We start from the raw sequence: 56,537 nt of genomic DNA, 5'->3' as shown, positions 1-56,537 counted from the left end.
ATGAGTGAAGCTTGGGGTGTGCTGTCACATCTGAATGCAGTGATGAACAATTCAGAAACACGCGAACTGTACCAATCCCTGCTTCCGGCATTAAGCGAATACTACACCCAACTGGGTCAACATACGGTGCTGTATCAAACCTATCAGCATGTGCATGACTCATCCGTATTTAGCACGCTTCCAGCAGCCCATCAAAGTGCCATTAAATTGGCGCTTCGCGATTTCAAACTGTCAGGGGTTGCTTTAGAAGGTGAAGCGAAAAAACGCTATGCAGAAATTTCTGCCCGTTTGTCGCAGCTTTCATCTGACTTTTCTAACCATGTATTGGATGCCACACAAATCTACTTCAAGCCGCTGACTGAAGAACAACTCAAAGGCTTACCGCAAAGCAGTATCGATTTACTCGAACAATATGGCCAGCAACGCGAACTTGATCAGCCGGTGGCGACTTTAGACATTCCGGCTTATCTGGCCATCATGACCTATGCCGATGACCGTGGCTTGCGTGAAGAGCTGTATAAAGCCTATACCACCCGTGCTTCCGACCTGTCGGAGCATCCTGAATTTGACAATACCCAGGTGATGGAAGAAATTCTGAGCCTGCGCCATGAAATGGCTCAGCTGTTAGGTTTTAAAAACTATGCCGAGTTATCGCTGGCCAGCAAAATGGCACCGGATGTCGAAACTGTAGACAAGTTTCTGGTCGACCTGGCTGAACATGCACGCACACCGGCCAGCAAAGAAATTGCCGAATTAAAAACCATTGCCATTCAGGATGGCATTTTCGAGTTACAGCCATGGGATACGGGTTACTATTCGGAAAAACTGAAACAGCAACAGTTCAATTTATCGCAGGAATCACTCAAACCGTATTTCCCTGCACCGAAGATTTTGCAAGGCCTGTTCAGCATTGTGAACCGTCTCTATGGCATCAACATTGTGGAACGTGAAGCGCCGCTCTGGCATCCCGATGCACGCTATTATGAACTGGAAGATCAAGGCAATGTGGTCGGCGGCTTCTATCTCGATCTGTATGCACGCAGTGGCAAACGCGGTGGCGCCTGGATGAGCGGTTTCCGCTCGCGCATGCAAACCCGACAAGGCCTGCAAAAACCGATCTGCTACATGGTCTGCAACTTCACCCCTGCAGTCGCTGATCAACCAGCGTTACTTACCCATGATGAAGTGAATACCCTGTTCCACGAGTTTGGTCACGGTCTGCATCATCTATTGACCGAAGTCGACCATATTGCTGTGGCAGGAACTCATGGTGTCGATTGGGATGCGGTCGAGCTACCAAGCCAGTTTATGGAATTCTGGACCTGGGATACAGACAGCCTCGATCTGCTCAGTGAACACATCGAAACGAAGCTGCATTTGCCAGAAGATTTGCTTAAATCCTTACTGGATGCCCGTTTCTTCCAGTCCGGCATGCAAACTTTGCGTCAAATCGAATTTGCCCTGTTTGACCTGCATATTCACAAGCACAGTTCGGCTTTAAATGCCGAACAGGTACAAGCGACGCTGGATGAAATTCGCCAAAAATATGCAGTCGCGCCCACAGCCAGTTACAACCGTTTCCAACATAGCTTTAGCCATATTTTTGCCGGCGGCTATGCTGCGGGCTATTATTCTTACAAATGGGCCGAAGTTTTGGCCAGTGATGCCTTCGATCGTTTCGAAAAAGAAGGAATCTTTAATGTTCAGACCGGAAAAGAATTTCGTCAATTTATTCTAGCAGTTGGCGGAAAAGATACAGCACTTGACGCGTTTATCAATTTCCGCGGACGCGAGCCAAAAATAGATGCGTTATTACGTCATCAAGGTTGGACGAAACCCTCTAAAAACGCTTAAACTAACTGTCTAAGATTGTTCGGAAGGTTAGGATGATGACTATCAAACGTCGTTTCATTGCAGGTGCTAAATGTCCAAAATGTGAAGCGCTAGATCGGGTTGTCATGCTAACTTCTGGCGACGATGAATGGATTGAATGTATTGACTGTGGCTATAGCGAAAATCGGCCAACGCATGTCGATGAACCACAGATGCCGGAACAGCCGGATGAGATTGGTGTCATTCAGTTCAAACCGCGTCAGCCTAAATAAAAACAGGTTCAATATGACATTAGATCAAAGAAACAGCCCAAAACTTTTATTGGGCATTACTGGGGGACTGGTTGCAATCATTGCGCTTTTTTTGGCCTATCAATGGTTTTTTGCAACTTCAAACGAAACACTGCCTGAACATGAAGGAGCCAGTTTAACGGCGCCTGCAAAACCGGCGGTTAAAGCTGAAAAAGCGCCAGAACCGCTTGCTCAAACCGAGCAGGAAACCATTCAGCTGGTGGATGAAAAAATCCTGAAAGAAGCTGTTCCAGAAAATGAATCACTCGCCAAAGAAGAAGTGGCTAAACTGGAAGATATTCAAAGCCAGCTAAATGAACAGGAAGCCATGCTGAAAGCCCAACACGCCGATGCAGATGAGCTGATTGCCCTGAAAGAAGAACAGATTAAATTACTTGAAGCCCAATTGGCTCAAAAACAATAATTTTATAATTGAATGTTCAGCTAAAATAGCAGCACATATTTTAGCTGAATTGTTTCATGTCCCTACCGACCAGCAATCGGAACCTGCTTAAAGCACTCGCTTTACTGACCTGCTCTGCCTTTTTATTTTCTCTTATGGGTGTCTGTATTCGCTATGCCTCACACACGGTAGATAATCCCACCATTGTATTTTTTCGCAACTTTGTCGGCCTGTTTATTTTTCTGCCGCTTATTTGCTCTAAGGGAATTGGCTTTTTTAAAACTGAAAAAATCTGGATGCATAGCTGGCGTGCCGTCATCGGGCTGATTGCCATGTATGGCTTCTTTTACGCAATTGCCCATTTAAAGCTGTCCAACGCCATGGTCTTTACCTATTCTTCCCCGATTTTTATTCCACTGATTGCCTGGTTGTTTCTGAAAGAAAAAATCACCAAATCCATGCTGCTCGCCGCAGCGATTGGCCTGGTCGGGGTCATTTTGTGGCCAAGCCCGATGCTGGCATGTTTTAACCAGATGTCTGTGATTGGGCTAGGTGCCAGCTTGTTGGCAGCCATGGCATTTGTAACAGTCCGCGCGCTCACTAGTACCGAATCTCCAGAGAAAATCGTATTTTATTTCTGTTTTATCGGCACACTCATTTCCATGATTCCGATGTTCTGGTTATGGCGTCCTTATACCTGGACTGAACTGGGTTTCTTGATTGGCGCAGGTCTGCTTGCCAATATTAGCCAGATTTTCATGTCCAATGCCTATAAACTCGCCCCTGCCGGACAGATTGGCCCCGTGAATTATATTGCCATTATTTTTGCAGGAATCTCGGGCTTTATCTTCTGGCAAGAAATACCAGATCATTATAGTTTAATGGGTTTCGGCCTCATTCTGGCTGCCATTATCCTCTGTAGCCCTCTGGTTCAAAAACGTGCCACCCGATAATTCAGGCAGATTTCCCGCATATAATTCCCTATATAAAAAGTCATAAAAAAGCACCCGAAGGTGCTTTTTTTATGATGGATTAATGATACCAACCGAACAGCTTAAATACATAAGGAATATAAGCGATGATCAACATGGCAGGCAGCATCACAATCACCGGTAAAACCCAGCGTTCATAGCGGTAGTAGAAAGATAGATGACGCACTTCTGCATCCGCCTCAGCCACCTCGGCATCTCCAACAGACTGCCGGGCCAGAAGATGGTTCAGCGCTACAGGCGGGGTGACATAACCAAGCTCAAAACCAATCAGGGTAATCATCCAGAAATGTACCGGGTGGATACCGTATTGATAGGCTACCGGAGCCACTGTAGCGGAAATCAGAATAACGGCACCAAATGGGTCCATGATCATGCCCACAAAAATCATCAGTCCGACAATCAGGGTAATGACGAGAATGGTACTACTGATATCGGTCGGGAAGGCCTGCATCACTTCGATACGTTCCAGTAATCCCCCCACACTGACAGAAAGCGCCATCAGGATTACCAGGGCACCAATATGTCCAACCGTTTCACTGGTAGAAATATGTAACGATTTCCAGAATCCGACATTACGCAAACTTTCTCCATAAGCAGAACGTTTCACGCCATGATCAACTGCCAATTCTTTGCCCTGCTGTTTACCATGCTCTGCTTCACGGTATTCGGCATTTACCGCTGCACCGGCAGTTGCCAATTCAGGGATCGATCCCTGATTCAACTGGGCGGTCAGGGTTTCATCCCAATGTCCCACTGCGGGTAAAGGTGCAGGTTCATGGCGTAACTTGTCGAAAAGTACCACCAGCAACAGAATCACTGGCATCATGACTGGAGCGGTAAATTCATTCAGATCGGTCGACAAGGCATATTTATAGAATAACCAGATCAAGATGAAAATCACGACATAAGGAATCACCGCCACTACAGCACGAGCCGATTGAGGTGCTGCTACACCTGGGGCTGCAATACGGAATTTACTTTCGGCGAAGAACAGTGAAATGATCAAAAATAAAGTTGACGTCAGCAGGAACACATACACGCCGTAGTGATACAGCAAGTCCGTTGTCACTTCCTTATTCAGTGAGGCAACCACCACAATCAATAAGCATGGACGTAATACCACACCTAGAGAACCTGACATAGCTGTTGCTGCCAGAGCAAACTGACGGCGTCCACCCGCATTCCAGACTTCCTTATAAATAATCGCACCTGCTGCGATCACGAAAATCCCCGATGCTCCTGTATAGGCCGTTGGCAACGCAGCTGCCACCAAGATCAGCCAGGTCAGGGTTTCAGGTGCCAGATTCCATGGACGCAGGATATTCAGGAACATGTCCACGACACGGGTCTGTTTCAGCAACATACCCGCCCAGATGAACAGTGCCAGATTCAGGAAGATACTCGAAAACTCGACCAGCTGTCCCAGGTAAATACCCTGTCCCATTGGATAATCCATCAGGAAGGTAAAGCTAATCCCGGTAATGATCGCCATATAGCCATACAGCGGCACACTCAGAAAAGCCATTCCTAAGCTACCGCCCTCTTGGCTCTGCTTGGGCTGTCTGAATATCTGATACAGGCTGATCAAGGTCAGCGTACTGAACAGGATCATCCACAACCAGTAAATATATTTCATGTCTCCGATCGGAACACCCGAATTCAGCATGGACTGATATTGGCTATAAGACGAGTAAGCCAAAAAGGCGTTACCAGTCAGCATTGCCACCGAGTACACTTTAAAATCGATACGCGTTGTGGGACTACGTAAACCAATATGATGGGTTTTCAGCGTTGCACTGATCGCTGCAAACACCACCATGATAACCAGTAACAGGGCCCGGTTTTCAGTACCGAACTTGAATACGCCAAAGAAAGACGTTTCAAAGGTACGATATGCGCGAATACTCGGATGAGCCTGCATATGGGCAATCGCTTTATCATAGAACTGATAGGATTCTTCACAGACCTGTTGAGCCTGTACTATCGCCGCACGCACATCAGCCTCTGAACGCACACCGAAAAAATCAGCATACTCGTCGGCTGCATCGGCTTTCATCTGCTCTTGCACTTTACGATCGACATCGACATTACGTTCACAGGTTGGGGAACTCGGTTCGGCACGTAGAAACGAATATTGCATGCCAGTCGCCGGATCACCGTACAGACGCTCACCCATACGCAACAGCTGGCCGTGAATCATTTCACCGGTACCAATAATCAAAGTCAGCAAAAGTAAGACAAGAACGACAAAGGCCGAGATCCACTCTGTCCATATATAACGTAACAGACCTAATCCAGATCTGTTGTTTTCATCATATTGCATGTGTATTCCTATTTTTTATTTTGGTCATTACACGGTGGTTTGGTAAGGCCAATTTTGATTTATGAACGGAGAATATCCTTTCCCGATCCAATTTCTTTATTGTTATCTACAAATTTGCATTAACCCGACATTAATGAAAATGACAATATGTATTTTCTTTTCTGTTTTAAATGTCAATCTCGCCACTATTCAACGAAATATTCCCATAGAACATACGCCAAAGCGATGATTATTCCTCCAATCACCCCCAATAAATGAGCTTCAACCAATACCGGACTGCCAATAAGTTCTGCTGTGCTGACACTGCCGACGGTATTTTCCCAAAGCAATTTTCCCAGAATCAGGCACAACACCAAGGCAGCAAAATTGCGCTCTTTCCTATACAACAAATGCACGCAGGCAACGGTGACATAAGCCCCATGCAAGACTCCGGACAAGCCGGCATAGGCTTCTATATCTGGAAAGAAATAATAAAAACACAGGCTGATAAACGGCGGAAGCAATAACAGTAAAGCAACGAAATGCCAGATTCTGACGCGGGGAAAAATAAAAGGTAAGCAGGCAAAAGCCAGCATATTGAGCAGATAATGGATCCATCCCACATGTACCCAATGGGCGGTCCATAAACGCCAGAACTCTTTGAACAAGCCAGCTTGCCAATAGATAAATGAATCTGCAAAAACTTGAAGACATGCCGAAAAAGACATTACAAATGCAATAAAAATAATCTTTTGCATAAGAAACTGGTCTTTCATTGGCATGTCCCCAGCTTAGAAAAGATGGATTAAAGATCAAACATCATTCCAGCCCATCTTTTCTTGTATTTTCTTTTATTCCAATCAACTTAAGAGGAGGCTGCACTCTCATTTTCATCAAATAAATCATCCAATTCTGCAGAACTGTCCTGATCATCCCAGAAACGTTGCATGCCATCATCACCCGAACGGATTCCGGTATGTTCAGTCCAGTAACGATCTGAAATACCCTGCACCATATTTTGTGCCATACTGTCGACCAGTCTGAACTGCGGATTGACCGGCTTTTCTTCAGAGCGTGCTGTAGCAAATGTTTTCAGGGCATCGCGAATCTTGGCATCATCACCACTGGCTTGAGCTGCGACTGCATACAGGGCATGAGACAGGCGTACACCTTTTTGTTCACCCAGTTGTACCGACTGTTTTAAAGTCTGGTAAGGATCGGGCTTACCATCGCCTGCGCCCGGCAACAAGGTCCAAATGACGGCTCGTGCCGCTTCTGGCGCACCCCAGAATTTGGCATTATCCAGACACACCATCCCGCGTTCAACGATGGCTGCAATATCTTTGGGTACATGGACTGCACCGCCAGAATTAATGTCATTGGTCATGGCCTGCAAACCGCTGATCATCCCCATTAAATATACAGTTTGATCAAGGTCGCTTTTCATTTTCGGGCATCCCTCACCCAAGGCCTTATTATATTTTGTCGCCCAACGCTTTTCTAATAGCTGGTAGCCCGCGTACTGACGCTGTGCAGCAATGGCAGCCCAGCGTTTTTGCTGGATACGGGCATCCTGTGCTTCTGAAACCCGCCCCGCTTTAGACGCGCGTAAATAATCTAGTTCTGCTTCCAAAGCCTGATTTTCGGCACAGATCCCGGATGAAGCATATAAAAGTACGGCAATACGGGTTGGGTCTGCCCCCATATCTTTGGTTGACATAATGGCGGGCGTTAAGGCATTGCCTGAATTACACGCCATATCCGCATCATCCATGGCCAAGATTGGCGGCACAATATGTTTCTCACTAAAACCCAGGGCAATATTTGCACCTGATTTAACCACTTGAGAACAACCTGATAATAAAGAACTTGTAATGATGATGACTGCCATACCCTGGCATATTTTTTGGACTTGCGACATTTTCCTGTCCTCTATAATTGTGTTTATGTCCATAGCACCTAAACATATCAGATGCGAAATCTGAATAAAAGAGTATTCACTCTAATTAGGTTTGATACTTTGCCACGAAATGACGTACGGAAAATTGACTATATTCCATCAAGTTAAAAATTTTGGGCAAAAAAAAGTAGCATTGCGACGGTTCGGCACATGCTACTTATCAAGGGGTAAAAGCCTATTGGCTTTCATGTTGTGCAAATCGATCCTTCAGCACTGTTCCTAGTCGTCCAATAACAATTGCCAAAACAATTGCTACCACCAGAAACATCCAAGTTGGAATCATCATGATGATTTCCTCATTTGCTGTTGGTGTTTTTAATTTACATTTAGCTGAAATAATTTAGCGGAAAAATTGTCCGACAATTGCAATATTTGTTATTTTTTTCATTAAACTGTCTTACAAAATATCAAAAATTAAAATTATATCAATTATTATCAATATCTTAGTTAAAACAAATTTTATACAACTGTCTAACAATTAGGTTAATTTTGCCAGTTGTTTCAGTGCTTTCCATTGCTTAAAAGGCAATTGATCCACCCAGATCAAGAGTGGTTTTTCCTGAAAATGCTGGAAATACACCACAATATAAAGCTGATGATCAATCAAATGACTAATCGAAACACGTTTAACCTGTTGCGATTTTAAATGGGACAACGACCATTCACGTGCATGCAAATGTTCAAGACACATCGGCGGGGGTACTTTCAAACCATAGATATAGGTCAGCACACCCAGCACAATGCACAGCAACCATAACCATGCCGGCAACAGCTGCTGCAAAAGTATAATCAGCAAAGTAAAAATGCTCAGCTGAAAAACAAATGCCAGACGGCTGCGTTTCAGCTGAAAACAACGCTTAGCCATGGACGTAATGTTTTAACTTGACAATCAAGGCTTTCATTTCCGGGCGTGGAGGTTCAGAAACTTCCATAAACCAATCTAGCAAGTCCGGGTCCTCTTGTGCGACCAATTCAGCAAAAGCTTCTTTCTCTGCTGCATCTGCCTGCAGATAATGATTTTTTACATAGGGATCAAAATAAACATCAATCTCTTTTAAACCGCGACGGGCACGATAAATGACTTTGCGTTCTTCCAAGCTGATTTCTTCGCTCATAGCCTTTCCCCAACCGTATGAAATTTTTTGCTAGTTTACCCTATCCATCCCCTGCATTTCGAGCCATTTCCCCGAATTGACCAAATTCATCATTTTATCTGTACATTTGAGCATTCATCTCATTGCCGCTTGTGTCTCAATCTTTTAATTTTTATCTGACAATCACTTTGTAGATGGACAGAATAACAATGCAATCAGCTGCAATCCGACCTTTAGCCCCTATGCTGCCCCGCCATTTGTTTAATGCCGAGCACGATGCCTTCCGTGAAACGGTGCGCAAATTTTATGAAAAGGAAGTGGTTCCAAATACTGCCAGATATGAACAGCAGCAGCATGTCGACCGGGATTTATGGAACAAGGCGGGTGCAATGGGCTTACTCTGTGCCACCATGCCGGAACAATACGGAGGATCGGGTGTAGACCGTCTTTACAGCATGATCCTGATTGAAGAACAGGCCTATGCCATGGATTCGGCAACCGGCTTTTCGCTACATTCGGATATTGTGGCCAACTACATCTTCAATTTTGGCAATGAAGAGCAAAAATCAGCCTGGCTGCCCAAAATGGCTACAGGTGAAGTGGTCACGGCCATTGCCATGACCGAACCGGGAACCGGATCTGACCTGCAAGCGGTACGTACAACTGCTGTTTTGGATGGCAATGATTATGTCATCAATGGCTCTAAAATTTTTATCACCAATGGCTACCTGTGTGACATGGCGATTGTGGTCTGCAAAACGGGCAGCAGCGATAAAGGCTCTGCCAATTTATCTTTACTCATCGTCGAAGCTGACCGTGCTGGTTTCAGTAAGGGCAAACCTTTAAATAAAATTGGCATGAAAGGACAAGATACCTGCGAGTTGTTCTTTGACAATGTGCGCGTGCCCAAAGAAAATTTGCTGGGTATGGAGGGCATGGGCTTTATGATGCTGATGAAAGAACTGGCCTGGGAACGCATGCTGGTCGCAATCATTTGCCAGGCGGGAGCCGAAGCGGCATTCGCGCATACCGTGCAATACACCAAACAGCGGCAAGCTTTCGGCAAGCCGATCAGCGCTTTTCAAAATACCCGCTTTAAACTGGCTGAATTAAGAACCGAAATCGATTTCTGTCGAGCTTATTTAGACCGCTGTATGGAATTACAGCTAGAAGAAAAACTGGGCATTGATGCAGCGGCAGCAGCGAAATACAAAATTTCCGAAATGTTTTCTAAAGTTGTGGATGAGTGCCTGCAACTGCATGGTGGTTATGGCTACATGATGGAATATCCAATTGCACGTGCCTATATTGATAACCGTGCCAACCGGATTTATGCCGGCACCAATGAAATTATGAAAGAACTGATCTCGCGTTCCCTGTAATCCAAAGCCCATCTGCTGATGGGCTGTTTCTCTTAACTAATCTCTGCTAAAAATTCACTAATCAAGGCCAGTACCAGTTCGGGTTGTTCTTTATGCGGCATATGATGTAAGTCCTCTAGAATTTGCAATTCAGCTGCACCTTTCACTCCTGCAAAGATCTGCCGAGGCTGTGCCAGCGTGCCGTATTCATCTTGCTCCCCATGAATGATCAAGCTGGGGCATTGTACTTGGGGCAATACCTGACTCAAATTCCAGTCCTTAAATGCAGGTGCCAGCCAGGTTTCAGTCCAGGCATCCAGCACCCACTGCGCTTTATCAGCATGATATTTGGCGAGGCGCTCCATTTGTCCCGCTTGCCGAAATGCCTGCTTGGCTTCACGGATGCCGGCTAAAGTTCGTTCTTCAACTTCATATTGCGCAGCAATGGTCACCAAAGCCTGACAACGCTGTGAATATTCAGCAGCGATGGCAGCCGACATTCCCCCACCCACACTATGTCCCAGCACAATAAAATCTTTCAGCGCAAAATAATCAAGCACGGCCTTAAAACCATGAGTCGCCTCAGTGATGACAAAATCCAGGCCTAAAGGCTGGTGATTGACTGCTGACTGTCCAAAGCCGAGCCGGTCATAAGCATAAACAATACGCTTGGTCTGAGCGGCAAGTTGTGCAGGAAAATCTCGCCATAAAGCCACACTGCCCAGTGAATCATGCATCAATATAATCGGTGCTAATTCTGGATTAGCTTCAGTAGACTGCCAGGACTTGGCATAAAGGTAATAGGAGTCAAATGACAGTTGATATTCACGCGCTAAGATACTCAAAACTTATTCCTGTGCCGGCTCAATTACTTTTACTCCATACTGTAGGAATTTGCAGCAGAACTAAAGATTACAAATTGAACTCGTGATTCCAATATTCATAAAAAAGATGCTGAGACTAAACCATATCAATTACGAGACCAAACGCGGTGTCGAGCTTTTCTTATCCTCTTGCTCACGCTTATGAAATTTAAGCACACCATCCTCAAAACGCGCATGCTTCAATTGTTTGCGGTCAGCCAGATAATTATTGGAAACACTCCAAGGTGCATGCTTGCCCTGCTTCGGCATCACATCAGCAGCACGGGCAATATAGCCTGAAGACAGACTGCCCATCACCGTATCTTGCATTAACTCCGTCGCATCACCTTGCGGAATCACTTCATCATAGCCATTTTTGTCCATATAGTTGATCAGACGGCAAATATAATCCGCTGCAATATCCACTTTAAGTGTCCAGGAGGCATTGATATAGCCAATAATCATGGCCATATTCGGTACATCACTGACCATGATGCCCTGATACAGCATATGCTGGGAAGTATTCATCGGCTTGCCATCAATGGTCGCCTGAATGCCGCCTAAAATCTGAATATTCAAACCGGTAGCAGACACAATAATATCCGCATCCAAATGTTTACCGGACTTTAACTGAATACCTGTTTCAGTGAATTTTTCAATTTGATCCGTTTCAACCGATGCACGGCCTTCACGCAAGATTTTAAACAGGTCACCATCCGGAACCACACACAGACGCTGATCCCAAGGCTCATAATTCGGAGTAAAGTGTTTCATATCCACCTTACCCTTGAGCTGAAATTTTACTGCATTCAGCAAAATTTTCTTGAGCAGTTTCGGCTGTTTCTGCGCCAGGGCATAAATACCGCGTTGCATGCCAATATTACGTGCGCGCGTTAATTTATAGGCCACATCTTCTGGCAAATACTTGCGCATTTTGTCATAGACCAGATCTATCGATGGCACAGAAGCAATATAGGTCGGAGAACGTTGCAACATGGTGACATGCCCTGCCCCACCTTTCGCCATCGCAGGCACCAGGGTGATTGCGGTTGCCCCACTGCCAATAATCACCACTTTTTTACCCGAATAGTCTAACTGCTCGGGCCAATGCTGCGGATGAATAAAATGGCCTTTAAATACAGACTGATTTTGGAATTCAGGCTGGAATCCCTGATCATAATTATAATAACCTGTGCAACCTAGAACAAAATTGGCCACCCAGGTTTGCTTTTGTTGAGCTGCATCTTCAATTTCAACCACCCACTTTTTAGTGGCCGAATCATAATTCGCCGTCAAAACCCGATGCTGAAAATGGATTTTATTTTTAAGCTGATACTCGTCAATCACTTCAGCTAAATAATTTTTGATGGATGGACCATCCGCCAAGACGCTGTCTTTTTGCCACGGCTTAAAATTAAAGCCAAAAGTCGACATATCTGAATCTGAACGAATGCCTGGATACTTGAATAAATCCCAGGTTCCGCCAAAACTTTCCCGACGCTCAATAATGTCAAAAGAGCGTTGCGGACAATTTTTGGAAAGATGAACAGCCAGACCAATACCAGAAATACCGGCCCCAACAATCAACACATCAATATGTTTTTCCATGTTTTTTTTATAACCTGTTTTAAGCTTTATTTTATTAAACCACAAAATTGACAATACTCAATGTCAAGTTAGTGTAAAACTGACGAAAAATATATCAGTTCAGGACAAAAGCTTAAATTGTCAGACAATTTAAAATCTTCAGGCATAAAAAAGACCGGTGAAACACCGGTCTTTTTTAGAACAACTAAAGCTATTCTTGCGAAATTATTTAACTTCGCGATCTACTAGCTCAACGTAAGCCATCGGTGCAGCATCACCTGCACGGAAGCCCGCTTTAAGAACACGTAGATAACCGCCGTTACGTTCTTTGTAACGAGGGCCAAGAACGGTAAATAATTTACCAACAGTTGCTGCTGAACGAGTACGAGCAAACGCTAAACGACGGTTTGCAACAGTATCGTTTTTAGCTAAAGTGATTAAAGGCTCAGCTACACGACGTAACTCTTTCGCTTTAGGCACAGTTGTTTTAATCAACTCGTGCTCGAACAAAGAGTTAGCCATGTTTTGGAACATCGCTTTACGATGACTGCTTGTACGGCCTAATTTCACACCACTATTACGATGACGCATGGTGATAGTCCTACTTAATTAACGGCTACGATAGGCGAAACGATCGTCCATACGGAGACTAGCTGGTGGCCAGTTCTCTAAACGCATGCCGAGTTGTAAGCCTTTAGAAGCCAGAACATCTTTGATTTCAGTTAACGATTTTTTACCAAGGTTAGGAGTTTTTAACAACTCCACTTCAGTACGTTGAACCAAATCACCGATGTAGTAAATATTTTCTGCTTTCAAACAGTTAGCAGAACGAACAGTAAGCTCTAGATCATCTACTGGACGAAGCAAGATTGGATCCACTTCTTCGCGAGGCTCTTGAGCAACAGGAGCTTGATCTTTCTGAAGATCAACAAAAATTGCAATTTGTTGTTGCAAGATTGTTGCCGCTTTACGGATTGCTTCTTCAGGATCAACTGTACCGTTAGTTTCAAGATCAATGATCAATTTATCAAGGTCAGTACGTTGTTCTACACGCGCGTTTTCCACGGTGTAAGACACACGTTTGATTGGGCTATAAGAAGCATCTAACTGTAAGCGACCCACAGGGCGAGTCTCGCCTTCTGGGAAACGTGAGTCAGAAGTTTCATAACCACGGCCTTGAGAAACTTTCAGGCGCATTTTTAAATTGCCTGAAGCACTTAAAGTGCCGATCAAATGCTCAGGGTTTACCACTTCAACATTATGAGGTAAACGAAGATCAGCCGCTGTTACATCGCCTGGACCTTGTTTTTCTAATGTCAAATATGCTTCGTTTTGATCGAACAGCTTAATCGACAATCCTTTTAGGTTCAGCAAGAGCTCGACGATGTCCTGCTGCAAGCCTTCTAAGGTACTGTACTCGTGCTCGACACCTTCTATCTCAACTTCTACCACAGCAGCGCCAGGTAAAGAAGATAATAGGATACGACGTAAAGCATTACCAAGAGTATGGCCAAAGCCACGCTCTAATGGTTCCAGAATAACTTTTGCCGAGGTCCCGCTAGCCGCTTCGACCTTGATCGCTTGCGGAGTTAGAAACTCATTTGCAGTACGCGTCATTATTGCTACCTCAAGGGATTATTTAGAATACAATTCTACAATCAAGCTTTCGTTGATTTCAGCAGGTAAATCAGAACGATCCGGTGCAGCTTTAAACGTACCTTCTAGTTTTGAATGGTCAACTTCCATCCAAGAAGGGATACCACGTTGAGCAGCCAATTCAATTGCGCTTTTAATACGTAATTGTTGTTTAGCACCTTCGTGAACCGCGATTACATCACCAGCTTTAACTTGGATAGACGCGATGTTAACACGACGACCATTCAAAGTAATGCTACGGTGAGATACAAGCTGACGAGCTTCTGCACGTGTAGAACCAAAACCCATGCGATAAACTACGTTATCAAGACGGCTTTCAAGCAATTTCAACAAGTTTTCACCTGTTGCGCCTTTCACACGAGCAGCTTCTTTATAGTAGTTACTAAATTGACGCTCTAACACACCGTACATACGACGTACTTTTTGTTTTTCACGTAATTGTAGTGAGTACTCAGATTGCTTAGCACGGCTTTGACCATGTTGGCCAGGAGCTTTAGCATGTTTTTTTGTCTTAACGTCAAACGGTTTAACGCCTGATTTAAGTTGCAGGTCTGTCCCTTCGCGGCGAGAGAGTTTGCATTTTGGACCAATATAACGAGCCATGAATGTTTCTCCTTACACGCGACGTTTTTTAGGTGGACGACAACCGTTGTGCGGGATTGGCGTCACATCGGTAATGCTGTTAATTTTATAACCCACTGCACCTAAAGCACGAACCGCAGACTCACGACCAGGACCAGGACCTTTTACAAGGACGTCCAAGTTTTTCAAACCGTAATCCAAAGCTGCTTTACCAGCAACTTCAGCAGCTACCTGAGCAGCAAACGGAGTTGATTTACGTGATCCACGGAAGCCTTGTCCACCAGAGGTAGCCCAAGCCAGTGCATTACCTTGACGATCGGTAATAGTCACAATGGTGTTATTAAAAGAAGCGTGAATGTGTGCAACACCTTCAGAGACGGTACGAGTGACCTTCTTGCGTGTGCGAGTATCTTTAGCCATCTTTTAGCTTCCAGAAATCTTATTTCTTAATAGGTTTGCGCGGCCCTTTACGGGTACGTGCGTTAGTTTTGGTGCGTTGTCCACGGACAGGCAAGCTGCGACGATGACGAAGACCACGGTAGCAGCCTAAATCCATTAAACGTTTAATGTTCATGGAAATTTCGCGACGTAAATCACCTTCGGTTGGAACCTTGGTAATTTCCGCACGAATCGCATCAAGCTGAGCATCATCCAATTCACGGATCTTAGTAGTTGGTGCAATACCAGCAGCAGCTAAGATGTTCTTAGCAGTGTGGCGACCGATACCAAAAATATACGTGAGGGAGATAACAGCATGCTTGTTATCCGGAATGTTTACACCGGCAATACGAGCCATTCACTTTCTCCAAAAAGGCAGTAGAGATAATCAACCGCCCCACAAATATCTTGAGGGGCGGATAATAACCTAATTAGCCTACTGAAATCAACAGGTCTTGATCAGATTAACCTTGACGCTGCTTATGACGAGGTTCAGCGCTACAAATCACGCGGATAACCCCATTACGACGGATAACTTTACAGCTACCACAAATTTTTTTAACAGAAGCTTGTACTTTCATGATGAAACCTCAAGTGCGCTTATCCCTTAGGATGAGCAGTCGTTTTTCTCATTAACGTTTGATTGTCATACTGGTGCGAAGTAAGATGGGCTTGTAGCTGTGCCATAAAGTCCATCACAACAACGACTACGATCAGCAAAGATGTACCACCCAAGTGGAATGGAATACCAAAAGAACTTTGCAGAATCATTGGCATCAAACAGATGACCGTAATATAAATTGCACCAATAAAAGTCAAACGATTAAGAATATGATCTAAGTAACGAGCAGTTTGCTCACCTGGGCGAATACCAGGTACATAAGCTCCGCTGCGTTTCAAGTTCTCTGATACTTCTTTAGGACTGAACACAAGTGCAGTATAGAAATAACAGAAAAAGATAATTAACGCACCGAAGAGCACCAAATACAAAGGTTGTCCAGGCGATAATACCAATGCCAAATCTTGTAGGCTACGCTTTATGATTCCTGCATTTGGATCAGAACTACCCAACCATTGACCTAAACTTGCAGGGAACAGCAATAATGAACTCGCAAAAATTGCTGGAATAACCCCCGCCATATTCAATTTCAACGGCAAATGTGTCTGCTGTGCAGTAAATACGCGACGCCCTTGTTGCTTTTGAGCATAGTTAACCGGTATACGACGTTGTGCCTTTTCAATAAATACAATCGCAGCAAGAACTGCAACTGAAAGTAATGCAAATATAGCCAGACCAATTAAGCTTGATTGACCATTATCCACCGAAGTGAATGCTTGCATTACGATATTTGGCAAACCAGCAACGATACCTGCAAAAATGATCATGGAGATCCCATTACCAACACCACGTTCGGTAATTTGCTCCCCTAACCACATTAAGAACATTGTGCCTGCAACCAATGAAGTTACAGCAGGAATGTAAAAAGCCAGTCCTGAAGTCAAGGTTATTCCTTGGCTAATCAGACCAGCACACATACCTACACCTTGCACCAATGCAAGTAATAACGTGCCGTAACGCGTATATTGATTAATCTTACGCTTACCCTGCTCGCCTTCTTTCTTTAATGCTTCCAGCGAAGGAACCACTGTTGACATCAACTGCACAATAATCGATGCAGAGATATATGGCATGATCCCCAACGCAAGAATTGACATTCGCTCTAATGCCCCGCCAGAGAACATATTAAACAAACCTAAGAAAGTACCTTCATTAGCTTTGAAAAAACGTTCTAAAGCGACATTATCAATACCCGGCAGTGGAATATGTGCTCCTAGTCGAAAGACCAACAATGCGCCAACCAAAAACATTAATCGACGAATAATTTCACGATATTTCACATGAAATGGTTGGCCTTTCATCATGTTAACATGACCTGAAGAACTAGGAGACATAGACACTAGCGATTACTCCTCGACTTTACCGCCAGCAGCTTCTACAGCAGCTTTAGCGCCTTTAGTCAAAGCAACACCTTGTACAGTGAATGCACGAGTAATATCACCAGAAAGTACGATACGAGCACGAGTCATATCTTTACGTACAACATTGGCAGCTTTTAAAGTTTCAAGTGAAATGATATCACCTTCAACTTTAGCAAGCTCTGATAAACGTACTTCAGCAGTTTTTAAAGCAAGTTGGCTAGTGAAGCCGAATTTAGGTAAACGACGATATAACGCAGTTTGACCACCTTCGAAACCTGGACGTACGCCACCGCTCTTACGTGATTTTTGACCTTTGACACCACGGCCACCAGTCTTACCAACGCCAGAACCGATACCACGGCCTAAACGAAGGTTATCACGCTTAGCACCTTCTGCAGGTGCAATAGTATTTAAACGCAGAGTCATGGCTTATTCCTCTACACTAACCATATAGTAAACTTGGTTGATCATACCGCGGTTAGAAGGAGTATCAACTACTTCAACAGTGTGACCGATACGACGCAGACCTAAACCTTTAAGGCTAAGCTTGTGATTTTTCAAGCGGTGCGCAGAAGATTTAGTCTGGGTAACTTTAATCGTTTTCATGATTGATTACCCTTGAATTTGTTCTACAGACAAACCACGTTTCGCAGCGACTTTCTCAGGAGAAGTCATATCACGCAAGCCTTTGAAAGTTGCGTTTACTACGTTAGCAGCATTTGTAGAACCATAGCATTTTGTCAATACGTTATGTACACCAACAGCTTCTAGAACTGCACGCATAGCGCCACCAGCAATTACACCAGTACCTTCAGAAGCAGGTTGCATGTAAACGCGGCTTGCACCGTGACGAGCATTAATAGGGTGTTGTACAGTACCGTTAACAAGCTCAACAGTAATCATGTTACGACGTGCAGCTTCAAGTGCTTTAGAAATAGCAGCTGGAACTTCACGCGCTTTACCACGACCAAAACCTACGCGACCATTACCATCACCCACAACAGTTAATGCTGTGAAAGAGAAGATACGACCACCCTTAACAACTTTGGCTACACGATCAACGGCAACCAGCTTTTCAACAAGACCTTCGTTTTGTTCAACTTTAGCCATGATTAGAACTCCAAGCCGTTTTCACGGGCAGCATCAGCCAAGGCTTTGATACGACCATGATATTTGAAACCAGAACGGTCAAATGCAACTTTAGTAACGCCAGCTGCTTTAGCACGTTCTGCAATTAAAGCACCTACTTTAGTCGCTGCATCAACGTTACCAGTTGTACCAGCACGCAAAGTAGCATCTAAAGTTGAAGCTTGAGCTAAAACTTTGCCACCATCTGCTGAGATAACTTGAGCATAGATGTGACGCGGTGTGCGGTTTACACACAAGCGAGTCGCACCCAATGCACGAATGTGCAAGCGTGTGCTTTTCGCACGACGCAAACGGGATTGTTTCTTTTCGTTCATAAGAACCTCGCGCCTTATTTCTTCTTAGCTTCTTTACGAAGTACAACTTCGTCAGAATAACGAACACCTTTACCTTTATAAGGCTCTGGTGGACGGTAACCACGGATGTCTGCAGCAACTTGACCCAAAGCAGCTTTATCAGCTGATTTAAGAATGATTTCAGTTGCAGTAGGAGTTTCAGCAGTTACACCTTCAGGAAGCGTATAATCGATCGGGTGAGAGAAACCAAGGTTAAGGTTAACAACGTTACCTTTAACCGCAGCTTTATAACCAACACCGATAAGTTGTAACTTACGTTCGAAACCTTCGCTAACACCTTTTACAAGGTTGTTAAGCACAGCGCGAGCAGTACCAGCTTGCATCCAAGCGTCTTTCGACTCAGCTTTAGGAGCAATTTGAAGTTGACCTTCTTCCTGTTTTAGCTCGACCAGCGCATGCAGGTTGAAAGACAATGTACCTTTGCTGCCTTTCACTTCGACCTGCCGGCCGTTCTGAGTAACTGTTACACCGTTAGGTACAGTTACTGGGGCTTTAGCCACACGAGACATGAGGAATCACCTATTAAGAAACAAAAGCAATAACTTCACCACCGATGCCCGCAGCACGTGCAGCGCGATCAGTCATGATGCCTTTGCTTGTAGAAACAATTGCAATACCTAAACCTTGCTTAACGCTAGGAAGTGCATCTTTACCGCGATACTGACGTAGACCTGGACGGCTTACGCGTTTCACAGTTTCGATAACTGGTTTGCCTTCAAAATATTTTAACGTAATGGTTAAAGTTGCTTTGCCTTCAGCATCTGCAACTTCTACGTTTGAAATATAACCTTCTTGTTGAAGTACGTTTGCAATTGCAACCTTCAACTTAGAATTTGGCATAGAAACAGTTTGTTTCTTTGCCATTTGTGCGTTACGAACACGGGTTAACATGTCGGCAACGGTATCTTGCATACTCATTTATAGTGCTCCTTACCAGCTTGCCTTAACAACGCCCGGTACATCACCTTGCATTACTGTGTCACGTAATTTGTTACGGCTTAAACCGAACTTACGGAAGTAACCATGAGGACGACCAGTTAAACCACAACGGTTACGTAGACGTACTGGAGACGCATTACGTGGTAATGCCTGTAACTTCATCATCGCATCGAAACGTTCTTCGTCGCTCGCATTTACATTTGCAATCGTCGCTTTTAATTCAGCACGTTTTGCAGCAAATTTAGCAACTGTTTTTTCGCGTTTCAATTCGCGATTAATCATACCTTTCTTAGCCATATCGACCTCTTATTTGAACGGGAAGCCGAATGCACGCATAAGCGCACGGCCTTCGTCATCGGTGCGAGCAGTCGTAGTGATGGTAATATCCATACCACGAATACGATCAATCTTATCGAAATCGATTTCAGGGAACATGATTTGTTCCTTCAAACCCATCGAATAGTTACCACGACCATCAAATGATTTCGCAGAAAAACCGCGGAAGTCACGAATACGAGGGATCGCGATAGAGATCAAACGGTCTAAGAATTCGTACATTTGTTCGCCGCGTAAAGTAACTTTACAACCAATCGGCCAACCATCACGGATTTTGAAACCAGCGATTGATTTGCGAGCGAGTGTAAGAACTGGTTTTTGACCAGCAATCGCTTGCATATCAGAAAGAGCGCCATCTAACAATTTCTTGTCAGCTGATGCTGCACCAACACCCATGTTAATGGTGATTTTAGTGATGCGAGGAATCTCCATCACATTTTTAACGCCCAATTGCTCTTGTAACTGAGCTTTAAGTACGTCGTTGTAACGTGTTTTAAGTCTGGCCATTGCCTATTTCAACCTTTTACTTCGCTACCGCCACTGATTCACCGTTAGATTTGTAAACGCGAGTTTTCACGCCTTCAATCGTTTGGTAACCAACACGGTCAGCCTTTTGGGTTGTAGCATTAAAAATTGCCACGTTTGAGATATGAAGCTCAGCTTCTTGAGTTACGATGCCGCCTTCAGCGCCAGTAGCTCGGTTAGGCTTTTGATGCTTCTTCACCAAGTTAAGGCCTTCAACCTTAACGCGGTCATTAGAAACTGACAATACAGTACCCTGTTTGCCTTTTTCTTTACCTGCGATCACGATTACTTGATCGCCTTTTTTAATCTTAGCCATGAGTGCCTCTTATAGAACTTCAGGAGCCAATGAAATGATTTTCATGAACTGTTCAGTACGAAGTTCACGAGTCACTGGTCCGAAAATACGAGTTGCAATCGGCGCTTTGTTGTTGTTCAAAATAACAGCAGCATTGTCATCAAAACGAATGATAGAACCATCCGGACGACGTACACCAAATTTTGTACGTACAACTACAGCATTCATCACGTCACCTTTTTTAACACGTGCGCGTGGAATAGCTTCTTTTACAGTAACTTTAATAATGTCGCCAACAGAAGCATAACGACGATGTGAACCACCAAGTACTTTAATACATTGTACGCGGCGAGCACCACTGTTGTCTGCTACGTCGAGCATACTTTCGGTTTGAATCATTGCCCTACTCCAAAACCGAGCATCACCGGTCACATTTCGAAAGGCTCAAAGAGTACTCGAAATTGACCGATGATGCAACAAGAACGTCTAATTACTCAGCAGCTGCTTCAATCACTTCAACTAAAGTCCAAGACTTAGTTTTAGAAATTGGGCGGCTTTCTTTAATGGTCACTACGTCGCCAGTTTTAGCAACATTGTTCTCATCATGAGCGTGTAATTTAGTTGAACGGCGGATTGATTTGCCATACAACGGGTGTTGAACGCGGCGTTCAATAAGCACAACAATAGACTTGTCCATTTTGTCGCTTACAACTTTACCGGTTAACGTGCGAACTGTTTGTTCACTCATTGTCCGTTCCCCTGTTTTTCGGTAAGGAGTGTCTTGATACGAGCAATAGTCTTACGAGTAAGTGCAACTTCGTGCGATTTACCCAATTGACCAGTTGCCTTAGCCATACGAAGACGGAATTGGTTAAGCTGTTGCTCATCAAGCAAAGCTGTCAACTCTTCTACCGATTTTTCACGTAGATCTTTAGTTTTCATTACATTACCGTCCGAGTCACGATAGTGGTTTTAAACGGAAGTTTAGCAGCTGCTAGCGTAAATGCTTCACGAGCCAATTCTTCGTTAACACCATCAATTTCGTACAAGACTTTACCTGGTTTGATTTGGCAAACCCAGTATTCCACAGAACCTTTACCTTTACCCATACGAACTTCTAATGGTTTTTCAGTAATTGGCTTGTCCGGGAAAACACGGATAAAGATCTTACCACCACGTTTAATACGACGGCTGATTGTACGACGCGCAGCTTCAATTTGACGCGCAGTCATTTGACCACGTTCAATAGATTTAAGTGCGATAGTACCGAAAGATACTGTGCTACCACGGTGTGCTAGACCAGTGTTACGGCCTTTTTGCACTTTGCGGAATTTAGTACGTTTAGGTTGCAACATGGATTATTCTCCTTTTTCAGCAGAACGATCATTGCGACGACCACGACGCTCTTGACCTTCACCACGACCGCGACCGCGTTTAGCTGGACGTTCTTCAGCAGGAGCAGGGTTCATGACTTGTTTCATGCCACCTAAGATCTCACCACGGAAAATCCAAACTTTAACACCAATCGTACCGTAAGTCGTTTCAGCACGCATAGTTGAGTAGTCGATGTCTGCACGAAGCGTATGCAAAGGTACACGACCTTCACGATACCACTCAGTACGAGCAATCTCAGCACCACCTAAACGACCAGAAACTTCAACTTTGATACCTTTAGCACCAGCACGCATAGTGTTTTGAACCGCACGCTTCATAGCACGACGGAACATTACACGTTTCTCTAATTGAGAAGCGATTGCTTCAGCAACTAAACGAGCGTCTAAGTCTGGGCGATCGATTTCGTTGATGCTTACTTGCGCAGGAACACCCATAATAGATGTTAATTCGCGTTGTAATTTTTCAATGTCTTCGCCTTTTTTACCGATCACGATACCAGGACGAGCAGTGCTAATCGTAATTTTAGCAGCGCCTGTTGGACGTTCGATAAGAATATTGCTTACCATTGCGTTCTTAAGTTTTTTAGTTAAAAACTCACGAACTTGCAAATCTTTAAGCAAGTATTCAGCGTATTGTTTCGGATTCGCATACCAGTTAGCGTTATGACGTTTCACAACACCTAGGCGGATACCGATTGGATGAACCTTCTGACCCATATCAAACCCCTACCTTAACGGTGATGTGACAAGTACGCTTAGTAATACGATCTGCACGGCCTTTAGCACGTGGCATAATACGTTTAAGGCTGATGCCTTCGTCAACGTAAATCGTAGATACTGTAAGGTCGTCTACATCTAAACTGTTATTATGTTCAGCGTTTGCAATTGCAGATTCCAACGCTTTTTTAACTAAAACTGCAGCTTTTTTGTTGCTGAAGTTCAAGATATTTAAAGCGTGAGCAACAGATTTGCCACGGATCAGATCTGCAACCAAACGTGCTTTTTGTGCCGAGATAGCGGCACCGCGTAATTTAGCAGTAACTTCCATCATCGCACCTTAACGTTTAGATTTCTTGTCAACACCGTGACCACGATAGGTACGAGTTGGCGCGAATTCACCGAGTTTATGACCAACCATGTGTTCAGATACGATCACTGGAACATGGTTACGACCATTATGAACAGAAATTGTTAAACCAACAAAATCTGGGAGAATCATCGAACGACGCGACCAAGTTTTGATCGGCTTGCGAGAGTTACTCGCTACAGCCGCTTCAACCTTAGCGAACAAGTGCGCATCGACGAATGGGCCTTTTTTCAGAGAACGAGGCATTGTCAGATTCCTTTACTTGTTACTTAACGCGACGGTCGCGAATAATCATCTTAGTCGTACGCTTGTTGGTACGTGTCTTGTACCCTTTAGCTTTTTGACCCCATGGGCTTACAGGTTGAATACCTTTGTTACGCCCTTCACCACCACCGTGTGGATGGTCAACCGGGTTCATCGCCATACCACGAACGGTAGGACGAACACCACGCCAGCGTGATGCACCAGCTTTACCTAGTGAACGAAGGTTGCTTTCTGAGTTAGAAACTTCACCCAAAACAGCACGGCATTCAACGTGAATTTTACGCATTTCACCAGAACGTAAACGAACGATAGCGTAAGAACCGTCACGACCCAACAACTGAACAGAAGTACCAGCTGAACGAGCTAATTGCGCGCCTTTACCGATTTTAAGTTCGATGTTGTGAAGAGTAGAACCGATAGGCATGTTGCGAAGTGGCAAGCAGTTACCTGGACGGATTGGAGCATCGTTACCAGATTGTACTTTATCACCAGCACGCAAACCTTTAGGCGCAATGATGTAACGACGTTCACCGTCAGCATACTTTAACAAAGCAATATGCGCTGTACGGTTAGGATCGTATTCAATACGTTCAACTACAGCTGGAATGCCGTCTTTGTTACGTTTGAAGTCAACGATACGGTAGTGTTGTTTATGACCACCACCAACGTGACGAGTTGTAATGTGACCGTTGTTATTACGACCACCAGTACGTTTTTTAGCTTCAACCAACGGAGCATAAGGCGCGCCTTTGTGAAGATGGTCGTGAACGACTTTCTCTACAAAGCGACGTCCTGGTGACGTTGGCTTACATTTTTGAATAGGCATAATTCTCGTCCTTATTCCGCTGCGCTTTCAGCGGTATCGCCCAAGTCAGCCATTTCAACATCTTGGCCAGCTTTCAGGGTGACGTATGCTTTTTTAACATCAGAACGACGTCCTAATGTTTTACCAAAGCGTTTAGTCTTACCTTTAGTGATCGTTGTGTTAACTTTAACAACTTGAACACCAAAGAGTTGTTCCACTGCTTTTTTGATTTCAAGCTTGTTTGCATCAAGTGCAACTTTAAAAACTTGAACACCAGCAGTTTCACCTAAAACTTGTGCTTTTTCTGAGAATACAGGTCCTTGTAGGACTTGATAGATACGTTCGTTGTTCATCCGAGTTCTACCTCAATTTTCTTAGCAGCAGCTACAGACATAACAACTTTGTCGAACGCGATCAAGCTAACAGGATCGATTGCAGCAGCATCAACCACATCAACGTGTGGAATGTTACGTGCAGCAAGATACAAGTTCTCATCAACAGCATCAGTAACGATCAATGCACGAGTAGCATTCAAGTCGTTAAGTTTTGCAAGCAACTCTTTAGTTTTTGGAGCTGCAACAGCAAACTCTTCAACTAAAACCAAGCGATCTTGACGAACAAGTTCAGCCAGGATGCATTGCATAGCACCGCGATACATTTTACGGTTTACTTTTTGAGACCAGTCTTGTGGACGAGCAGCAAAAGTTTTACCACCGCCAACCCAGATTGGGCTACGAATAGAACCAGCACGAGCGCGGCCAGTACCTTTTTGACGGAATGGTTTTTTACCACCGCCAGAAACGTCTGCACGTGATTTTTGAGCTTTAGAACCTTGACGACCACCAGCTAAGTAAGCTGTAACAACTTGGTGTACAAGAGCTTCATTAAATTCACGACCGAACGCAACTTCTGATAATTCAACAGCAGAGCCGGAAACAGTATTTAAATTCACGTTATTTCCCCTCAGGCCTTGATCGTAGGACGAACAGTTACGTCGCCACCAGTAGCACCAGGAACCGCGCCTTTCACAACAAGAACTGAACGTTCAGCGTCGATAGCAACGATTTCAAGACCCTGTGTAGTTACGCGTTCAGCACCTAAATGGCCAGCCATTTTTTTGCCTTTGAACACGCGACCAGGAGTCTGGTTTTGACCTGTAGAACCTAGAACACGGTGAGAAACAGAGTTACCGTGAGTAGCGTCTTGAGTACGGAAGTTCCAACGCTTAACACCACCTTGGAAACCTTTACCTTTAGACTGACCAGTTACGTCAACGATTTGACCAACTGCAAACAGATCTACACCGATAGTAGCGCCAACTTCACGACCTTCAAGCTCAGCTTCTGAAACGCGGAATTCTTGAACCAGACGACCAGCAGCAACACCAGCTTTCGCAAAGTGACCTTTCTGAGCATTAGTTACGCGAGATTCGCGACGTTCACCAGTAGTGATTTGAATCGCTTGATAACCATCAGTTTCAAGCGTTTTGATTTGAGTGATGCGGTTAGGATCAACCTCAATCACTGTTACAGGTACAGAAACACCAGCATCTGTAAAGATACGTGTCATACCGCACTTGCGACCGACTAAACCAATAGCCATGTGCATAAACCTCTAAAAAAGCGGCCTAATTAACTTAGAGTGTTAATTAACCCGAAAGCCTTAACCCAAAGCGATCTGAACATCAACACCAGCTGCAAGATCTAACTTCATCAATGCATCAACAGTTTTATCTGTAGGTTGAACGATGTCGATCAAACGTTTGTAAGTGCGGATCTCGTATTGGTCACGCGCATCTTTGTTAACGTGTGGTGATGTTAAAACGTTGAAACGTTCGATGCGAGTAGGCATCGGGATTGGACCACAAACTTGTGCGCCAGTACGTTTTGCTGTTTCTACGATCTCTTGAGCCGACTGATCAATTAAACGGTGATCAAAAGACTTAAGACGGATACGAATTCTCTGGTTAGACATACCAGTTAACTCCAAGCCAAATATATAAAGAATCACTCTTGACGCATCTCACCCCACTTTAATGAGGGCAAGTGTCAAGAGCAGTGAAATATCACTAAGGTCATGATCGATGCCACGACTGTCACGATGTTAACTACTTTATTCGTAGCCAACCCCCTTTCATCAAAGGGTCGCCCATTATAGCGATTGTTTAACGCTTAAGCAAATCTCTTTTTAACTTTTTCCTCTTTTTTTACGTTTATCTATTGAGTCTCTTGTTTAAAAATAAGTCAGCATGAGGTTTTTTGTAAAACGTACTCTATAGCTTGGTTTAGTATCTGATTTCCTTTAATAAAGTCACTTTTAGGCATACTTTTTAATTGACGTTCAGTTTGTACATATTGACCGGAAAAATGCTCTAATTCTTCATCATTTTCTAAAAATAGTTGTAGCACTTCGGGAGTTATTTCAGGATGAAATTGAAATCCCAAGACATTTTTTCCAATTTGATACATTTGATTGCGACAGACATCATTTTCAGCCAGATGAATAGCACCTTTCGGGATTTCAAAGGTTTCACTATGCCATTGCATCACCTTAAATTGTTCTGGCAACTCAAAGCACTGTTCAGGTACATGCTTCACCTTGCGTACCTCCGTCAAACCTAACTCCTGCTGTTCATTACGCCTGACCGCCGCCCCCAAAGCATTGGCGATCAGTTGCCCACCTAAACACAGACCAATCGCAGGTTTCCCCATAGACAGATAACGTCTGATCCAGCGCTTTTCCACTTTCAACCACGGATAATTTGCTTCATCGTTCACACTCATTGCCCCACCCATAATGATGAGCAAATCTACATCTTCCACTTGCGGTAAAGCTTCGATGTCGAGCGGTCGATCTACAGGTAAAGCGAAAAATTCAGTTGCGGTAATTTTAGCGTGGTGCTGTTTTAAAAACGGATAACAACTGCCGAACCCTTCGCCAGCAATATGCTGAAAATAATGTACTTTTAAATGCGACTTCATGCCCCTCGCCTATTGTTCTAGCTTTGTTATAGGTTTAGCAAGAATGAAGCCAACTTTATATGTGCATTAACCTTTCTATACATTTCGGCATTTATATAGCCTATTCCGCGTGTTTCTCTTAAGCTAAGGTTAATTTTGATACGACTTAGAGCAACACCTTGAAAAAAAACGCGCAAACAGCACTGATTCATGCACCACGAAAGGCCCCACAATATATTTCTACGGTTCAACCTCCCCTGTTTCGTGCATCGACCATTATTTTTGAGAACACCGATGCACTGTTTAATCGCCACTGGACGGATGACTATGACTATAGTTATGGCACCCACGGCACGCCTACAACTTTTACGTTAGGCGACAATATTGCCCAGATCGAAGGCGGAGAATATTGTTTACTGGCACCGAGCGGTTTATCCGCCATTAATCTGGTGAATTCATGTTTTCTTGCTCAGGGTGATGAAGTCTGGGTGGCAGACAACATTTATGGGCCAAATATGGAACATCTGCGTAATCTGCAAACGCGTTATGGTATTAGCGTTAGAGTCTATAACCCGATTGATGCGGAGACGTTCCAGCCCACCGATCGAGCCAAACTCATCTGGTTAGAAGCAGCAGGTTCCGTGACGCTGGAATTTCCCGACCTGATCAATCTGGTGAAAAAAGCCAAAGCGCACAACATCCTGACAGCACTCGACAATACCTGGGGTGCAGGCCTGGCTTTTAATGCCTTTGATTTTAGCGATGAGCATTTGGCAGTGGATATGACCGTGCATGCGCTGACCAAATATCCAAGTGGTGGCGGTGACATCTTGATGGGTTCTGTCGTGACCCGTGATCAAAAGCTGCATCACCAGTTATTCCGGATGCATGCCATTCAGGGGATTAGCGTATCGGGCGACGATGTGGCACAGATCCAACGCAGTCTGGCTTCAATGCAAGTGCGCTATCAACACCAGTCTGAAAGCTGCCTGACACTGCTGCACTGGCTCAAACAGCAACCAGAATTTGTCCAAGTGCTGCATCCTGCCGATGCAGAATCTGCAGGACATCTGCATTGGAAAGAAATTTGCACAGATGCACAGAGTGCAGGTCTGGTCAGCGTGATTTTCAAACCTGAATATACCCTGGCAGATATCCGTAGATTCTGCGATGCACTGGAACTGTTTAAGCTGGGCTTTAGCTGGGGCGGACCGCTCAGTCTGGTTATGCTGTATAACCTGAAAGATATGCGTGTTTTAGAACATACACATTTACAACAAGGTTTACTGGTTCGTTTTTGCATAGGACTGGAACATCCGGCAGATTTAATTCAAGATATAGAAAACGCATTAAAACAGTTGCCTGCACGACAACATGAATAAAATAAAATAGGAAAAAATATGGGTACACCACTCGTTATTGCTAAGAAAACCACCAACACTCAACAAGAGATTGTTTTACATTCACAGTTTGCCAACCGTCATGGCCTGATTGCCGGTGCAACGGGGACCGGAAAAACCGTCACCTTAAAAGTATTGGCAGAGAATTTTTCCCGCATTGGTGTGCCCGTATTTCTCGCCGATGCCAAAGGCGATGTTTCCAGCCTGGCCAAAGCCGGTGAAAGCAATCCAAAGTTTGATGAACGCATCAAAAACCTGCATATTGAGTCCATCCCCTTTGCCGCATCTCCTGTAGTATTTTGGGATTTGTTTGGCGAGCAAGGCCATCCAATTCGCAGCACAGTTTCTGAAATTGGACCGCTGTTACTGGCACAAATCCTGAACTTGAATGACACCCAGGAAGGGGTACTTTCAGCAGTGTTCCGCATTGCCGATGATCAGGGCTTATTGCTGATTGACTTTAAAGACTTAAAGTCCATGCTGACTTATGTCAGTGAACATGCCGCCGAATTCAAGGCGGAATATGGCAATCTGTCTCCCGCAAGTTTAGGCGCCATTCAGCGCAATTTACTGGCACTGGCCGATCAGGGCGGTGACAAGTTCTTTGGTGAACCTGCACTCGACATCCTGGATTTTATTCAGACTGACAGCCAGGGGCGCGGCAACATCAATGTGCTGGCTGCCGATAAACTGATGAATACCCCCAAGCTGTACGCCACCTTTTTGCTCTGGATGCTGTCTGAACTGTTTGAACAGCTGCCTGAAGTGGGCGATCTGGACAAACCGAAACTGGTGTTCTTCTTTGATGAAGCACATTTGCTGTTTGACAATGCCAGTCCGGCGCTACAGGAAAAAATTGAACAGGTGGTACGATTAATTCGCTCCAAAGGTGTTGGGATATACTTTGTCACGCAAAATCCGCTGGATTTACCTGAAAGCGTACTGGGTCAGCTCGGCAACCGGGTGCAACATGCCCTACGCGCCTTTACCCCTAAAGACCAAAAAGCCGTCAAGACCGCTGCTGATACTTTCCGCGCCAATCCTGAATTTAAAGTGGATCAGGCCATTACCGAACTGGGGGTCGGTGAAGCCCTGATTAGCTGTCTGGATGAGCAAGGCACACCGCAAATGGTCGAGCGTGGCTGGATAATGCCTCCCTACTCTTCCTTTAGCCCGATAACGCATGAAGAACGTCAAGCCTGTATGAATCAAAGCATAATTGCAGGCGTGTATGAAAAGCAATTGGACCGTGAAAGTGCCTTTGAAATGCTGCAAAACAAAGTCGCTGAACGGCAACAGCAAGCCCTTCAGGCAGAACAAGAAAAAGCAGCAGCGAAAGAAAAGGAGGCTTTAGAAAAACAGCAAGCTAAGGAAGCGGAAGTATTGGCCAGACAGCAAGCACGTGAACAAGAACGCCTGGCACGCGAGCAACAAAAAGAGGCGGAACGCGCAGCCAAACAACGCGAAAAACTCACCCAAGATATTGTGGGAACTTTTGCCAAAAGTGCTGCACGCAGCCTGGGGGGCAGCACCGGACAGAAAATCGTGCGGGGTTTACTGGGTTCACTATTTGGTAAACGATAATTCAATAATCTGATCAATTATTAAGAAATTATGGGATATTTTTATATTCCATAATTTTTTTATGGTTTTGTTGATTTTCCCTATTGTCAAAGCATTCTATAAAATGTATTTTAAATACATCTTATAAATAACCGCCATGAGAGATCAAACATGACTCCGCAGCAAATTGACCTAGTAAAAGCAACAGTTCCTGTACTTCGCGAAAATGGCGTAGCCCTGACTGGTTATTTTTATAACCGCATGCTGGGCAATAATCCAGATCTAAAAGAAACTTTTAATATGGGGCATCAGCGTAGTGGTGCACAGGCGCAAGCCTTGGCAGGCGCAGTGTTGGCTTATGCTGAAAACATTGAAGATCCTTCCGTGTTGTTGCCTGTGGTTGAGTTAATCGCGCATAAACACGTTAGCCTGAACATTCAAGCACCTGACTATAATATTGTTGGTGAAAACCTGCTCCATTCAATCAGTGAAGTGTTAAGCATTTCAATGGACGATCCACTGATTGGCGCCTGGGCAGCAGCGTATGGTCAACTGGCAGACCTGTTCATCAGCACCGAAAAAGCCATTTACGATCAGCATCAACAAACCAAAGGCAGCTGGTTAGGCTGGCGCAATTTTAAAATTGCCAAAAAAGTAGTGGAAAGTGATGAAATCACGTCTTTCTATCTGCAACCTGTCGATGGCGGTGCATTGCCGAAATATGAAGCGGGCCAATATATTTCAGTACGTGTTTTCGTTGAAGAACTTGGCTTGAAACAACCTCGTCAATATACGCTTTCAACTAGCCCTCAAGCGGACTATTTACGTATCTCGGTAAAACGTGAAGACCAAAAAGGCGACATGGTTCCAGGTTGGGTATCGAATACTTTACATAGCCTGCCAGAAGGTTCAGAAATTGAAGTTTCAGCACCAACAGGTAATTTTTACCTGATTGACCCAAATAAACGTAATGTGTTTATCAGTGGCGGTGTAGGCCTGACTCCAATGATTGCCATGCTGAATCAGCTGGTGACGCTGGATATGCCACAACCTGTGACATTCATCCATGCCTGCCGTAGCAAACAAGTGCATGCAATGCATCAGCACATTCAGGACTTAAAAGCAAAATATCCACGCCTCAGCACATTTACCGCTTATGAATTCCCACATCCAGGCGATAAATTAGGTGAAGATTATGATGTTGCCGGTCGCCTGGACTTAAGCAGCATGGATAGCGCATTGTTACCTGTCAATGCCGACTACTATCTCTGCGGCCCAATGCCATTTATGGCTGAACAGCAAAAGGCGCTGGTTGCTCGCGGCATTCCTGCTGAAAATATTCACAGTGAAGCGTTTGGTACAGGTGGCGTTAAGCACTAACCCGCTGGGTCAGCATAAAATAAAGAGAGGGTTAGTCTGGTTATGCTAGACTAACCCTAATTTTTTACTTAAAAACATCAGTATTATCATGCAACTGAATAAATTCACTGACTATGCCTTGCGTATTTTAATCTATATCGCCCAACCGCGAGATATGCCTTATACCATTGCAGAAATTGCTCAGGACCTGCATGTGTCCAAAAACCATTTGGTGAAAATTGTGCACTTTATGGGCAAACAGAACTGGCTGATTACCACACGTGGCAAAGGCGGCGGTATTGCGCTCAACCCCGAAGCGCTCGAAATGCCCCTCGGTCAAATCGTGCGGATCCTGCAAGGTGAAAACCAGATTGTCGAATGCAATACCCCTCCTTGCGTACTGCGTCCTCAATGCGGTCTAAAAGGCATTCTTGATCTGGCACTCGAACAGTTTTATCTTAGTCTGGACCAATACACCCTGGCTCAGGTTTTAAATAGCTCTCCTGCGGCAAAGTACACCACCCAATCCCCGATCCAGCTGATCAATCTTTAATTCCTGCCTTGCAAAGTTCGCTTGACCGAACGACTTCCTTTATAATGTTCGCTTGTAGATCATTTATTGAAGTTGAGTTATGCATCACAGCAGAGGAAAATCCAAAAACAGTAAGACAGCCCATGCGCCTAAGCAAAAGATCAGCTATGAGAAAAAAGTTGATCCTGCCATTACTGAGTACTCTGTTCGCGCGTTGAACTGGTTGCGTAAAGCCGAATTCTTGATGAGTGCGCCAAAGCTGAGCCTGTGTGTTGAAGACACCGGTTATGAAGTTGCTTTTGCCGGACGTTCCAATGCCGGTAAATCTAGCGCCATTAATGCCTTAACCAACCAGAAGCAGCTGGCACGTGCCTCTAAAAAGCCGGGCCGTACCCAAATGATCAACTTTTTCAGCCTGGGTAATCCAGAACAGCGTCTGGTCGATTTGCCAGGTTATGGTTATGCAGCCGTACCGGAAGCGATGAAAATTGTCTGGCAAAAAGAACTGGAAAATTACCTGATTCACCGTAAAAGCCTGCAGGGCTTGGTATTGCTGATGGATATTCGCCATCCACTGCAACATTTTGACGTGATGATGCTGGAATGGGCCTATTCACGTAAATTGTTCGTGCATGTTTTGCTGACCAAATCAGACAAACTGAATCGTGGACCGGCATCCAAAGCCTTGCAGGAAGTGAAAGCGGCATTGAAAAAGATGAAGCTGGATTTCTCCATTCAGTTGTTCTCGTCACTCAACAAGCAAGGCCTGGAAGAGCTGGCCAGTGTCATGGGTGGCCGATTGAACTTCACCCTTGAGCAATCCACACAATTTGATCTGGACAGCATTCCTGAAGCGAGCCTTGGTGATCTGGATGAACCACTCGAATCTTTAGATGTTGCAGAGGAAGAGTGCGAAACCGAAATTGCAGAAGATGCCACCGATGCAAGCCGACAAGCTGATTGATGGGGTCTGATTGAGCTAGACTGTCCGACAAAAATCATCATCAATTGATATTTCCGTGTCCCGTATTGCTAATCACAATGCGGGACATTTTTTTCATACTGGCCTTGAGCTCAAGTGCAGCACTGCACGCCAAAACAATAAGGACAGCATGATGAAACTTTTCTCCCGTTTAAGAAACTCCAAACTCGGCTCATCAATTGCCTATCATATTCATCCGCGTAAAGTAAAATTCGAGTGGCAAGACACCCCGATTGACTGGATTCCAAATCAACCTTATGTCAGCTATTTTATTAATGAAATCAACATGATTTTGCCTTCTGGCGAATTCTGGTTCTGTCGTTTATACAACAAGGTTTTGCCACAAATTCAGGATGAAAAGCTGAAACAGGATGTACAGGCCTTTATCCGTCAGGAAGCCATGCATGCCCAGGCCCATAACTCGGCCAACAAAGAATATCTTACCGTGCGCAACATTGATATCCAGCGCAATCTGGATGTGATGGATTTCCTGTTCAGTCAACTACTTGCCGATCAGCCTTTGGGTGTAAAAGTACCTAAATTGCTTGAACATCAATGGGATTTATTCCGCCTTGGCATTATTGCCACGGTAGAGCACATGACCTGCGTACTGGGGAAATATGCCCTGTACAACCAGGAGTGGGAAAAACTGGGGGCTGACCCTGCCATGCTGGATTTGATTAAATGGCACGGCGCAGAAGAAATTGAACACCGTACCGTCGCCTTTGATTTGTATCGTCATTTAGGGGGCAGTTATATTGCCCGCTATTATTTAAGCATCATTGTAATTGTGGCAGTGATTGGCTTGTGGGTCGATGGCACGGCCCATCTGCTCAAGCAGGATCCACGTTTTCAGTCTATCCGCCCTGCAGTGTACAAGCCGTGGATCTGGCGCGAATGGTATGCCATTGCCCAGCGTGACAACAATTTAATGCCCAGCCCCTTCTGGCTGGTATCACAGCAACTGGGCTATTTGATGCCCTGGTACGATCCGCTGCATGAAGGCAAAACTGAAGATGCCATTGCTTACCTGAATCGCTCCCCTGCGGCCAAACGTGCAGCCAAACTGAAAGTGGCCTAATCCTTTTTATCATTCATTTGATAATTAAATACATGTATACAATTTAACCACAACAGGGCTTTATGCCCTGCTTTTTATTTGTTTTAAGATAAAAGTCGAGGAAAACAACAATAAGGATCATTTTATGCAAGCACGGATTTCAGTCATTACACTGGGGGTGCGTGACCTGGAAGCATCTTTGCATTTTTATCGCGAAGGCTTGGGCTTACACTGTGAAGGAATTATAGGGCAGGAATTTGAATATGGTGCGGTGGCCTTTATTGAACTGCAGTCAGGTCTGAAACTGGCTTTATGGCTGCAAAGCAGCATTCAACAGGATACCGGACTGGAGCTGACGCCAATGTGTGCCACTCAAATGACGTTGGGACAAAATGTCTATAGTCCTCTGGAAGTGGATCAGGTCATGGCTCAGGCAGCACATGCCGGTGCCAAAATCATTAAACCCGCACAAGCCACTTTTTACGGGGGTTATGCGGGTTATTTTCAAGATCCGGATGGCCATGTCTGGGAAATCGTGTTTAATCCCAGCTGGGAAATGGATTAGGACACTTCTGGTTCACGGCTATAACGATCCACCACCACGCTAATCATCATATCGCCCTGAACATTGACCACGGTACGCACAGTATCCAGCAGACGGTCAATCGGCAGCAAGATTGCAATGGCTTCTGCCGGCAACCCGACCGATTGCAACACCATAATCATGGTGACCATGCCTGCGCTTGGGATACCCGGCGCACCTAAGGAGGCAATCATGGCGGTTGCACAGACTACCAGTTGCTGACTGATACTCAAGTCCAGCCCCATCAGGTTGGCAATAAACAAAGCCGCAGCTGCCTCATACAGTGCCGTACCATCCATATTCAGCTGGGTGCCCAAGGGAATTACAAAGCCTGCCGTTTGTGGACGTACCTTTAAATTTTCCTGCGCGCATTTCATTGACAGTGGCATGGTGGCTGAACTGGAACTGGTGGCAAATGCGGTAATCAGTGCAGCTCGGGTACCCTTGAAAAAGGTGACTGGACTCATCTTGCCAAATATCCACAGCAATAAAGGCAACACTACTGCACCATGAAAAATGGTGGTTCCGGTTACTACGGCGGCAAACTCGGCCAAACGGCTTAATACGGAAATATCTTCGGTTGAAATCAGTTTCGCCAGCAAGGCAAAAATGCCGAGCGGTGCCAGCTTCATCACCCAGCCGATCATCATCATCATGATGTCAAAAAATTGCAGGCTTAACTTGCGCACACTGCGGAAATTATCTCCGCCTTTGACCAGCGCAACCCCGATAAACAAGGCAAATACCACCACAGCCAGCACATTGCCTTCGGCAAAGGCTTTAAAGGGGTTAATCAGGGTATTTTGAATAAAGTTGGTAAAGAAGGACGATGGCGTTAAGGTATCAGGCGTTTGATGACTGTTCATGGCATCCTGAAACATCACGATATCAACGCCCTTGCCCACATTAAACAGGTGCGCACAGCTTAAGCCCAAAATCAGCGCCAGAGTGGTGGTGGTCACACAACAGAGCAGAGTAATTTTCCAGACCCGACCCAGTTGTCCACCTGCCTGCAAGTTTGAAACTCCGACCACAATTGAACTGAAAATCAGTGGAATAAGCAGCATTTTCAATAAACCAATAAAAATGCTGCTGGCTAGACCCAAGCCATAAAGACTGACAGAAAAAAACTGAGTATTCGGAAACAGATTTAACAGAAATCCAAATGCCACTCCTAAAATTGCAGCAATCAATATTTGTGTATTTAAGCTCATCACGACATGCTTTTTATCATTAAGTCCTGTCAGGCACTATGCCATGCCCTATTTTTAGAATCGAGAATTTTTTTGTCACAAGCTCAGCAGAAATAGATCAAAGCCAGTAACTCACTTTATCTGAATCTACAATACTTTAATAAACTGATGGCATAGAATCTGCTTATGCATAGATACTCATTCAGCCAATAATTAAAAGAGAAGCCATATGAAAAAAATCATGCTCATGACCGCACTTCTTCTCAATATAAGCGTGGCAGTTGCCCATTCAGGCCATGGCTGCCATAAAGATGTTTCCGAGGACATCCCTCGCTGCCATTAAACGCCCATAAAAAACCGGACAGCAGGTCCGGTTTTTTTATGACAGTTCAGCCCTTATTGGGTTTCAATTTCACGCAAGCGAATCAAACCTTCCTGGGTTGTGCTACACACCAGCTCACCATTTTGCCACATGCGGCCGAAATTCAGTCCGCGCGAACTGACACTGACGGTCGCCTCCATATCATAGAGCATCCATTCATCGACACGGAATGGCTTATGGAAATACATGGCATGGTCAATGCTGGCACATTGCAGACTTGGGGAAATATAACTCAGACCGTGTGGGCGCAGAGCCGTGGTCATTAAAGTAAAGTCTGAATAGAACGCAGCAATGGCCTGATGCAGCGAAATTTCATCGACCTTATGGGCAATCTGGCCATGGGTTCGGATATAGTGAGCGTATGACGGAGCTTCAGGCTGAGGCTGGAAAGGATTAACCGGCATCACCGGACGAATTTCCACATGACGGTCACGCATAAAGCTGGCACGCACATTTTCCGGCACGAATTCGACCAGCTGTGCTTTAAGTTCTGCTTCACTTTTCAGGTCTTCAACCGCAGGATATTCCGGCTCTGAAATCTGGTAATTCAAGCCTTCTTCCGGATTGGCAAATGAAATCATGGCGGTAAAAATGGTGCGTCCATGCTGAATGGCACGCACCTGACGACTGACAAAACTCTTGCCATCCCGCAGGCGGTCTACTTCATAAATAATCGGCGCATTGACATCTCCCCCATACAAAAAATAGGCATGCAAGGAATGCGCAGGACGATTTGTGGTATAGGATGCCGCGCGTAATGCCTGACCCAGCACCTGCCCACCAAAGACCCGCTTACCGACCAGATTACGGCTTTGACCTCGGTAAATATTTTCTTCAATTTTTTCAAGGCTCAGTAATTCAACCAGTTCTTGGGTTAAGGCGTTCATAAGCAACCTGTTTTTAATGTGGGATACCTAAAATCTAGGCGAAAAATTTCAATCAATCAGCTAAGCTATAATTGCTATTTTGCCACAAATCCCAAAGAAAGCCCTAAAGTTCTACTGACTGGCCTGTCACGCGATTTGTGCTGAATATTCGCTAAAAATACGATTTTTAACGATAAAATTTAACACTCGAAATGCATTTTGTCAGAAAATGACATATTGTTTTAAATTACAATGATGCAAAACTGTTTCCCCCCTCAGAAAATCTGTGGTTTCGGTCATTTAAGTAGGAGTATGTATGTCCAAGAGTGGCTTTGGTCAAATCTATCGTCAGCTTTCCAGTAAGCTGCTTGACCTGGTGGTAACCCCACATGTTCTTGGTGAGGTTCCTACTGAACCGACAACTACAGAAGTAAATTCCCAGACAGAGCAACCCGTTCAACAAAAAGTGGTGTGCTATGTATTACAAAATTATTCGCGCAGTAATGCCCTGATTGTCGATGGTGAAACCCGCCGCCTAAAACTGTCACCGGCATTAGATCCGCTGGTGGTGGGCGATCATAAGGAAAAAGCATCCATACTGTTCCTGCAGCACCATGATGAAAACAATTTACTCAATTCCCCACCGCATGCCTTTCCGCCGCGTTTATTGCGCCTGATCGAGATTCTGGAACACCATCCTCAGGTGGATATTGAACTGATTCCGGTCACCGTATTATGGGGACGTTCGCCAGATAAAGAAGATTCCTGGCTGAAACTGCTGTTTACCGATACATGGGCAACGCCAGGTACCGTTAAACAGTTGGTGAATATTGGTCTGCATGGTCGTCAATCCTATCTGGAATTCCATCAGGGCCAGTCTTTACGCCAGCTGATCGAATTTGCCAAACAGACCCATCCAAACCTGTCACCTGCAACGTATATTCTGAATAAATTAAACAACTATCTGGATGGTCAGCGTGAAGTCGTGCTCGGTCCGGATCTATCCGACCGCCGTAACGTGATGCATTCACTGATCAAATCTACGGATGTTCAGGATGCCATCCGTCGGGAAAGCATCCGTGGCAAAATCAGCATGATTGAAGCTGAACGCCGTGCCATTGGCTATTTAAACGAAATTGTATCAGACTATTCGCATTCAGCCGTGCGTTTTGCCGATATGGCACTGACCCGCTTATGGACCCAGCTCTATGACGGCGTAGAGGTACATAATTTTAGTACCGTGCGTGAACTGGCCAAAGACTACGAGATTATCTATACCCCCTGTCACCGCAGTCACATCGACTACTTATTGCTGTCTTATGTGATTTATAAACGTGGCATGATGGTGCCCTACATTGCCGCAGGCGATAACTTGAACATGCCTTTTGTCGGGCAATTATTGCGTGGTGGCGGTGCGTTCTTTATTCGCCGTACTTTCCGCGGTAATGGTTTATATACCACTGTATTTAAAGAATATCTTTTCAATATTCTGTCCCGTAACACGCCACTGGAATACTTTATTGAAGGCGGCCGTTCACGTACCGGACGTTTGCTGCCACCGAAAACCGGCATGCTGGCCATGACCGTGCACGGGCATTTGCGTGGCCGTTCTAAACCGATCGTGTTTGTACCGACCTATATTGGCTACGAGCGCCTGATGGAAGGTGCCACCTATGTCGGCGAAATGAACGGTAAAGACAAAGAATCCGAATCGATCATGGGCATTTTGAAAACCCTGCGCAAAATCGAACGTATCTTTGGTCAGGTGCATGTGAACTTTGGTGAGCCGGTATTCCTGGATGACATGCTGAAACAGCATGGTGCGGAAAATATTAAAATTGCCAAGAATGATGATCCGATTCCGCAAGAAGTCTCGGATACAGTGAACAGTGCTGCACATGCCATTTTGGAAAACATTAACCGTGCCGTGGTGATCAATCCGGTATCGCTGCTTTCGCTGATTCTTTTGGCTACGCCTAAACACACGCTGGATGAAGAGATCTGCATCAAGCAGCTGGATGTCTACCGCAAACTGTTGACTGGATTGCCTTATGATGCACGTACTCAGGTGACACCGCTTTCAGGCAAGGAAATTATTGCCTACGGGTTAAAACTGAAACTGATTAAACGCGTGAAGCATGTTCTGGGCGATATTATTGCGATTGAAGACAATCAGGCGGTATTGCTGACTTACTTCCGTAACAACATTCTGCATGCTTTCGTGTTGCCATCGCTAATTGCTGCGCTGGTTGAACATAACGGTTCGATTCGCCGTGGCGATTTGATTAATGTCATCCGTACGCTTTATCCATTCCTGAAAGCGGAACTGTTCCTGAAATGGAAAAAAGATGAAGAGCTGAAAGATCAGATCTGTGCCTATGCAGAAGCGTTGATTCAGGCGAAACTGATTTCTGAAGATAGCGAGGGCAACCTGGTTTCTCCTGCACCAAATTCAGAAGATCACAACCAGCTGGTGGTGCTCGCTGCGCCTGTGATGCAAAGTCTGGAACGTTACTACATGACCCTGGCTTTAATCACCCAGCGTGGTTCGGGCAATATCTCCACCCGTCAGGTGGAAGAGCTCAGTCATCTGGTCGGTCAGCGTCTGTCGGTCCTATATGAATTCAACTCGCCAGAATTCTTTGATAAATCGCTGTTCCAGAGTTTTATTAAGGTTCTGACCCAACAGGGCTATATCCGCAACAATGAAGATAACGCCATTGTGTTTGACGAGAACTTCCAGAACGTGGCGCAGTACGCCAACCTGGTACTGGATGATGTGACCTTGCAGATGCTTCAGCACATTACCACCTTCAGCGATGAAGAGCTGAAAGAAGCGTTGGATGCCGTTGCAGCGCAGCAGGCAAAACGCCGTTTGAAACGGAAGAAGAAATAATCTTCATTCTCCGTTCCCTCTCCTTCTAGGAGAGGAATAGGGAGAGGTCTGTTAAATACTATCCTGAGCTAGAGATAAAGTACTGCTTTAAATCTAGCGCAAGTGAGGGCTAGGGAGAGATTGATTAAAAACCCTCTTCCTAACCTCCTACTATAGGGAGGAGGAACTTCAAATATCAGAGTGACACTCACTCTACCTTTAACAATTCTGCATAATCCCCAAAACAATCCTCATGTTCTAACTGAAATCCAGTTTCAGGCATTCGCGTCGCATAAATCCGTTTACCCGTTTTCTTCTGGCTTTCAACAACCAGTTCAGACAGATTGAGTTGCCGCTGAAACCACTGAATCACTTCATGTAAAGGCACAGGCTGATTATTCGTGACAATATAAGACGGTTCTGGATGTTCCACGTGAAGCAAGTGAGCCAGGAAGCGCGCCAGATCATCAATATGAATCCGGTTGGACCAATGCATATTGGCATAGGTTTTGGTGCTCTCAGCAAGTTTGATCATTCTCGCTACAGAAGTACCATAAATCCCAGTTGGGCGAATGACAATACATTGCTGGGGAAATGCCTGCTGGTAAAGTTGCTCCATTTTCCAGAGTAACTTGCCCTGCTCATCCACAGGCTGAAGAGCAGATTCATCATCAATGCGCTCACCGGCATTTTCACCATAAACCCTGGTTGAGGACACCACCACAATCCTTTGCAGCGGATGCTGTTTTAAGGCATTTACAATGGGCTGAACCGAATCGACATAGGTCTGCTGATAGCCTTGTACCGTGCTTTGTGACGGCGACAATAAAACATAGACCCAATCCACAGGTTCAAGATGATCTAAATCAAGCTGATGCACATCCTGAATCAGATGAGTCGCATAAGCATCCGTTTTCGAACTTTGGCTGATTGTGGTAATTTGGTGGCCTTGCTGAAATAATTGTTTGGCAACCCGGGTAGACGTTTTACCATAACCTATAAATAATATACGCATTAAGCACCTGATGATTTAACTCAAGTTGAGGGCGAATGGCTGCAGTCCATCAATTGCAAGGGGTAGGAACTGCCTCTGCTGCATTACTGGAAAAACTGAATATCTTTAGCACAGATGATTTACTGTTTCATCTGCCGCGTGATTATGAAGATCGTAGCACGATCATCCCCATGAACCAATTGGTCGTGGGGCGCAGCTATTTACTGGAGGGAATCGTTAAAGGGGTCGATTTTCCGCCCGGTAAGCGTAAATCCATGGCCGTACAGCTACAGGATGATTTCGGCAAAGTCACCTTGCGTTTTTACCATGTCTATAAAGCCCTGACCGATCGTGCCAAGGTCGGCAACCGCTTGCGCATTTTTGGTGAAGTCCGCGTGGGTGCACGGGGTCTGGAGCTGTATCATCCGGAAATTCAGCTCATTACTGAACATACGCCCTTACCGAAAACCCAGCTCACCGCGATTTATCCTGCAACCGATGGCCTAACCCAGCCTAAACTGCGTGAATATGTCAAACAGGCGCTGAAACAGCACAGCGATGACCTGCCCGAATTGTTACCGGAAAAATTTACCAATGGTTATGCACTGAAACAGGCACTGGAATATATTCATGAACCGCCGCTAAATGCCAACATGTTGCAACTGGCTCAAGGTTCTCATCCAGCCCAGCAACGGCTGATTTTTGAAGAACTGGTGGCGCATCAGATCAGTCTGTTATCACGGCGTGCCTATATTCAGCAGATTGCCGCCCCTTCTTTTAGTCCAAGTAAGAATTTTGCCAAACAGTTATTGGACAGCTTGCCCTTTAGCCTGACCTGTGCACAAAAGCGGGTTTCCAAGGAAATTGTGCAGGATTTAAAACAGAACAAGCCGATGCTGCGTCTGGTTCAGGGCGATGTCGGTGCAGGAAAAACCCTGGTGGCTGGTGTTGCCGCCTGTCATGCTTTAGAAGAAGGCTGGCAAGTGGCGCTGATGGCACCGACCGAAATTCTGGCAGAGCAGCATTATCTGAACTTTAAAAAATGGTTTGAACCTTTAGGCCTGCATGTGTCCTGGCTTTCAGGCAAGCAGAAAGGCAAAGCCCGTACAGCGGCCGAGCAAACCATTAAACAGGGAACAGCCAATCTGGTGGTGGGTACCCATGCCCTGTTTCAGGAAAATGTTGAATTCAGCAAACTCGGCCTGGTGATTATTGACGAGCAGCATCGTTTTGGGGTCGATCAGCGGCTGGCGCTGCGTAATAAAGGTGCCAATAACATGACTCCGCATCAACTGGTGATGACCGCTACCCCGATTCCACGCACGCTCGCCATGTCGGCTTATGGTGATCTGGACACCTCGGTGATTGATGAACTGCCGCCCGGCCGCACCCCGATTCAGACCGTCACCATCCCCTTGGATCGCCGCGAAGAGGTACTCAGCCGAATTGCCAGCAATTGCGCCGAAGGCAAACAGGCTTACTGGGTCTGCACTTTGGTAGAACAATCGGAAACGCTGGATGCACAAGCAGCTGAAGCGACTTATCAGGAAATTAAGGAACGTTTTCCGCAGCTCAACATTGGTCTGGTGCATGGCAAGATGAAAGCTGATGAAAAACAGGCAGTGATGCAGCAATTTAAAGACAATCAGCTACAACTCTTGATTGCCACCACCGTGATTGAAGTCGGCGTGGATGTGCCCAACGCCTCCATCATGGTGATTGAAAATGCCGAGCGTCTGGGACTTTCACAGCTGCATCAGCTTCGTGGTCGGGTTGGCCGAGGTGCGACTGCCAGTTTCTGTGCCCTGCTGTATAAAAATCCGCTTTCGCAAAATGGACAGGAACGGCTGCGGATTATGCGTGAAACCAATGACGGTTTTATCATTGCCGAAAAAGATCTGGAAATTCGCGGCCCGGGTGAGCTGCTTGGCACCAAGCAAACCGGTGACATGGGTTTTCGGGTAGCCAAACTGGAACGTGATGATCATCTGCTGAATCAGGCACATTATGTTGCGCAGCAAATTCTGAAAGACTATCCGGAAAATGCAGAGGCTTTACTGAAACGCTGGTTACCTGAAGCGCCGCGCTATGCCTATGTGTAAAAATAATTTTACCTAAACAATTTAGCGGATTATTGATTACAGTATCAGCAGCATGAATGCTGCTGTTTGCTACCTAAATACTGCCTATGCAAAATTAATATTCATCAGAAGAAGAAAAATATGCTGTCATTTATTCCTCCCTTACTGCACAAAGCCATGCAGCGGCTTTCTCCATGTGTACTTTGTGGCATAGACCATCAACGTCATCATTCACTCTGTACCGACTGCTGGCAACAACTCCCCTGGTTGAAACAGAACATCCAGCGACAGGAAATGCAGATTCAGGTGGCCTGTCATTATGCCTACCCGATGGACCGTATTATTCAGAAATTCAAATATGAACAACAGCTGCACTTTCAAAGCGTGCTTGTTGGCTCGCTTATCGACCTCAAGCTTCCCAAAATCCAGGCCATCGTCCCGATGCCGATTTCCAGTCAACGACTGGCAGAACGCGGCTATAACCAGTCATTGGTGCTTGCGAAAATTTTGGCAAAACAGCTGAACATTCCGGTCTGGCAACCGGTGGCACGACTGGCCCAGCATTCGCAAAAAGGCTTGAGCCGTATTGAACGGCTTGACCAGATTGAGCAGCAATTCGTGATTGCCACAAAAACCCGCGTCCGTTACCGTACGGTACTGATGCTGGATGACGTGGTCACGACCGGCAGTTCGCTGCATGCCTTAAAACAGAAACTTGAACAATTGGGCTGTCAAAAGATTTATGCAGCCTGTATTACCAGTGCTGAGATTTAAAGCTAGGAAAGGAAGTCTACTGATTTCCTTTATTTCCTGGCAGAAGCCTATGCTCATCCTTGCGAGGAAGAATTTATTTTATCCATCAGGACATCGTGCTTTCTGTTAAAAATTGCTTCACCCAAGGCATGACAATTTCACGGGTTAAAGGTGCCAGTGGGGTGGTTTTATCCTCTAAACCGACCCACTTCATCTCGGCAATTTCAGCGTCAATTTTTGGAGCGTGATCTAAAGTTACATGATAAATATAGCTGACCAGCTGATGATCTGGCTCGTTGGCGGTTGCCGTTTCAAAACGACCGACGAATTGTTCAATTGAAGCCTGGCAGCCAATTTCTTCCTGAATTTCACGCAGCATGGTCGCTTCAGGTGGCTCGTTGGGTTCCAGCTTGCCACCCACCTGCATAAAGCAGGAAGTATTCTGCTTACGTACCACTAAAAGTTGCTGTTGCTCATTTAAAATAATGGCAGCCGCCACTGTAATCACTTTCATCTTTATTTCACCAATGCTTGCTGATCAGCCATACCCCATTTCGGCTGTGGTGCCTGAAAAGCATCAAACTGTTGCAAAATTTCTTCAATGGAATCAGAGGCAATAATGCTGTCCGCAAAACGTGGCTGGGTAAAACCTTTCACTGTCGTAAACTGAATAAACTTGAGTAAATCATCATAAAAACCGGCCACATTTAAAAATGCGCAAGGCTTTAAATGAATACCGAGCTGCGCCCAGGTCCATTGCTCAAAAATCTCTTCCAGCGTTCCTGCACCACCCGGCAGTGCAATAAAGGCATCGGACAGTTCCGACATTTTGGTTTTGCGTTCATGCATATTGGACACCACATGCAATTCGGTTAAATGCGGATGAGCCAGCTCACGATCGACCAATACATTGGGAATGACACCAATGACTTTTCCGCCTGCCTGTAAAGCACTGTCGGCCACTACTCCCATCAAGCCAGAACGGCCGCCACCATAGACCAGCGTTTTACCTTGCTGGGCGATGGTCTGCCCCATTTTTTGCGCGGTGTCTAAAAAAATGGAATCTGTCCCAATAGAAGAGCCGCAAAAAATTGCGATTGATTTCGTCATTTTTTCACCATGTTTTACAGATGTCATATTAATAAAGTAAATTTTCAGGAGATTTTTTAATAAAAAAGCGATTGAATCAGTGTTTTTATTCAATTCCTTGTCTAAAATACACCCATCAATTAACCTATACTGCGCAGGGAAAAGACAGCATGCTTGAAGCCTTTTACGCCACAGAGCGCGGTAGTTTGGAAGATGCCACCATCAATGGTGGTTTTGATCTCCACCCGGATTTAGTGTGGATCGATCTCATTGCCCCATCACAAGAAGAACAACAATGGGTCTTAGATGCTTATGAGCAAAATTTACCCACCCTAAAATCTTTAGAGGATATTTCTTCATCGGCACGATTTTACCGTGATGATGACGGTATTTTACATATCAGCACCTACTTTTTGACGAAAAATAAAAATTTTCAGGTCGATGGCGAAACAGATGACAATTCGAGCATTTTAGCAACTGTGCAAACGGTGGCTTTTATTCTGCATAAAGAGCGCCTGTTTACCCTGCGCGGTGAAAAACTGGTGGCCTTTCGTGCTTTTCGTGCCCGTGCCCGCCGCAATGACTATGAGATTGACTACAAAGACCCGACCTGGGTGCTGCTGGGCTTACTGGAAGCCAAACTGGACGAGCTTGCGGATATCCTGGAAGATATCCACAAGGATCTGGAAAAGTATTCCACAGAAGTGCTGAACAACCGTCATCGCGAACAGATTCTCGATCTGGATGACATGATTACCCGTCTGGCACAACTCGAAGACATGCTCGGAAAAGCGCAATTGTGTTTAATCGATTTGCGTCGTGTCCTGACTTTCCTGTCCCGTCCACGTGCTTTGGGTAGTCATATTTATGATGCCGATATTCGGGAACTCAGCGAAGACGTTCGGTCTCTGGTCGAACATGATGCCTTCCTGTTCCAGAAGGTTCGATTCTTGCTGGATACCACCTCCGGATTCATTAATACCGAACAGAACGACACGATTCGTCGCTTCTCGATCTTGCCAAGCATGCTCGCGCCACCCATGCTGGTTGCCAGTGTTTATGGCATGAATACCGATGTGCTACCTTTTGCACGAGGCACCACCAGCTTCATTATGGTCAGTATTATTTTAGCGGCTTTCTTTATCGGACCGCTGGCCTATTTCCGCTGGAAAAAATGGATTTGAGGCATCATTTATCCTCCCTCCTTCCAGGAGGGAGTTAGAGGGAGGTATTTTAAATCCCATCAATTTCATTACTTATCTAAGCTGCTTTACGCGCCAATCTAGCTACAGGAAGAAATCTAGAATTCTAATTTTATCCCCTCTCTCTAACTCTCTCCCTCAGGGAGAGAGGACTGCTCAATATTCATCTCTTACAAGCTCAGCTCAATAAAAAAGCACCTCGCGGTGCTTTTTTATTGGATTAGGCAATCAGCTGCAGATCATCATGCAAATGACAGGCCTGAATGATTTTCAGCATCTTCTCAGGGACTGCTTTAAACTGTAAGCCTTGGGCTTTCGGGGTCTGACGCAACCAGCGCACCAATACGGCCAAAGCCAGCGTACCGCCCTGTTCCAGCTGTGCCAGATTGACCACCACAGGAAACTGATTCTGCGATTGAATCAGTTTCAAACCTTGCTGGTAATAGTCCTCTGCATTGGCATAATCTATTTTGCCGGAAACCTGCAATTCCTGATGAATGAATTGAATCACTGAACACCCTTCTTAGTTATTTTTTATCTACAGATGCATCTGGTTCGAAGTTCGCAATGGCTTTATCGATATTGCCACCATTACGTTTTACCGTTGCAGCAAACTGATTGCGGAACTGTAAACCTAAATCAATACCAGCCACATTGATATTACGTACTTTCCATTGATTGCCTTTATCCACCAACTGGAAAGATACTGGCGTTTTTTCGCCTTTGTTGTTGAAATCAATCGTGACTACAGGATTTTTGCTATTGGTTTCTTTATATGGACGCAGGCTATACGTCTGGTTGGTATATTTAGCAAAAGCTGTACCGTAATTTTCGATTAAAGTTTCACGGAAATTGTGTTCAAACTTGGCACGCTGAGCAGCCGTACTGTACTGATTGGTGGCATAAGTTCCCATCACCAGACGGGTAAAGGCTTGTGAATCAATATAAGGGTCAAGGTTTTGACGCACAATCGCTTTCACTGCAGCAGGATTGTTTTGCAATTTTCCCTGATCCGCTTTTAAACGGCTAATCAGGCCATCCGCCACTTTTTTAACAAACGCCGGTGGCGTTTCAGCCGGTTGTGCAAAAGCAGTACTCGCCATCATTGTTGATAAAACACTTATGCCAAGTGTATGTTTAAGTAAAGTATTCATTAAATTCTCCTCTCAAAATTACTCAACAAATGAAGTTTGCGCATCTTCTGTTGATTCAGTTGATGTGTTTTCTTCCGCCGCCTTCGCTGATGACTTGCCCGCACCGCCAGTAATGAACTTGCTGATCAAATCTTCAAGATCCATGGTGCCTTGGGTATTGGCAATGCTTTCACCACGTTTAATATAGTTCAGGCCACCACCTGGTACCACTTTCAAATATTTCTCGCCCAATAAACCATTGGTGGCAACCATAATGTAAGCATCTTCATCAATACTGGTGATGGAGTTCATGTTAGCAACAAGTTGCTTTTCCATTTCTTTTTGTTTCGAAGGAGCCGCTTCGCTGTATTCTGTGCTATAGCGCAATTCTTCCAAAGCATTGGCTTGAACCTTTTTCAGCTGTTCTTTATTAAAAGACGTCAACTTGCCGTCCAGGTCAAAACGCACCGTTGCCAAACGCGACACCGGATCAAGGGTAATATCGGTAACGCGGCCAATGGTGACACCACTCATGGTCACTTTGGCACGCGGTTTCAGGCCGTTGACGTTGTCAAAACTTGCCGTCATGCTATAGCTGTCACGCAGGTTGGTTCCCATCAGGCCACTGACTTTCATGGCCAGGAAAAATAATGCAATACCGGTCAGAATGACAAAAATACCTACGGCCAGCTCACTTGCACGTGATTTCATTAAACACCTCCAAACATGACCGCAGTCAACACAAAATCAGAACCTAAAACACACAATGAGGAATACACCACTGTTCGGGTAGTCGATGTTGCAATTCCTTCTGACGTTGGTACACAGGCATAGCCCTGATAGACCGCAATCCAGGTACAAAGCAATGCAAAAACCAGGCTTTTAATAATGGTCCCGTTGAAAATATCTTTATAGAACTGCACGCTATTTTGCATGCCACTCCAGAAAGAACCCTCATCTACCCCTAAAAAATCGACGCCGACCATTTTACCGCCCATGATGCCAATCGCACCAAAAATAATCGATAACATCGGCAGGCTGACAATTCCGGCCCATAAACGCGGTGAAACAATCCGTTTGAGTGGATCGACCCCAATCATTTCCATACTGGCTAGCTGTTCTGTGGCTTTCATCAGGCCAATTTCAGCCGTTAAAGCCGAACCGGCACGTCCTGCAAACAGTAATGCCGCCACCACAGGAGCCAGCTCTCTTAATAATGTTAGAGATACCATGGTGCCCAGCATGGCTTCTGAGCCAATATTGACCAAAATGGAATAGCCCTGTAAGCCCAGTACCAAACCAATAAATAAACCCGATACGGCAATAATCAGTAAAGACATCACGCCTACCCGGTACATTTGGTAAATAAACAGTTTGACCCCAAGCCAGGTCGGCATGGAAAACAGGATTTGCAGCAACATCTGGGTTGCCACGCCAATCCCCTGAACGCGTTCAATGACGCGTTTACCTAATGAGGCAATAGCATTCATGAATGCACCTCATCACTTAAATAAGCCTTATGGCTAAATTGATAATCGACAGGACCTTCAGCAGCACCGGTTAAGAATTGACGCACAAATGCCGATTCATGCTGCTTTAATTCAGCAGGCGTCCCCTCACCCTGAATTACACCCTCAGCAATAATATAGATGTAGTCGGCAATTGATAAGGTTTCCCCCACATCATGCGACACAATAATCGTGGTTAAATCCAGAGCTTCACGCAAGGTACGAATTAAACGCGTAAGTACGCCTTTTACAATCGGGTCTTGGCCGGCAAAAGGCTCATCATACATGATCAGTTCCGGATCAAGCGCAATTGCACGTGCCAGGGCCACACGACGGTTCATCCCGCCTGAAAGTTCTGCAGGCATGAGCTTTTCGGTACCGCGTAAGCCTACCGATTCCAGTTTGAGTGCCACCAGCTCTGCAATAAGATGTTCAGGAAGCTGGGTATGCGCACGTAACGGAAAAGCCACATTTTCATAGACGCTCATATCGGTAAACAAGGCACCACTTTGAAAAAGCATGCCCATACGTGCGCGCGCAGTAAATAATTCCTGACGCGACATATGTGCAATACTTTTGCCGTCCAATAGAATTTCACCGTGCTCTGGTGTCAATTGACCACCAATCAAACGGAGCAGAGTCGTTTTCCCTGTACCTGAAGGTCCCATAATGGCGGTAATCTGACCACGCCGAATCTTTAAACTGACATTATCGAAAATGACACGTTTCCCTCGTTTAAAGCTCAAATCATTGACTTCAATCCAAGATTGAGCTTGTTGAGGCATTTGATTATTCATAGCTGAGGGTTTTCCTGCATTTTTTTCAGCATGCATACTATAAAGGATTCGGGTTTAAAATGTTACCTTTAGATAAAAAGCAACCAATTTACCATAATTTTTAATTTTTTTAATTGTCGTCAGTTATTTGACCCAGCAAGAGACCGGGTTACAGAAAAGAATTATAGATATAGTATGCGATGTTACTGAGTAATAAAATTAAACCAATATAAGGCATAATCACCTCTTGATTAAAATTCCCAACATAGTCATTAGATTCATTATTCATATTTAACAGAATTAAAACAAACTATGATCCAGTATACATTTTTATTCGACAAGGTCAAAGATTAATCCCATAAAAAAACCGGTGTTTCCACCGGTTTTTTACTACCCAAATCTAACGTTATTAGTCGTTAAATTTGCGACGTGGGCGATCTTCACCAAAACTGCGCTTAGGACGATCTTCACCAAAGTTGCGTTGTGGACGGTCACCAAAATCACGCTTAGGACGGTCGCCGAAGCTGCGTTGCGGACGGTCGCCATTGAATTCGCGACGTGGACGGTCACCACCTTCACGCGCTGGTTTATAGTCTACGCGGTTGCCACGGTTGTCATCGTTAGAACGCGGTTTGTCACCAAAACTGCGTTGCGGACGATCACCGAAGTCACGACGTGGACGATCTTCACCGCCAAAGCTACGTTGTGGACGATCACCGAAGTCACGACGTGGACGATCTTCAAAACCACCTTCGCGACGTGGACGATCGCTGTTGAATTCACGACGTGGACGATCTTCGAAAGAACGTTGCGGACGGTCGCCATTAAATTCACGACGCGGACGGTCGCTGTTAAATTCGCGACGTGGACGGTCTTCACCAAATGAAGGACGTTCGCTGCGTGGTTTGTCATCATAGCTGCGACGTGGACGATCTTCACCGCCTTCACGACGTTTGAAGTTACTTTCACCTTCAAAACGACGACCGCCACCGAAACCGCCACGGCCACCACGACCGCCGTCACGACGACCACGACCGCCATCACGGCTACCACGTGCAGGAGGTGGAGATGGCTCAAGGCCTTCAATTTCAGAAACGTTTAAACGCGTTTCCAAATAATCTTCCAAAGCACGGATTTTGCCGCGTTCACGGTATGTTGCCAAAGTAATGGCTTTACCAGTACGACCCGCACGGCCGGTACGACCAATACGGTGTACATAATCTTCATTCTTCATTGGAAGGCCGAAGTTAATTACGTGCGAAATGGTTGGTACGTCCAGACCACGTGCTGCAACGTCAGTCGCAACCAGGATTTTTGCACGACCTTCACGAATACTGCGTAAACGACGGTTACGTACGGTTTGTGGCATCGCACCGTGAAGTGCTACAACAGATAGACCCGCTTCTGAAAGTTCTTCAGCCAGCATGTCGGTATCTTCTTGAGTAGAAGCAAATACTACCGCCTGATCCAGATCTTCTTCATTTAACCAGTGGGTAAGCAATTTTTTCTTGTGCTCGAAACCATCAGTCCAATGTAAAGTCTGAGTGATGTCAGTATTGGTTGAATGACCTGTTTCAATTGCAATACGTTCAGGATCATTCATCATGCGTTCAGCAAGATTAATGATACGTGGTGCAAATGTTGCAGAGAACATTAAGGTTTGTGTACGGTTAACCGCTAAATCACTGATGGCTTCCAGGTCTTCAGAGAAACCGAGGTCAAGCATACGGTCAGCTTCATCGACAATTAATGAATCCACTTTATCCAGTTTAATTTGACGACGGTTAACCAGGTCAAGCAAACGACCTGGAGTCGCTACCACAACCTGCGCGCCTTTTAACTGCTGGATCTGTTTACCGAAAGGCATACCGCCCATGATCGCAGCAACACGAACGCCTTTCATATGGCGAACGAATGCAATCGCATCCTGACATACTTGTTGTGCAAGCTCACGCGTCGGTGAAATCACCAAAATTGACGGTTGGGTAATTGCTTTCATACGTTCTTTAAACGGTACGAAAGTGTCTTGATTTGCAAGCGCGTTCAAAGTCGGAAGCAGGAATGCAGCTGTTTTACCAGAACCGGTTTGGCTTGATACTAAAAGATCTTTACCTTCAAGTGCAGCAGGAATCGCTTGTTCTTGTACAGGAGTTGGCGTAGTGAAGCCTAAGCCTTCTAGAGCCTGTGTTAACGACTCATCAAGGGAAAAATCAGCAAAAGTTTTGCTCATAGAGAGTATTCACCCGAAAATGGGTGCTCCATTTAATAAATTACAATATGGACATCGGCAAAAAGCGGCACAGCAATTAGAGCTGAAAAATATAAGAATTCAGCAGCGATCCGAATAACGACGATGTGGATATAACGCACGCATGATTACGGCCGCAAACCTGAAGGAATCGCTTAAGCGATTGGGGCGCGAAGGATATGTCCTCTCTATGGACAGGACGCGCATACAATGATTAGAAGATAATGTTCAGGTAAAGAACGGAAATTTAAGTGCGTGGCGGCATAATAACAGAATCATTTTAAAAAGTAATCATTTTTTTCGATCAAATTGCGCATATATACGGTTTTTTTCAGTAACAGCCTATTTTACAACTCAATTTTGTTTAATTTTCAAACAATCCAGGTTGTAACTTTTTTCTACTGGATAAAAATACACTCCAACCTTGATTCATGGGTATTTTCAGTAAATCACGAATTTAATTCAAGAATAAGAAAAGCCCTCGCAAGGAGAGCTATTCTTTGTCATATCGCTCGATTTAATCGATCTTACTTGGCTGCTTCACCCCAAGCTGGAACAACAGCCTGCATTAAAGGTTTCAGCATTTTCATAGAGCAAGCAAGTACTTGACCATTTTCCATAGAATCGGCACCGCCACGTGCATCCACTACAGTACCACCCGCTTCTTTTACAATAAGCTCACCAGCTGCAATATCCCAAGGCTTCAAACCAAGTTCAAAATAACCATCCAAACGGCCTGCAGCTACATATGCCAAGTCTAATGCAGCAGAACCTGCACGACGGTATTGTGCACCCGCTTCAGTTACGTTTAATAATGAATCGAAATGGTTTTTTGCATAAGAAATCACTTCACCGTTACGTTTAGCACGGTAAGCATGACCTACGGCAAGAAAAGTATTTTGCAGGCTGTCTTTAACATTTACGCGAATACGGCGTTGATTCAACATTGCACCACGACCACGACTGGCAGAGAATAACTCGTCTTTCACAGGATCATAAATGACACCGTGTTGAGTCACACCTTTGTGCTGAACAGCAATAGAAATACAGAAATGCGGAAAACCGTTAATGAAGTTTAAAGTCCCATCCAGCGGATCGATCACCCAACACCAGTCGGCGTCGTGACCTTTACCTTCTTGCAGACCAAACTCTTCACCAAGGAAGCTGTGGTTTTTATAGCTTTTACGTAGCGTATCGATAGTCAACTGTTCCAAATAACGGTCTACGCGCGTTACCGGACCATCAATCCCTTTTTCTTCGACTTGTAGATCGAGTTTATGACGATTTTGATGCGCTTTTAAAAGCTCTTGACCAACTAATTGAGCCGCACGCGCAGCCATCACCACCATAGGTTCCATTGAACACCCATTACAATTTGAAGATATTGATAAAGAATAATGCATAAAAGCCCTCGCATTTTAGCAAATACGAGGGCTTTTAGGGAAAAAATGTTTCTAAAATTTTTAAGCCGATCAGGACACCGACTGCACAAGTTTTGACCAGGCCAATTCAACTGATTTTTCAATGCCTTTAGCATCCAGTCCGGCCTGTTGCAGCATCTGTGCATGCGAAGCTTGGTGCATAAAGATGTCTGCCAGCCCTAAATTCAAGATTGGCTTAACAATTTGTGCCTGAGCAAGGTATTCGTTTACCGCACTGCCTGCACCAGCCATCACGGCATGTTCCTCAACCGTGACAAATAAACTGGTTGTCGCAGCCAGCTGTTCAATAATCTGCTCGTCCAAGGGTTTAACGAAGCGCATATTTACCACACGCACCCCCACCTCATGGCTAGCGGCGAGAGTTTGTGCTGCTTCTACCGCCACACTGACACGGCTACCGAATGCCAGAATGCTGATCTGGTCTTCTTGAGATTCATTAAAACTGGCCACAATTTCTGCTTTGCCAATCTCCAAAGCCGTCATCTGTTGCTGAATTTCCACGCCTACCCCATTGCCACGCGGGTAACGCACCGCTGCGGGACCATTGTATAAATAAGCAGTATGCAGCATCTGACGACATTCATTTTCGTCTTTAGGCGCCATGATCACCATATTCGGGACAGTACGCATAAAGGCATAGTCATAAGCCCCGGCATGGGTCGGGCCATCTTCACCCACCAGCCCGGCACGGTCGATGCCGAAAGTAACATCCAGATTTTGCAAGGCTACGTCATGAATCAGCTGGTCATAACCACGTTGCAGGAAAGTCGAATAAATCGCCACGACCGGTTTTAAACCTTCGCAGGCCATCCCTGCTGCCAATGTTACGGCATGCTGTTCAGCAATCGCCACATCAAAAAAGCGTTCCGGGAACTGTTTGGCAAACTGCACCATGCCTGAACCTTCACACATAGCCGGCGTAATGGCCAGCAAACGCTGATCTTGAGCGGCTTCATCACAGAGCCATTGTCCAAACACATCGGAATATTTCGGTGCTGGATTGCTTGAAGATGCAGCATTTAATTTGCTGATGGCATGGTATTTAATCTGATCGGCTTCCGCAGGCGCAAAGCCTTTACCTTTTGTGGTATAGACATGAATTAAACGCGGACCTTTACGTTTTTTCAGGGCATTAAACACTTGCACCAGCTGATTGACATCATGACCGTCAAATGGGCCAAAATAGTCAAAACCGATAGCTTTAAACAGGTTGTCTGCAGCATCTGTTGCAGCACTGTGCAAACGTGAGTTATAGGTCCATGCTGGATGAGGCTGCACATAGGCTTCACCTTCATCCGAAACATTGACCGACTGGCCCCGTTCCCATATGGCAGCCAGATGTTTGGCAAAACCACCGGTACTGCATGAAATCGACATGTCGTTGTCATTCAGTACCACAATTAAATCCGCGTCATGTGCAACGGCATCATTCATGGCTTCAAAGGCCATACCGGCGGTCATGGCACCATCACCAATAATGGACACCACTTCACATGGGTCTTTTTGGTAACGGCGCGCCAGTGCCATGCCCAGTCCCGCAGAAATGGCTGTTGAAGAGTGCCCCACCCCAAAGGTATCGAATATCGATTCTTCACGTGCAGGAAAGGCAGCCAAACCGTCTTTGGCACGAATGGTGGTCAACTGTTCACGGCGACCGGTCAAGGCTTTATGCGGATAGGCCTGATGACCCACATCCCAGATCAGGCGGTCATGCGGGGTATTAAAACAATAGTGCAAAGCCACCGTGAGTTCGATCACACCCAGATTGGCACCAAAATGCCCACCGCTTTGTCCTGCTGCATACAAAATGTACTGACGTAACTCATCCGCCACTTGTTCTAGTTGGCTACGCTCGAGCAATCGTAATTGTTGAGGATGATCAATCGCATCCAGCAACGGAGTTACAGGGCGGTGAGTCGGTATTTCTGTATACAACATAAATGGCGAAGCCTTCTAAAGCCTGGCAAATCCTAAGCTAGGTCAATGGGTTTATTCGAGCATAATGATCGAATTGTATCACCTTTAAATCAGCCACATTTCTAGCGATGCAGTTTAGAGGCAAATCTCTACACTGGGTGTTTGTTCATGAGCGAGATTATCCTGAATAATCTTACTATTTATCAACCATTATCGTTCGCTTTATACAAAAAAGAAAATCTTCTGCATAAATTCATCTTTACAATTCAACTAATGTCCAATCATTCCGCTATACTTTAGCCAATTAATGAACTATTTAACGAGTTAAGCAGTGCCCATAGAATTTGTCGCGACTTCAAGATTACCAACCGCTTTTGGTGAATTTAAAATCACGGTATTTCAAGACCCTAAAACGGGCGAAGAACATGTAGCACTTTCTAAAGGTCTGGATACGCCGCCCACTGAGCCGGTATTGGTCAGGATTCATTCTGAGTGTTTAACCGGTGATGCCTTTGCCTCACTGAAATGCGATTGCGGTCCGCAACTGCAAGCCACCCAGAAACTGATCAATGAAGTCGGTCAAGGCGTGATTCTGTATTTACGTCAGGAAGGTCGCGGTATTGGACTGACCAACAAGATTCGTGCCTATGCCCTGCAAGACCAGGGACACGATACGGTGGATGCCAACTTGATGCTGAACTTGCCGGCGGATGCACGACGTTATGACATGTGTACCATCATGCTCGACCATTTGCAGGTGAAGCAAGTTAAACTGATTACCAATAATCCTTCCAAGATTCAGGCATTACAAGAACTGGGCATTGATGTGGTTGACCGTGTGCCGCTCACTGTCGGTTTGAATCCTTTTAATGCCCAGTATTTAAAAACCAAACATGAACGCATGGCGCATATGTATAAGAAAGGTGATTTTTAATCTCTTTTTTATAAATCCCTCCAAACCTCCCTTTAAAAAAGGGAGGCTTCCCCCACTACTGTCCCATAGTTTGCTTTAAATAAAAAAACCTGAGTCTAAATAGTTAAAATATGAGTGCAAAAAAACACTTTAACTATAAAGGACTCAGGTTTTGTCACATCAGAATACCGTATTTCATCAATTACTCAAACCTATTTTAAGACAAGATTTTGAACGT

Annotated in this window: 65 protein-coding genes and 1 pseudogene (1 of these 66 running past the window's edge); 17 read left to right on the top strand and 49 right to left on the bottom strand. The window is 45.1% G+C overall.

The window, feature by feature from the left end; translation table 11 throughout:
* The 4 genes in view from BLP85_RS13785 to BLP85_RS13770 are tightly spaced (at most 56 nt apart) and all read left to right on the top strand, a layout consistent with a single transcriptional unit that may run on beyond the window.
* Window positions 1-1,854, top strand: the 3' portion of a protein-coding gene (locus tag BLP85_RS13785; protein ID WP_092820804.1) for a M3 family metallopeptidase. It extends 186 nt beyond the left edge of the window; 1,854 of the gene's 2,040 nt are visible here — the last part of the coding sequence; its start codon lies off the left edge, out of view; the stop codon is at window positions 1,852-1,854.
* A gap of 41 nt (window positions 1,855-1,895) precedes the next feature.
* Window positions 1,896-2,105 carry a YheV family putative zinc ribbon protein gene (locus BLP85_RS13780; RefSeq protein ID WP_171259728.1) on the top strand — a complete coding sequence of 70 codons (210 nt, stop codon included), beginning with the start codon at window positions 1,896-1,898 and terminating at the stop codon, window positions 2,103-2,105.
* A 13-nt stretch (window positions 2,106-2,118) separates the two neighbouring features.
* Complete coding sequence (locus BLP85_RS13775) at window positions 2,119-2,547, top strand: hypothetical protein (RefSeq protein ID WP_092820801.1); 429 nt, start codon at window positions 2,119-2,121, stop codon at window positions 2,545-2,547.
* A gap of 56 nt (window positions 2,548-2,603) precedes the next feature.
* Window positions 2,604-3,479 (top strand): DMT family transporter, encoded by an 876-nt coding sequence (locus tag BLP85_RS13770; protein ID WP_092820799.1) that lies wholly within the window; start codon window positions 2,604-2,606, stop codon window positions 3,477-3,479.
* Between the two features lie 79 nt (window positions 3,480-3,558).
* Here BLP85_RS13770 and BLP85_RS13765 read toward each other — a convergent pair whose 3' ends face one another.
* From BLP85_RS13765 to BLP85_RS13745, 5 genes are all read right to left on the bottom strand, one after another.
* A complete protein-coding gene (locus tag BLP85_RS13765; protein ID WP_092820797.1) occupies window positions 3,559-5,841 on the bottom strand; it encodes a TRAP transporter large permease subunit in 2,283 nt (760 codons plus the stop codon).
* A 185-nt stretch (window positions 5,842-6,026) separates the two neighbouring features.
* The gene (gene rrtA, locus BLP85_RS13760) at window positions 6,027-6,596 is read right to left on the bottom strand and encodes a rhombosortase (protein WP_092820795.1); all 570 of its coding nucleotides are present in this window, start codon (window positions 6,594-6,596) and stop codon (window positions 6,027-6,029) included.
* 89 nt (window positions 6,597-6,685) lie between these two features.
* A complete protein-coding gene (locus tag BLP85_RS13755; protein WP_092820793.1) occupies window positions 6,686-7,741 on the bottom strand; it encodes a hypothetical protein in 1,056 nt (351 codons plus the stop codon).
* A 517-nt stretch (window positions 7,742-8,258) separates the two neighbouring features.
* On the bottom strand, window positions 8,259-8,645 hold the full coding sequence (locus BLP85_RS13750; protein WP_092820791.1) for a hypothetical protein: 387 nt from the start codon (window positions 8,643-8,645) through the stop codon (window positions 8,259-8,261).
* Window positions 8,638-8,895 (bottom strand): FAD assembly factor SdhE, encoded by a 258-nt coding sequence (locus tag BLP85_RS13745; RefSeq protein WP_092820788.1) that lies wholly within the window; start codon window positions 8,893-8,895, stop codon window positions 8,638-8,640. The genes BLP85_RS13750 and BLP85_RS13745 overlap by 8 nt, the downstream gene beginning before the upstream one ends.
* 188 nt (window positions 8,896-9,083) lie before the next feature.
* Between BLP85_RS13745 and BLP85_RS13740 the strand changes: the two genes are divergently transcribed.
* Window positions 9,084-10,256 carry an acyl-CoA dehydrogenase family protein gene (locus BLP85_RS13740; RefSeq protein ID WP_092820786.1) on the top strand — a complete coding sequence of 391 codons (1,173 nt, stop codon included), beginning with the start codon at window positions 9,084-9,086 and terminating at the stop codon, window positions 10,254-10,256.
* 32 nt (window positions 10,257-10,288) lie between these two features.
* Here BLP85_RS13740 and BLP85_RS13735 read toward each other — a convergent pair whose 3' ends face one another.
* From BLP85_RS13735 to BLP85_RS13585, 31 genes and pseudogenes are all read right to left on the bottom strand, one after another.
* Complete coding sequence (locus tag BLP85_RS13735) at window positions 10,289-11,080, bottom strand: alpha/beta fold hydrolase (RefSeq protein ID WP_092820784.1); 792 nt, start codon at window positions 11,078-11,080, stop codon at window positions 10,289-10,291.
* Between the two features lie 129 nt (window positions 11,081-11,209).
* Window positions 11,210-12,706, bottom strand: a complete 1,497-nt coding sequence (locus BLP85_RS13730) for a flavin-containing monooxygenase (RefSeq protein WP_092820782.1) — start codon at window positions 12,704-12,706, stop codon at window positions 11,210-11,212.
* 204 nt (window positions 12,707-12,910) lie between these two features.
* On the bottom strand, window positions 12,911-13,276 hold the full coding sequence (gene rplQ, locus BLP85_RS13725) for a 50S ribosomal protein L17 (protein WP_004691290.1): 366 nt from the start codon (window positions 13,274-13,276) through the stop codon (window positions 12,911-12,913).
* A gap of 18 nt (window positions 13,277-13,294) precedes the next feature.
* Window positions 13,295-14,302: a DNA-directed RNA polymerase subunit alpha gene (locus BLP85_RS13720; RefSeq protein ID WP_004869497.1), complete on the bottom strand. Its 1,008-nt coding sequence runs from the start codon at window positions 14,300-14,302 to the stop codon at window positions 13,295-13,297.
* An 18-nt stretch (window positions 14,303-14,320) separates the two neighbouring features.
* On the bottom strand, window positions 14,321-14,944 hold the full coding sequence (rpsD, locus tag BLP85_RS13715; RefSeq protein ID WP_092820780.1) for a 30S ribosomal protein S4: 624 nt from the start codon (window positions 14,942-14,944) through the stop codon (window positions 14,321-14,323).
* Between the two features lie 12 nt (window positions 14,945-14,956).
* The gene (gene rpsK, locus BLP85_RS13710; protein ID WP_001040166.1) at window positions 14,957-15,343 is read right to left on the bottom strand and encodes a 30S ribosomal protein S11; all 387 of its coding nucleotides are present in this window, start codon (window positions 15,341-15,343) and stop codon (window positions 14,957-14,959) included.
* 19 nt (window positions 15,344-15,362) lie between these two features.
* A complete protein-coding gene (gene rpsM, locus BLP85_RS13705; RefSeq protein ID WP_086174447.1) occupies window positions 15,363-15,719 on the bottom strand; it encodes a 30S ribosomal protein S13 in 357 nt (118 codons plus the stop codon).
* A gap of 106 nt (window positions 15,720-15,825) precedes the next feature.
* Window positions 15,826-15,942: a 50S ribosomal protein L36 gene (gene rpmJ, locus BLP85_RS13700; RefSeq protein ID WP_000867907.1), complete on the bottom strand. Its 117-nt coding sequence runs from the start codon at window positions 15,940-15,942 to the stop codon at window positions 15,826-15,828.
* A 19-nt stretch (window positions 15,943-15,961) separates the two neighbouring features.
* A complete protein-coding gene (gene secY, locus BLP85_RS13695) occupies window positions 15,962-17,281 on the bottom strand; it encodes a preprotein translocase subunit SecY (RefSeq protein ID WP_171259726.1) in 1,320 nt (439 codons plus the stop codon).
* A 45-nt stretch (window positions 17,282-17,326) separates the two neighbouring features.
* Complete coding sequence (gene rplO / locus BLP85_RS13690; RefSeq protein WP_086174449.1) at window positions 17,327-17,767, bottom strand: 50S ribosomal protein L15; 441 nt, start codon at window positions 17,765-17,767, stop codon at window positions 17,327-17,329.
* 3 nt (window positions 17,768-17,770) lie between these two features.
* Window positions 17,771-17,947 (bottom strand): 50S ribosomal protein L30, encoded by a 177-nt coding sequence (rpmD, locus tag BLP85_RS13685; protein WP_092820776.1) that lies wholly within the window; start codon window positions 17,945-17,947, stop codon window positions 17,771-17,773.
* A gap of 6 nt (window positions 17,948-17,953) precedes the next feature.
* Window positions 17,954-18,451: a 30S ribosomal protein S5 gene (gene rpsE, locus BLP85_RS13680; protein ID WP_086195763.1), complete on the bottom strand. Its 498-nt coding sequence runs from the start codon at window positions 18,449-18,451 to the stop codon at window positions 17,954-17,956.
* A 2-nt stretch (window positions 18,452-18,453) separates the two neighbouring features.
* Window positions 18,454-18,804, bottom strand: a complete 351-nt coding sequence (gene rplR, locus BLP85_RS13675) for a 50S ribosomal protein L18 (protein WP_053579516.1) — start codon at window positions 18,802-18,804, stop codon at window positions 18,454-18,456.
* Between the two features lie 14 nt (window positions 18,805-18,818).
* The gene (gene rplF / locus BLP85_RS13670) at window positions 18,819-19,352 is read right to left on the bottom strand and encodes a 50S ribosomal protein L6 (RefSeq protein ID WP_092820774.1); all 534 of its coding nucleotides are present in this window, start codon (window positions 19,350-19,352) and stop codon (window positions 18,819-18,821) included.
* 13 nt (window positions 19,353-19,365) lie between these two features.
* Window positions 19,366-19,761, bottom strand: coding sequence for a 30S ribosomal protein S8 (gene rpsH, locus BLP85_RS13665; protein ID WP_053579514.1), 396 nt, complete (start codon window positions 19,759-19,761; stop codon window positions 19,366-19,368).
* A gap of 12 nt (window positions 19,762-19,773) precedes the next feature.
* A complete protein-coding gene (gene rpsN, locus BLP85_RS13660; RefSeq protein ID WP_086174452.1) occupies window positions 19,774-20,079 on the bottom strand; it encodes a 30S ribosomal protein S14 in 306 nt (101 codons plus the stop codon).
* Between the two features lie 9 nt (window positions 20,080-20,088).
* Window positions 20,089-20,625 carry a 50S ribosomal protein L5 gene (gene rplE, locus BLP85_RS13655; RefSeq protein ID WP_086195767.1) on the bottom strand — a complete coding sequence of 179 codons (537 nt, stop codon included), beginning with the start codon at window positions 20,623-20,625 and terminating at the stop codon, window positions 20,089-20,091.
* Window positions 20,626-20,641: 16 nt separating this feature from the next.
* Window positions 20,642-20,959 carry a 50S ribosomal protein L24 gene (gene rplX, locus BLP85_RS13650; RefSeq protein WP_086195768.1) on the bottom strand — a complete coding sequence of 106 codons (318 nt, stop codon included), beginning with the start codon at window positions 20,957-20,959 and terminating at the stop codon, window positions 20,642-20,644.
* 9 nt (window positions 20,960-20,968) lie between these two features.
* On the bottom strand, window positions 20,969-21,337 hold the full coding sequence (gene rplN, locus BLP85_RS13645) for a 50S ribosomal protein L14 (protein WP_086174455.1): 369 nt from the start codon (window positions 21,335-21,337) through the stop codon (window positions 20,969-20,971).
* A gap of 91 nt (window positions 21,338-21,428) precedes the next feature.
* Window positions 21,429-21,686, bottom strand: a complete 258-nt coding sequence (gene rpsQ / locus BLP85_RS13640; protein ID WP_086195769.1) for a 30S ribosomal protein S17 — start codon at window positions 21,684-21,686, stop codon at window positions 21,429-21,431.
* Window positions 21,683-21,880: a 50S ribosomal protein L29 gene (gene rpmC, locus BLP85_RS13635; RefSeq protein WP_004650482.1), complete on the bottom strand. Its 198-nt coding sequence runs from the start codon at window positions 21,878-21,880 to the stop codon at window positions 21,683-21,685. Before rpmC ends, rpsQ begins: the two co-directional genes overlap by 4 nt.
* The gene (gene rplP / locus BLP85_RS13630) at window positions 21,880-22,293 is read right to left on the bottom strand and encodes a 50S ribosomal protein L16 (protein ID WP_067669331.1); all 414 of its coding nucleotides are present in this window, start codon (window positions 22,291-22,293) and stop codon (window positions 21,880-21,882) included. Before rplP ends, rpmC begins: the two co-directional genes overlap by 1 nt.
* Window positions 22,233-23,049: pseudogene (rpsC, locus tag BLP85_RS13625) on the bottom strand (30S ribosomal protein S3). Before rpsC ends, rplP begins: the two are co-directional and overlap by 61 nt.
* A 1-nt stretch (window position 23,050) precedes the next feature.
* Window positions 23,051-23,380, bottom strand: a complete 330-nt coding sequence (gene rplV / locus BLP85_RS13620) for a 50S ribosomal protein L22 (RefSeq protein ID WP_086195771.1) — start codon at window positions 23,378-23,380, stop codon at window positions 23,051-23,053.
* A 9-nt stretch (window positions 23,381-23,389) separates the two neighbouring features.
* Window positions 23,390-23,665 (bottom strand): 30S ribosomal protein S19, encoded by a 276-nt coding sequence (gene rpsS / locus BLP85_RS13615; RefSeq protein WP_004869548.1) that lies wholly within the window; start codon window positions 23,663-23,665, stop codon window positions 23,390-23,392.
* Between the two features lie 19 nt (window positions 23,666-23,684).
* Window positions 23,685-24,509, bottom strand: coding sequence for a 50S ribosomal protein L2 (rplB, locus tag BLP85_RS13610; RefSeq protein WP_086195772.1), 825 nt, complete (start codon window positions 24,507-24,509; stop codon window positions 23,685-23,687).
* An 11-nt stretch (window positions 24,510-24,520) separates the two neighbouring features.
* Window positions 24,521-24,841 carry a 50S ribosomal protein L23 gene (rplW, locus tag BLP85_RS13605; RefSeq protein ID WP_004691323.1) on the bottom strand — a complete coding sequence of 107 codons (321 nt, stop codon included), beginning with the start codon at window positions 24,839-24,841 and terminating at the stop codon, window positions 24,521-24,523.
* Complete coding sequence (gene rplD, locus BLP85_RS13600) at window positions 24,838-25,440, bottom strand: 50S ribosomal protein L4 (protein ID WP_086195774.1); 603 nt, start codon at window positions 25,438-25,440, stop codon at window positions 24,838-24,840. The genes rplW and rplD overlap by 4 nt, the downstream gene beginning before the upstream one ends.
* Window positions 25,441-25,451: 11 nt before the next feature.
* A complete protein-coding gene (gene rplC, locus BLP85_RS13595; protein ID WP_092820770.1) occupies window positions 25,452-26,090 on the bottom strand; it encodes a 50S ribosomal protein L3 in 639 nt (212 codons plus the stop codon).
* A 60-nt stretch (window positions 26,091-26,150) separates the two neighbouring features.
* Entirely contained in the window at window positions 26,151-26,462 is a 312-nt protein-coding gene (gene rpsJ, locus BLP85_RS13590; RefSeq protein WP_000070912.1) for a 30S ribosomal protein S10, read from the bottom strand.
* Between the two features lie 269 nt (window positions 26,463-26,731).
* On the bottom strand, window positions 26,732-27,469 hold the full coding sequence (locus BLP85_RS13585; protein ID WP_092820768.1) for a type 1 glutamine amidotransferase: 738 nt from the start codon (window positions 27,467-27,469) through the stop codon (window positions 26,732-26,734).
* Between the two features lie 158 nt (window positions 27,470-27,627).
* On the opposite strand from BLP85_RS13585, the gene BLP85_RS13580 reads away from it, so the two are divergent.
* The 7 genes from BLP85_RS13580 to BLP85_RS13550 all read left to right on the top strand — a co-directional run bounded on the left by BLP85_RS13580 (window position 27,628) and on the right by BLP85_RS13550 (window position 34,909).
* Window positions 27,628-28,830 (top strand): PLP-dependent transferase, encoded by a 1,203-nt coding sequence (locus BLP85_RS13580; RefSeq protein ID WP_092820766.1) that lies wholly within the window; start codon window positions 27,628-27,630, stop codon window positions 28,828-28,830.
* An 18-nt stretch (window positions 28,831-28,848) separates the two neighbouring features.
* Entirely contained in the window at window positions 28,849-30,432 is a 1,584-nt protein-coding gene (locus BLP85_RS13575) for a helicase HerA-like domain-containing protein (RefSeq protein ID WP_092820764.1), read from the top strand.
* 150 nt (window positions 30,433-30,582) lie between these two features.
* A complete protein-coding gene (gene hmpA / locus BLP85_RS13570; protein WP_092820762.1) occupies window positions 30,583-31,791 on the top strand; it encodes an NO-inducible flavohemoprotein in 1,209 nt (402 codons plus the stop codon).
* Window positions 31,792-31,879: 88 nt separating this feature from the next.
* Window positions 31,880-32,323: an RrF2 family transcriptional regulator gene (locus BLP85_RS13565; RefSeq protein WP_092820760.1), complete on the top strand. Its 444-nt coding sequence runs from the start codon at window positions 31,880-31,882 to the stop codon at window positions 32,321-32,323.
* 79 nt (window positions 32,324-32,402) lie between these two features.
* Window positions 32,403-33,266: a ribosome biogenesis GTP-binding protein YihA/YsxC gene (gene yihA, locus BLP85_RS13560; protein ID WP_092820758.1), complete on the top strand. Its 864-nt coding sequence runs from the start codon at window positions 32,403-32,405 to the stop codon at window positions 33,264-33,266.
* 151 nt (window positions 33,267-33,417) lie between these two features.
* A complete protein-coding gene (locus tag BLP85_RS13555; protein WP_092820828.1) occupies window positions 33,418-34,365 on the top strand; it encodes a metal-dependent hydrolase in 948 nt (315 codons plus the stop codon).
* Window positions 34,366-34,489: 124 nt separating this feature from the next.
* Window positions 34,490-34,909: a VOC family protein gene (locus tag BLP85_RS13550; RefSeq protein ID WP_092820756.1), complete on the top strand. Its 420-nt coding sequence runs from the start codon at window positions 34,490-34,492 to the stop codon at window positions 34,907-34,909.
* Here the strand turns inward: BLP85_RS13550 and BLP85_RS13545 are convergent.
* Entirely contained in the window at window positions 34,906-36,141 is a 1,236-nt protein-coding gene (locus tag BLP85_RS13545; protein WP_092820754.1) for a dicarboxylate/amino acid:cation symporter, read from the bottom strand. The genes BLP85_RS13550 and BLP85_RS13545 overlap by 4 nt on opposite strands.
* A gap of 375 nt (window positions 36,142-36,516) precedes the next feature.
* Complete coding sequence (locus tag BLP85_RS13540; protein ID WP_092820752.1) at window positions 36,517-37,389, bottom strand: acyl-CoA thioesterase; 873 nt, start codon at window positions 37,387-37,389, stop codon at window positions 36,517-36,519.
* 295 nt (window positions 37,390-37,684) lie between these two features.
* Here BLP85_RS13540 and plsB point away from each other — a divergent pair, with 295 nt between their 5' ends.
* Window positions 37,685-40,264: a glycerol-3-phosphate 1-O-acyltransferase PlsB gene (plsB, locus tag BLP85_RS13535; protein WP_092820750.1), complete on the top strand. Its 2,580-nt coding sequence runs from the start codon at window positions 37,685-37,687 to the stop codon at window positions 40,262-40,264.
* A 187-nt stretch (window positions 40,265-40,451) separates the two neighbouring features.
* Here the strand turns inward: plsB and BLP85_RS13530 are convergent, their stop codons facing one another.
* Entirely contained in the window at window positions 40,452-41,258 is an 807-nt protein-coding gene (locus tag BLP85_RS13530) for an NAD(P)H-binding protein (protein ID WP_092820748.1), read from the bottom strand.
* 35 nt (window positions 41,259-41,293) lie between these two features.
* Here BLP85_RS13530 and recG point away from each other — a divergent pair, with 35 nt between their 5' ends.
* Both recG and BLP85_RS13520 read left to right on the top strand, forming a co-directional pair.
* Complete coding sequence (gene recG, locus BLP85_RS13525) at window positions 41,294-43,339, top strand: ATP-dependent DNA helicase RecG (RefSeq protein WP_092820746.1); 2,046 nt, start codon at window positions 41,294-41,296, stop codon at window positions 43,337-43,339.
* Between the two features lie 120 nt (window positions 43,340-43,459).
* Complete coding sequence (locus BLP85_RS13520) at window positions 43,460-44,092, top strand: ComF family protein (protein WP_092820744.1); 633 nt, start codon at window positions 43,460-43,462, stop codon at window positions 44,090-44,092.
* An 85-nt stretch (window positions 44,093-44,177) separates the two neighbouring features.
* Here BLP85_RS13520 and BLP85_RS13515 read toward each other — a convergent pair whose 3' ends face one another.
* A complete protein-coding gene (locus BLP85_RS13515) occupies window positions 44,178-44,585 on the bottom strand; it encodes an NUDIX hydrolase (protein WP_092820742.1) in 408 nt (135 codons plus the stop codon).
* Window positions 44,586-44,587: 2 nt separating this feature from the next.
* Complete coding sequence (locus tag BLP85_RS13510; protein WP_092820826.1) at window positions 44,588-45,181, bottom strand: LOG family protein; 594 nt, start codon at window positions 45,179-45,181, stop codon at window positions 44,588-44,590.
* 149 nt (window positions 45,182-45,330) lie between these two features.
* Between BLP85_RS13510 and BLP85_RS13505 the strand changes: the two genes are divergently transcribed.
* Complete coding sequence (locus tag BLP85_RS13505; RefSeq protein WP_092820740.1) at window positions 45,331-46,344, top strand: CorA family divalent cation transporter; 1,014 nt, start codon at window positions 45,331-45,333, stop codon at window positions 46,342-46,344.
* Window positions 46,345-46,582: 238 nt separating this feature from the next.
* On the opposite strand, the gene BLP85_RS13500 is transcribed toward BLP85_RS13505, so the two are convergent.
* The 8 genes from BLP85_RS13500 to dxs all read right to left on the bottom strand — a co-directional run bounded on the left by BLP85_RS13500 (window position 46,583) and on the right by dxs (window position 55,407).
* Window positions 46,583-46,873, bottom strand: coding sequence for an STAS domain-containing protein (locus BLP85_RS13500; protein ID WP_092820738.1), 291 nt, complete (start codon window positions 46,871-46,873; stop codon window positions 46,583-46,585).
* 16 nt (window positions 46,874-46,889) lie between these two features.
* A complete protein-coding gene (locus tag BLP85_RS13495) occupies window positions 46,890-47,516 on the bottom strand; it encodes an MlaC/ttg2D family ABC transporter substrate-binding protein (protein ID WP_092820736.1) in 627 nt (208 codons plus the stop codon).
* 18 nt (window positions 47,517-47,534) lie between these two features.
* On the bottom strand, window positions 47,535-48,206 hold the full coding sequence (gene mlaD / locus BLP85_RS13490) for an outer membrane lipid asymmetry maintenance protein MlaD (protein WP_092820734.1): 672 nt from the start codon (window positions 48,204-48,206) through the stop codon (window positions 47,535-47,537).
* On the bottom strand, window positions 48,206-48,985 hold the full coding sequence (gene mlaE, locus BLP85_RS13485) for a lipid asymmetry maintenance ABC transporter permease subunit MlaE (RefSeq protein ID WP_092820732.1): 780 nt from the start codon (window positions 48,983-48,985) through the stop codon (window positions 48,206-48,208). Before mlaE ends, mlaD begins: the two co-directional genes overlap by 1 nt.
* Entirely contained in the window at window positions 48,982-49,800 is an 819-nt protein-coding gene (locus tag BLP85_RS13480) for an ABC transporter ATP-binding protein (protein WP_092820824.1), read from the bottom strand. Before BLP85_RS13480 ends, mlaE begins: the two co-directional genes overlap by 4 nt.
* Window positions 49,801-50,188: 388 nt before the next feature.
* Window positions 50,189-52,009 carry a DEAD/DEAH box helicase gene (locus BLP85_RS13475; protein ID WP_092820730.1) on the bottom strand — a complete coding sequence of 607 codons (1,821 nt, stop codon included), beginning with the start codon at window positions 52,007-52,009 and terminating at the stop codon, window positions 50,189-50,191.
* A 545-nt stretch (window positions 52,010-52,554) separates the two neighbouring features.
* Entirely contained in the window at window positions 52,555-53,385 is an 831-nt protein-coding gene (locus BLP85_RS13470) for an inositol monophosphatase family protein (protein WP_092820728.1), read from the bottom strand.
* A 114-nt stretch (window positions 53,386-53,499) separates the two neighbouring features.
* Window positions 53,500-55,407: a 1-deoxy-D-xylulose-5-phosphate synthase gene (dxs, locus tag BLP85_RS13465; protein WP_092820726.1), complete on the bottom strand. Its 1,908-nt coding sequence runs from the start codon at window positions 55,405-55,407 to the stop codon at window positions 53,500-53,502.
* A gap of 310 nt (window positions 55,408-55,717) precedes the next feature.
* On the opposite strand from dxs, the gene ribA reads away from it, so the two are divergent.
* Window positions 55,718-56,320: a GTP cyclohydrolase II gene (ribA, locus tag BLP85_RS13460; RefSeq protein ID WP_092820724.1), complete on the top strand. Its 603-nt coding sequence runs from the start codon at window positions 55,718-55,720 to the stop codon at window positions 56,318-56,320.
* The last annotated feature ends 217 nt before the right edge of the window (window positions 56,321-56,537 follow it).

Origin of the sequence: Acinetobacter kookii, assembly GCF_900096895.1 — a bacterium.
In the GTDB taxonomy this organism is placed as follows: Bacteria; Pseudomonadota; Gammaproteobacteria; order Pseudomonadales; family Moraxellaceae; genus Acinetobacter; species Acinetobacter kookii.
Note: the sequence above shows the minus strand (reverse complement) of the source record. Positions and strands in the feature narration are given on the sequence as shown.

Excerpts from the sequence above, each read along its gene's own strand:
- BLP85_RS13745 (WP_092820788.1), bottom strand. The coding sequence starts at position 8,895 with ATGAGCGAAGAAATCAGCTTGGAAGAACGCAAAGTCATTTATCGTGCC.
- rpsJ (WP_000070912.1), bottom strand. The coding sequence starts at position 26,462 with ATGTCTAACCAGAGAATTCGTATCCGTCTTAAGTCTTTTGATCACCGT.
- BLP85_RS13755 (WP_092820793.1), bottom strand. The coding sequence starts at position 7,741 with ATGTCGCAAGTCCAAAAAATATGCCAGGGTATGGCAGTCATCATCATT.
- BLP85_RS13585 (WP_092820768.1), bottom strand. The coding sequence starts at position 27,469 with ATGAAGTCGCATTTAAAAGTACATTATTTTCAGCATATTGCTGGCGAA.
- mlaE (WP_092820732.1), bottom strand. The coding sequence starts at position 48,985 with ATGAATGCTATTGCCTCATTAGGTAAACGCGTCATTGAACGCGTTCAG.
- rplO (WP_086174449.1), bottom strand. The coding sequence starts at position 17,767 with ATGACTCTGCGTTTAAATACTATTGCACCTGCAGAAGGTGCTAAGCGT.
- BLP85_RS13555 (WP_092820828.1), top strand. The coding sequence starts at position 33,418 with ATGAAACTTTTCTCCCGTTTAAGAAACTCCAAACTCGGCTCATCAATT.
- BLP85_RS13475 (WP_092820730.1), bottom strand. The coding sequence starts at position 52,009 with ATGAGCAAAACTTTTGCTGATTTTTCCCTTGATGAGTCGTTAACACAG.
- rplE (WP_086195767.1), bottom strand. The coding sequence starts at position 20,625 with ATGGCCAGACTTAAAACACGTTACAACGACGTACTTAAAGCTCAGTTA.
- rplW (WP_004691323.1), bottom strand. The coding sequence starts at position 24,841 with ATGAACAACGAACGTATCTATCAAGTCCTACAAGGACCTGTATTCTCA.
- BLP85_RS13575 (WP_092820764.1), top strand. The coding sequence starts at position 28,849 with ATGGGTACACCACTCGTTATTGCTAAGAAAACCACCAACACTCAACAA.
- rpsE (WP_086195763.1), bottom strand. The coding sequence starts at position 18,451 with ATGGCTAAAGTTGAACAAAACGAAGGTCTTGTTGAAAAGCTGGTTGCC.
- BLP85_RS13470 (WP_092820728.1), bottom strand. The coding sequence starts at position 53,385 with ATGGAACCTATGGTGGTGATGGCTGCGCGTGCGGCTCAATTAGTTGGT.
- yihA (WP_092820758.1), top strand. The coding sequence starts at position 32,403 with ATGCATCACAGCAGAGGAAAATCCAAAAACAGTAAGACAGCCCATGCG.
- BLP85_RS13495 (WP_092820736.1), bottom strand. The coding sequence starts at position 47,516 with ATGAATACTTTACTTAAACATACACTTGGCATAAGTGTTTTATCAACA.
- BLP85_RS13530 (WP_092820748.1), bottom strand. The coding sequence starts at position 41,258 with ATGCGTATATTATTTATAGGTTATGGTAAAACGTCTACCCGGGTTGCC.
- rplP (WP_067669331.1), bottom strand. The coding sequence starts at position 22,293 with ATGTTGCAACCTAAACGTACTAAATTCCGCAAAGTGCAAAAAGGCCGT.
- secY (WP_171259726.1), bottom strand. The coding sequence starts at position 17,281 with ATGAAAGGCCAACCATTTCATGTGAAATATCGTGAAATTATTCGTCGA.
- mlaD (WP_092820734.1), bottom strand. The coding sequence starts at position 48,206 with ATGAAATCACGTGCAAGTGAGCTGGCCGTAGGTATTTTTGTCATTCTG.
- BLP85_RS13740 (WP_092820786.1), top strand. The coding sequence starts at position 9,084 with ATGCAATCAGCTGCAATCCGACCTTTAGCCCCTATGCTGCCCCGCCAT.
- BLP85_RS13775 (WP_092820801.1), top strand. The coding sequence starts at position 2,119 with ATGACATTAGATCAAAGAAACAGCCCAAAACTTTTATTGGGCATTACT.
- rrtA (WP_092820795.1), bottom strand. The coding sequence starts at position 6,596 with ATGAAAGACCAGTTTCTTATGCAAAAGATTATTTTTATTGCATTTGTA.
- BLP85_RS13550 (WP_092820756.1), top strand. The coding sequence starts at position 34,490 with ATGCAAGCACGGATTTCAGTCATTACACTGGGGGTGCGTGACCTGGAA.
- rpsM (WP_086174447.1), bottom strand. The coding sequence starts at position 15,719 with ATGGCTCGTATTGCCGGTGTAAACATTCCGGATAACAAGCATGCTGTT.
- rplV (WP_086195771.1), bottom strand. The coding sequence starts at position 23,380 with ATGGAAGTTACTGCTAAATTACGCGGTGCCGCTATCTCGGCACAAAAA.
- rplX (WP_086195768.1), bottom strand. The coding sequence starts at position 20,959 with ATGGCTAAGATTAAAAAAGGCGATCAAGTAATCGTGATCGCAGGTAAA.
- BLP85_RS13545 (WP_092820754.1), bottom strand. The coding sequence starts at position 36,141 with ATGAGCTTAAATACACAAATATTGATTGCTGCAATTTTAGGAGTGGCA.
- BLP85_RS13730 (WP_092820782.1), bottom strand. The coding sequence starts at position 12,706 with ATGGAAAAACATATTGATGTGTTGATTGTTGGGGCCGGTATTTCTGGT.
- rpmJ (WP_000867907.1), bottom strand. The coding sequence starts at position 15,942 with ATGAAAGTACAAGCTTCTGTTAAAAAAATTTGTGGTAGCTGTAAAGTT.
- rpsQ (WP_086195769.1), bottom strand. The coding sequence starts at position 21,686 with ATGAGTGAACAAACAGTTCGCACGTTAACCGGTAAAGTTGTAAGCGAC.
- plsB (WP_092820750.1), top strand. The coding sequence starts at position 37,685 with ATGTCCAAGAGTGGCTTTGGTCAAATCTATCGTCAGCTTTCCAGTAAG.
- rpsD (WP_092820780.1), bottom strand. The coding sequence starts at position 14,944 with ATGGCTCGTTATATTGGTCCAAAATGCAAACTCTCTCGCCGCGAAGGG.
- rpsK (WP_001040166.1), bottom strand. The coding sequence starts at position 15,343 with ATGGCTAAAGATACTCGCACACGCAAGAAGGTCACTCGTACCGTCTCT.
- rpsN (WP_086174452.1), bottom strand. The coding sequence starts at position 20,079 with ATGGCTAAGAAAGGTATGATTAATCGCGAATTGAAACGCGAAAAAACA.
- dxs (WP_092820726.1), bottom strand. The coding sequence starts at position 55,407 with ATGTTGTATACAGAAATACCGACTCACCGCCCTGTAACTCCGTTGCTG.
- rplQ (WP_004691290.1), bottom strand. The coding sequence starts at position 13,276 with ATGCGTCATCGTAATAGTGGTGTGAAATTAGGCCGTACAAGCAGTCAT.
- rplF (WP_092820774.1), bottom strand. The coding sequence starts at position 19,352 with ATGTCTCGTGTGGCTAAAGCCCCAGTAACTGTACCTAACGGTGTAACA.
- BLP85_RS13765 (WP_092820797.1), bottom strand. The coding sequence starts at position 5,841 with ATGCAATATGATGAAAACAACAGATCTGGATTAGGTCTGTTACGTTAT.
- BLP85_RS13565 (WP_092820760.1), top strand. The coding sequence starts at position 31,880 with ATGCAACTGAATAAATTCACTGACTATGCCTTGCGTATTTTAATCTAT.
- rpmD (WP_092820776.1), bottom strand. The coding sequence starts at position 17,947 with ATGAAAACGATTAAAGTTACCCAGACTAAATCTTCTGCGCACCGCTTG.
- rpsH (WP_053579514.1), bottom strand. The coding sequence starts at position 19,761 with ATGAGTATGCAAGATACCGTTGCCGACATGTTAACCCGTGTTCGTAAC.
- rplR (WP_053579516.1), bottom strand. The coding sequence starts at position 18,804 with ATGAACGAAAAGAAACAATCCCGTTTGCGTCGTGCGAAAAGCACACGC.
- rplB (WP_086195772.1), bottom strand. The coding sequence starts at position 24,509 with ATGCCTATTCAAAAATGTAAGCCAACGTCACCAGGACGTCGCTTTGTA.
- BLP85_RS13515 (WP_092820742.1), bottom strand. The coding sequence starts at position 44,585 with ATGAAAGTGATTACAGTGGCGGCTGCCATTATTTTAAATGAGCAACAG.
- BLP85_RS13520 (WP_092820744.1), top strand. The coding sequence starts at position 43,460 with ATGCTGTCATTTATTCCTCCCTTACTGCACAAAGCCATGCAGCGGCTT.
- BLP85_RS13505 (WP_092820740.1), top strand. The coding sequence starts at position 45,331 with ATGCTTGAAGCCTTTTACGCCACAGAGCGCGGTAGTTTGGAAGATGCC.
- BLP85_RS13540 (WP_092820752.1), bottom strand. The coding sequence starts at position 37,389 with ATGAACGCCTTAACCCAAGAACTGGTTGAATTACTGAGCCTTGAAAAA.
- rpmC (WP_004650482.1), bottom strand. The coding sequence starts at position 21,880 with ATGAAAACTAAAGATCTACGTGAAAAATCGGTAGAAGAGTTGACAGCT.
- BLP85_RS13510 (WP_092820826.1), bottom strand. The coding sequence starts at position 45,181 with ATGACGAAATCAATCGCAATTTTTTGCGGCTCTTCTATTGGGACAGAT.
- hmpA (WP_092820762.1), top strand. The coding sequence starts at position 30,583 with ATGACTCCGCAGCAAATTGACCTAGTAAAAGCAACAGTTCCTGTACTT.
- BLP85_RS13750 (WP_092820791.1), bottom strand. The coding sequence starts at position 8,645 with ATGGCTAAGCGTTGTTTTCAGCTGAAACGCAGCCGTCTGGCATTTGTT.
- BLP85_RS13480 (WP_092820824.1), bottom strand. The coding sequence starts at position 49,800 with ATGAATAATCAAATGCCTCAACAAGCTCAATCTTGGATTGAAGTCAAT.
- BLP85_RS13720 (WP_004869497.1), bottom strand. The coding sequence starts at position 14,302 with ATGACGCGTACTGCAAATGAGTTTCTAACTCCGCAAGCGATCAAGGTC.
- BLP85_RS13770 (WP_092820799.1), top strand. The coding sequence starts at position 2,604 with ATGTCCCTACCGACCAGCAATCGGAACCTGCTTAAAGCACTCGCTTTA.
- recG (WP_092820746.1), top strand. The coding sequence starts at position 41,294 with ATGGCTGCAGTCCATCAATTGCAAGGGGTAGGAACTGCCTCTGCTGCA.
- rplC (WP_092820770.1), bottom strand. The coding sequence starts at position 26,090 with ATGGCTATTGGTTTAGTCGGTCGCAAGTGCGGTATGACACGTATCTTT.
- rpsS (WP_004869548.1), bottom strand. The coding sequence starts at position 23,665 with ATGCCTCGTTCTCTGAAAAAAGGCCCATTCGTCGATGCGCACTTGTTC.
- rplN (WP_086174455.1), bottom strand. The coding sequence starts at position 21,337 with ATGATTCAAACCGAAAGTATGCTCGACGTAGCAGACAACAGTGGTGCT.